This is a genomic window from Streptomyces sp. NPDC001513 (assembly GCF_042894695.1).
In the GTDB taxonomy this organism is placed as follows: Bacteria; Actinomycetota; Actinomycetes; order Streptomycetales; family Streptomycetaceae; genus Streptomyces.
This window is the reverse complement of the sequence record NZ_JBIAVU010000001.1, coordinates 162,107-218,613: the sequence shown is the minus strand read 5'-3', so window position 1 is coordinate 218,613 and position 56,507 is coordinate 162,107. Positions and strand designations below refer to the sequence as shown.

Annotated in this window: 50 protein-coding genes and 1 pseudogene (2 of these 51 running past the window's edge); 35 read left to right on the top strand and 16 right to left on the bottom strand. The window is 72.9% G+C overall.

Translation table 11 applies throughout. The features are described from left to right. Positions 1–1,396: the 5' portion of an acyl-CoA synthetase gene (locus tag ACFYZ4_RS01135; RefSeq protein ID WP_351301865.1), read on the bottom strand. 242 nt of this gene lie to the left of the window's left edge; only the first 1,396 of its 1,638 coding nucleotides appear in the window; it begins with the start codon at positions 1,394–1,396; its stop codon lies beyond the left edge, outside the window. Between the two features lie 198 nt (positions 1,397–1,594). On the opposite strand from ACFYZ4_RS01135, the gene ACFYZ4_RS01130 reads away from it, so the two are divergent. The 8 genes from ACFYZ4_RS01130 (at position 1,595) to ACFYZ4_RS01095 (ending at position 10,386) form a co-directional block, all read left to right on the top strand. After that, positions 1,595–2,395 carry a crotonase/enoyl-CoA hydratase family protein gene (locus ACFYZ4_RS01130; RefSeq protein WP_362854950.1) on the top strand — a complete coding sequence of 267 codons (801 nt, stop codon included), beginning with the start codon at positions 1,595–1,597 and terminating at the stop codon, positions 2,393–2,395. Between the two features lie 141 nt (positions 2,396–2,536). Next, positions 2,537–3,496: a Zn-ribbon domain-containing OB-fold protein gene (locus ACFYZ4_RS01125; RefSeq protein WP_384343133.1), complete on the top strand. Its 960-nt coding sequence runs from the start codon at positions 2,537–2,539 to the stop codon at positions 3,494–3,496. After that, positions 3,496–4,554 carry a thiolase domain-containing protein gene (locus ACFYZ4_RS01120; RefSeq protein WP_351299724.1) on the top strand — a complete coding sequence of 353 codons (1,059 nt, stop codon included), beginning with the start codon at positions 3,496–3,498 and terminating at the stop codon, positions 4,552–4,554. Before ACFYZ4_RS01125 ends, ACFYZ4_RS01120 begins: the two co-directional genes overlap by 1 nt. Further along, positions 4,551–5,726: a thiolase domain-containing protein gene (locus ACFYZ4_RS01115; protein ID WP_390782618.1), complete on the top strand. Its 1,176-nt coding sequence runs from the start codon at positions 4,551–4,553 to the stop codon at positions 5,724–5,726. The genes ACFYZ4_RS01120 and ACFYZ4_RS01115 overlap by 4 nt, the downstream gene beginning before the upstream one ends. Positions 5,727–5,857: 131 nt before the next feature. Then, positions 5,858–6,097: a DUF397 domain-containing protein gene (locus tag ACFYZ4_RS01110; protein ID WP_351299718.1), complete on the top strand. Its 240-nt coding sequence runs from the start codon at positions 5,858–5,860 to the stop codon at positions 6,095–6,097. Between the two features lie 330 nt (positions 6,098–6,427). Continuing rightward, a complete protein-coding gene (locus ACFYZ4_RS01105; RefSeq protein ID WP_390782617.1) occupies positions 6,428–6,898 on the top strand; it encodes a hypothetical protein in 471 nt (156 codons plus the stop codon). A gap of 68 nt (positions 6,899–6,966) precedes the next feature. Next, positions 6,967–7,410 (top strand): ACT domain-containing protein, encoded by a 444-nt coding sequence (locus ACFYZ4_RS01100; RefSeq protein WP_351299712.1) that lies wholly within the window; start codon positions 6,967–6,969, stop codon positions 7,408–7,410. Between the two features lie 90 nt (positions 7,411–7,500). Then, positions 7,501–10,386: an ATP-binding protein gene (locus ACFYZ4_RS01095; RefSeq protein ID WP_390782616.1), complete on the top strand. Its 2,886-nt coding sequence runs from the start codon at positions 7,501–7,503 to the stop codon at positions 10,384–10,386. A gap of 16 nt (positions 10,387–10,402) precedes the next feature. Here the strand turns inward: ACFYZ4_RS01095 and ACFYZ4_RS01090 are convergent, their stop codons facing one another. Beyond that, positions 10,403–12,043, bottom strand: coding sequence for a PKD domain-containing protein (locus tag ACFYZ4_RS01090; RefSeq protein WP_390782615.1), 1,641 nt, complete (start codon positions 12,041–12,043; stop codon positions 10,403–10,405). 456 nt (positions 12,044–12,499) lie between these two features. Here ACFYZ4_RS01090 and ACFYZ4_RS01085 point away from each other — a divergent pair, with 456 nt between their 5' ends. Beyond that, complete coding sequence (locus ACFYZ4_RS01085) at positions 12,500–13,000, top strand: hypothetical protein (protein WP_030714404.1); 501 nt, start codon at positions 12,500–12,502, stop codon at positions 12,998–13,000. 35 nt (positions 13,001–13,035) lie between these two features. Here the strand turns inward: ACFYZ4_RS01085 and kstD are convergent, their stop codons facing one another. From kstD to ACFYZ4_RS01070, 3 genes are all read right to left on the bottom strand, one after another. Next, positions 13,036–14,826 (bottom strand): 3-oxosteroid 1-dehydrogenase, encoded by a 1,791-nt coding sequence (kstD, locus tag ACFYZ4_RS01080; protein WP_390782614.1) that lies wholly within the window; start codon positions 14,824–14,826, stop codon positions 13,036–13,038. 131 nt (positions 14,827–14,957) lie between these two features. After that, a complete protein-coding gene (locus ACFYZ4_RS01075; RefSeq protein WP_351299697.1) occupies positions 14,958–15,350 on the bottom strand; it encodes an MmcQ/YjbR family DNA-binding protein in 393 nt (130 codons plus the stop codon). Between the two features lie 192 nt (positions 15,351–15,542). Beyond that, positions 15,543–16,667, bottom strand: coding sequence for an aminoglycoside phosphotransferase family protein (locus ACFYZ4_RS01070; RefSeq protein ID WP_351299694.1), 1,125 nt, complete (start codon positions 16,665–16,667; stop codon positions 15,543–15,545). A gap of 230 nt (positions 16,668–16,897) precedes the next feature. Between ACFYZ4_RS01070 and ACFYZ4_RS01065 the strand changes: the two genes are divergently transcribed. Beyond that, the gene (locus ACFYZ4_RS01065) at positions 16,898–18,385 is read left to right on the top strand and encodes a hypothetical protein (protein WP_351299691.1); all 1,488 of its coding nucleotides are present in this window, start codon (positions 16,898–16,900) and stop codon (positions 18,383–18,385) included. Between the two features lie 129 nt (positions 18,386–18,514). Here ACFYZ4_RS01065 and ACFYZ4_RS01060 read toward each other — a convergent pair whose 3' ends face one another. Beyond that, positions 18,515–19,936: a SpoIIE family protein phosphatase gene (locus ACFYZ4_RS01060; protein ID WP_351299688.1), complete on the bottom strand. Its 1,422-nt coding sequence runs from the start codon at positions 19,934–19,936 to the stop codon at positions 18,515–18,517. 487 nt (positions 19,937–20,423) lie between these two features. Here ACFYZ4_RS01060 and ACFYZ4_RS01055 point away from each other — a divergent pair, with 487 nt between their 5' ends. From ACFYZ4_RS01055 to ACFYZ4_RS01040, 4 genes are all read left to right on the top strand, one after another. Further along, entirely contained in the window at positions 20,424–22,778 is a 2,355-nt protein-coding gene (locus ACFYZ4_RS01055; RefSeq protein WP_390782613.1) for a molybdopterin cofactor-binding domain-containing protein, read from the top strand. Between the two features lie 57 nt (positions 22,779–22,835). Continuing rightward, entirely contained in the window at positions 22,836–23,291 is a 456-nt protein-coding gene (locus ACFYZ4_RS01050) for a (2Fe-2S)-binding protein (protein WP_351299682.1), read from the top strand. 160 nt (positions 23,292–23,451) lie between these two features. Then, positions 23,452–24,870 (top strand): PucR family transcriptional regulator, encoded by a 1,419-nt coding sequence (locus ACFYZ4_RS01045; RefSeq protein ID WP_390782612.1) that lies wholly within the window; start codon positions 23,452–23,454, stop codon positions 24,868–24,870. A gap of 51 nt (positions 24,871–24,921) precedes the next feature. Further along, positions 24,922–26,862: an APC family permease gene (locus ACFYZ4_RS01040; RefSeq protein WP_384343162.1), complete on the top strand. Its 1,941-nt coding sequence runs from the start codon at positions 24,922–24,924 to the stop codon at positions 26,860–26,862. Here ACFYZ4_RS01040 and ACFYZ4_RS01035 read toward each other — a convergent pair. Beyond that, positions 26,780–28,114: a helix-turn-helix domain-containing protein gene (locus ACFYZ4_RS01035; RefSeq protein ID WP_390782611.1), complete on the bottom strand. Its 1,335-nt coding sequence runs from the start codon at positions 28,112–28,114 to the stop codon at positions 26,780–26,782. The genes ACFYZ4_RS01040 and ACFYZ4_RS01035 overlap by 83 nt on opposite strands. Positions 28,115–28,256: 142 nt before the next feature. On the opposite strand from ACFYZ4_RS01035, the gene ACFYZ4_RS01030 reads away from it, so the two are divergent. The 9 genes from ACFYZ4_RS01030 to ACFYZ4_RS00990 all read left to right on the top strand — a co-directional run bounded on the left by ACFYZ4_RS01030 (position 28,257) and on the right by ACFYZ4_RS00990 (position 36,603). Continuing rightward, positions 28,257–28,820 (top strand): TetR/AcrR family transcriptional regulator, encoded by a 564-nt coding sequence (locus ACFYZ4_RS01030; RefSeq protein ID WP_390782610.1) that lies wholly within the window; start codon positions 28,257–28,259, stop codon positions 28,818–28,820. Between the two features lie 66 nt (positions 28,821–28,886). Beyond that, the gene (locus ACFYZ4_RS01025) at positions 28,887–29,507 is read left to right on the top strand and encodes a DUF6461 domain-containing protein (RefSeq protein WP_390782609.1); all 621 of its coding nucleotides are present in this window, start codon (positions 28,887–28,889) and stop codon (positions 29,505–29,507) included. A 149-nt stretch (positions 29,508–29,656) separates the two neighbouring features. After that, positions 29,657–29,899, top strand: coding sequence for a helix-turn-helix domain-containing protein (locus ACFYZ4_RS01020; RefSeq protein ID WP_384343170.1), 243 nt, complete (start codon positions 29,657–29,659; stop codon positions 29,897–29,899). Between the two features lie 160 nt (positions 29,900–30,059). Continuing rightward, positions 30,060–30,455, top strand: a complete 396-nt coding sequence (locus ACFYZ4_RS01015) for a hypothetical protein (protein WP_351301886.1) — start codon at positions 30,060–30,062, stop codon at positions 30,453–30,455. Next, complete coding sequence (locus ACFYZ4_RS01010) at positions 30,452–31,249, top strand: transcriptional regulator (protein WP_351301889.1); 798 nt, start codon at positions 30,452–30,454, stop codon at positions 31,247–31,249. The genes ACFYZ4_RS01015 and ACFYZ4_RS01010 overlap by 4 nt, the downstream gene beginning before the upstream one ends. 71 nt (positions 31,250–31,320) lie before the next feature. Beyond that, positions 31,321–31,767, top strand: a complete 447-nt coding sequence (locus ACFYZ4_RS01005; protein WP_384343174.1) for a roadblock/LC7 domain-containing protein — start codon at positions 31,321–31,323, stop codon at positions 31,765–31,767. A 106-nt stretch (positions 31,768–31,873) separates the two neighbouring features. Beyond that, the gene (locus tag ACFYZ4_RS01000) at positions 31,874–32,248 is read left to right on the top strand and encodes a hypothetical protein (protein ID WP_351301892.1); all 375 of its coding nucleotides are present in this window, start codon (positions 31,874–31,876) and stop codon (positions 32,246–32,248) included. 169 nt (positions 32,249–32,417) lie between these two features. Continuing rightward, positions 32,418–35,996, top strand: a complete 3,579-nt coding sequence (locus ACFYZ4_RS00995) for a CDP-glycerol glycerophosphotransferase family protein (RefSeq protein WP_390782608.1) — start codon at positions 32,418–32,420, stop codon at positions 35,994–35,996. A 124-nt stretch (positions 35,997–36,120) separates the two neighbouring features. Further along, positions 36,121–36,603 (top strand): VOC family protein, encoded by a 483-nt coding sequence (locus tag ACFYZ4_RS00990; protein ID WP_390782607.1) that lies wholly within the window; start codon positions 36,121–36,123, stop codon positions 36,601–36,603. A gap of 17 nt (positions 36,604–36,620) precedes the next feature. On the opposite strand, the gene ACFYZ4_RS00985 is transcribed toward ACFYZ4_RS00990, so the two are convergent. Further along, positions 36,621–37,349 carry a Sir2 family NAD-dependent protein deacetylase gene (locus ACFYZ4_RS00985; RefSeq protein ID WP_351301900.1) on the bottom strand — a complete coding sequence of 243 codons (729 nt, stop codon included), beginning with the start codon at positions 37,347–37,349 and terminating at the stop codon, positions 36,621–36,623. A gap of 207 nt (positions 37,350–37,556) precedes the next feature. On the opposite strand from ACFYZ4_RS00985, the gene ACFYZ4_RS00980 reads away from it, so the two are divergent. The 3 genes from ACFYZ4_RS00980 to ACFYZ4_RS00970 are packed head-to-tail and all read left to right on the top strand — an operon-like array spanning position 37,557 to position 39,850. Further along, complete coding sequence (locus tag ACFYZ4_RS00980; RefSeq protein ID WP_351301903.1) at positions 37,557–38,009, top strand: hypothetical protein; 453 nt, start codon at positions 37,557–37,559, stop codon at positions 38,007–38,009. Between the two features lie 42 nt (positions 38,010–38,051). Beyond that, a complete protein-coding gene (locus tag ACFYZ4_RS00975; protein ID WP_390782606.1) occupies positions 38,052–38,999 on the top strand; it encodes an ATP-grasp domain-containing protein in 948 nt (315 codons plus the stop codon). After that, the gene (locus tag ACFYZ4_RS00970; RefSeq protein ID WP_351301909.1) at positions 38,996–39,850 is read left to right on the top strand and encodes a GNAT family N-acetyltransferase; all 855 of its coding nucleotides are present in this window, start codon (positions 38,996–38,998) and stop codon (positions 39,848–39,850) included. Before ACFYZ4_RS00975 ends, ACFYZ4_RS00970 begins: the two co-directional genes overlap by 4 nt. A gap of 111 nt (positions 39,851–39,961) precedes the next feature. Here ACFYZ4_RS00970 and ACFYZ4_RS00965 read toward each other — a convergent pair whose 3' ends face one another. After that, complete coding sequence (locus ACFYZ4_RS00965) at positions 39,962–40,405, bottom strand: subtilase-type protease inhibitor (protein ID WP_351301912.1); 444 nt, start codon at positions 40,403–40,405, stop codon at positions 39,962–39,964. A gap of 326 nt (positions 40,406–40,731) precedes the next feature. Between ACFYZ4_RS00965 and ACFYZ4_RS00960 the strand changes: the two genes are divergently transcribed. Continuing rightward, entirely contained in the window at positions 40,732–41,469 is a 738-nt protein-coding gene (locus ACFYZ4_RS00960; protein WP_390782605.1) for an ABC transporter ATP-binding protein, read from the top strand. Beyond that, positions 41,463–43,925, top strand: a complete 2,463-nt coding sequence (locus ACFYZ4_RS00955) for an FtsX-like permease family protein (protein WP_390782604.1) — start codon at positions 41,463–41,465, stop codon at positions 43,923–43,925. Before ACFYZ4_RS00960 ends, ACFYZ4_RS00955 begins: the two co-directional genes overlap by 7 nt. Positions 43,926–43,999: 74 nt before the next feature. On the opposite strand, the gene ACFYZ4_RS00950 is transcribed toward ACFYZ4_RS00955, so the two are convergent. The 6 genes and pseudogenes from ACFYZ4_RS00950 to ACFYZ4_RS00925 form a co-directional block, all read right to left on the bottom strand. Next, the gene (locus tag ACFYZ4_RS00950; RefSeq protein ID WP_390782603.1) at positions 44,000–44,380 is read right to left on the bottom strand and encodes a septum formation family protein; all 381 of its coding nucleotides are present in this window, start codon (positions 44,378–44,380) and stop codon (positions 44,000–44,002) included. Between the two features lie 106 nt (positions 44,381–44,486). Further along, a pseudogene (locus ACFYZ4_RS00945) lies at positions 44,487–44,783 on the bottom strand (DUF4190 domain-containing protein); the annotation flags it as partial. A 199-nt stretch (positions 44,784–44,982) separates the two neighbouring features. After that, on the bottom strand, positions 44,983–45,780 hold the full coding sequence (locus ACFYZ4_RS00940) for a hypothetical protein (protein WP_351304277.1): 798 nt from the start codon (positions 45,778–45,780) through the stop codon (positions 44,983–44,985). A gap of 123 nt (positions 45,781–45,903) precedes the next feature. Continuing rightward, positions 45,904–46,365: a Crp/Fnr family transcriptional regulator gene (locus tag ACFYZ4_RS00935; protein ID WP_384343204.1), complete on the bottom strand. Its 462-nt coding sequence runs from the start codon at positions 46,363–46,365 to the stop codon at positions 45,904–45,906. Between the two features lie 205 nt (positions 46,366–46,570). Next, a complete protein-coding gene (locus ACFYZ4_RS00930; RefSeq protein ID WP_384343207.1) occupies positions 46,571–46,873 on the bottom strand; it encodes a hypothetical protein in 303 nt (100 codons plus the stop codon). A 113-nt stretch (positions 46,874–46,986) separates the two neighbouring features. Beyond that, positions 46,987–48,471: an MFS transporter gene (locus tag ACFYZ4_RS00925; RefSeq protein ID WP_390782602.1), complete on the bottom strand. Its 1,485-nt coding sequence runs from the start codon at positions 48,469–48,471 to the stop codon at positions 46,987–46,989. A 77-nt stretch (positions 48,472–48,548) separates the two neighbouring features. Here ACFYZ4_RS00925 and ACFYZ4_RS00920 point away from each other — a divergent pair, with 77 nt between their 5' ends. The 3 genes from ACFYZ4_RS00920 (at position 48,549) to ACFYZ4_RS00910 (ending at position 53,144) form a co-directional block, all read left to right on the top strand. Next, complete coding sequence (locus ACFYZ4_RS00920) at positions 48,549–49,178, top strand: helix-turn-helix domain-containing protein (protein ID WP_390782601.1); 630 nt, start codon at positions 48,549–48,551, stop codon at positions 49,176–49,178. A gap of 183 nt (positions 49,179–49,361) precedes the next feature. Beyond that, positions 49,362–52,094, top strand: coding sequence for a DNRLRE domain-containing protein (locus ACFYZ4_RS00915; protein WP_390782600.1), 2,733 nt, complete (start codon positions 49,362–49,364; stop codon positions 52,092–52,094). A 129-nt stretch (positions 52,095–52,223) separates the two neighbouring features. Further along, a complete protein-coding gene (locus ACFYZ4_RS00910) occupies positions 52,224–53,144 on the top strand; it encodes a YihY/virulence factor BrkB family protein (RefSeq protein ID WP_351296116.1) in 921 nt (306 codons plus the stop codon). A 30-nt stretch (positions 53,145–53,174) separates the two neighbouring features. On the opposite strand, the gene ACFYZ4_RS00905 is transcribed toward ACFYZ4_RS00910, so the two are convergent. Further along, complete coding sequence (locus ACFYZ4_RS00905; protein ID WP_390782599.1) at positions 53,175–53,459, bottom strand: hypothetical protein; 285 nt, start codon at positions 53,457–53,459, stop codon at positions 53,175–53,177. Between the two features lie 324 nt (positions 53,460–53,783). Between ACFYZ4_RS00905 and ACFYZ4_RS00900 the strand changes: the two genes are divergently transcribed. The 4 genes from ACFYZ4_RS00900 to ACFYZ4_RS00885 form a co-directional block, all read left to right on the top strand. After that, complete coding sequence (locus ACFYZ4_RS00900; protein WP_351296110.1) at positions 53,784–54,209, top strand: ATP-binding protein; 426 nt, start codon at positions 53,784–53,786, stop codon at positions 54,207–54,209. Between the two features lie 164 nt (positions 54,210–54,373). Then, positions 54,374–54,712: a hypothetical protein gene (locus tag ACFYZ4_RS00895; protein ID WP_390782598.1), complete on the top strand. Its 339-nt coding sequence runs from the start codon at positions 54,374–54,376 to the stop codon at positions 54,710–54,712. Between the two features lie 209 nt (positions 54,713–54,921). Then, positions 54,922–56,406 (top strand): aldehyde dehydrogenase family protein, encoded by a 1,485-nt coding sequence (locus ACFYZ4_RS00890; RefSeq protein WP_390782597.1) that lies wholly within the window; start codon positions 54,922–54,924, stop codon positions 56,404–56,406. 15 nt (positions 56,407–56,421) lie between these two features. Further along, a protein-coding gene (locus ACFYZ4_RS00885; protein WP_351296101.1) for a GMC family oxidoreductase N-terminal domain-containing protein crosses the window boundary here: on the top strand, positions 56,422–56,507 show its 5' end (the start). 1,492 nt of this gene lie beyond the right edge of the window; the window shows 86 of its 1,578 coding nt (coding positions 1–86); the start codon lies at positions 56,422–56,424; the stop codon falls past the right edge of the window.

The window sequence follows — 56,507 nt, the reverse complement described above, 5'->3', positions numbered from 1 at the left end:
CCAGGGCGTCGTACACGTCGGGGTGGGACTTCAGCGCCTGTTCCACCTCCTCCGGATAAACCTTCTCGCCGCCCGTGTTGATGCACTGCGAGCCGCGCCCGAGCACCGTGACGATGCCCTGCTCGTCGACCGTCGCCATGTCACCGAGCAGCACCCAGCGCTCGGCACCCTTCTGGAAGAAGGTCTCGGCGGTCTTCGCCGCGTCGTTGTAGTAGCCGAGCGGTACGTGCCCGCGCTGCGCGAGTCGCCCCGGCTCACCGACCGCGACCGGCTCGTGCGTCACCGGGTCCACCACCTGCGTACGGTCGTTGACCACCAGGCGGAATCCCTTCTCCGGTCCGGAGTCGTCCGCCGCCCGGCCGTTGGAGCCGGACTCGGACGAGCCGAAGTTGTTCAGGAGCAGCACGTTCGGCACCAGCTGCTGGAACTCGGCGCGCACCGTCTCCGACATGATCGCCCCGGACGAGGACACGCTGAACAGCGAGGACAGGTCCGTGCCCTGGAGAGGGCCCTTCAAGGCGTCGATGAGCGGCCTGAGCATCGCGTCGCCGACCAGCGACACGCTCGACACCTTCTCCTTCTCGATCGTACGGAGCACCTCCTCCGGCGCGTACTTGCGGTGGATGACCACCCGCTGGCCGTAGTTGAAGGCGATGAACGAGGTCAGCGTCGACGTGCCGTGCATCAGCGGGGGAGCGGGGAAGAAGGTGAGCCCGGCCCCCTTCGACGCGACCCGTTCGGCCAGCTCCTCCGGCCGCTTCACCGGCTCGCCCGACGGTTCCCCGCCGAACAGGCCGGCGAAGAAGAGGTCCTCCGCCCGCCACATGACGCCCTTGGGCATGCCGGTGGTGCCGCCCGTGTAGATGATGAAGAGGTCGTCGGGGGAGCGGGGCGGGAACCCGCGCCCGGGCGAGCCGGCCGCCTCGGCGTCCGCGTACGCCACCGGGGCGATCGAGGGCTCCGGGGCGCCCTCGGGGACCTCTCCGACGCGGATCAGGTGCCGGAGCCTGGTCGTCTGCGGCAGCGCCGCCGCCACCCGCTCGGTGAACTCGCCCTCGAAGACGAGCGCGGCGAGATCGGCGTCGTTGTAGAGGTAGACCAGCTCCTCCTCCACGTACCGGTAGTTGACGTTCACCGGGACCAGCCGGGCTTTCAGACAGGCCAGTACGGTCTGGAGGTACTCGATCCCGTTGTAGAGGTGCAGCCCCAGGTGCTCGCCGGGCTCCAGCCCGCTGTCCAGCAGGTGGTGTGCGATCCGGTTCGCCGCCGCGTCCAGCTCCGCGTACGTGAGGCGGCGCTCCGCGCCGGTCCCGGGGTGGTCCACGTAGACGAGGGCCTCACGGTCCGGGACCACGTCCACGACCGACTCGAACAGGTCGGCAAGGTTGTACTCCACCGTTCCTCCTGACCCCGTATGTTCCCGATGTTCCCGACGACTGGCCCCGTGGCCGGCCTGCTCCGGCGGTCATTAGAGCGTCGGAGCCGGCAACTGGGAAGGGCGCCGCCCAAGAAATCTGACTGAGTGTCAGAAAACTATTGAACTGCACCCGCCCCTACTGCAACCTGTTCTAGGTCTTGAGACGGGAGGACGGCAATGGGTGGGACAGAACACCTGACCGTGGAACGGCACGGCGCCACGCTGGTGCTCACCATGAACAGGCCCGAGGCGAAGAACGCGCTCTCGCTGCCGCTGCTGGTGGGGCTGTACGACGGCTGGCTGGAGGCGGACGCCGACGACACGATCCGCTCGGTCGTCCTGACCGGCGCCGGCGGGGACTTCTGCGCCGGCATGGACCTCAAGGCGCTGGCCGGGAAGGGGATGGCGGGCGACCAGTACCGGGACCGCCTCAAAGCCGATCCCGACCTGCACTGGAAGGCGATGCTCCGTCACCACCGGCCGCGCAAGCCGGTGATCGCGGCGGTGGAGGGGTACTGCGTGGCCGGCGGGACCGAGATCCTGCAGGGTACGGACATCCGGGTGGCGGGCGAGGGAGCCACCTTCGGGCTCTTCGAGGTCAAGCGGGGCCTGTTCCCGATCGGCGGCTCCACGGTGCGGCTGCCGCGCCAGATCCCGCGTACGCACGCCCTGGAGATGCTGCTGACCGGGCGCCCGTACTCCGCGGAGGAGGCCGCGCGGATCGGGCTCGTGGGGCGGGTGGTGCCGGACGGCACGGCGCTGGAGGCCGCACTGGAGACCGCGGAGCGGATCAACGCGTGCGGGCCGCTGGCGGTGGAGGCGGTGAAGGCTTCGGTCTACGAGACCGCCGAGCTGACGGAGACGGAGGGGCTGGCCTCGGAGTTGCTGCGGGGGTGGCCGATCTTCGAGACGGCGGATGCGAAGGAGGGGGCGCGGGCCTTTGCGGAGAAGCGGCCCGCGGTGTATCGGCGCGAGTAGCCGCCGCGCCGCCGGGGCTCCGCCCCGAACCCCGCGCCTCAATCGCCGGCGGGGCTGGATGACCCGGGGCTCCGCCCCGGACCCCGCGCCTCAGACGCCGGCGAGGCCGGGTTTGTCGGAATCAACCATCGGAGAGCCACCATGACAGCTGCCTCCCCACCGGAGGTGCTCCGCGCGCCTCTCGTCGTCGAGTTTCCCTTCACCCGGTCCCTCGGACCCGTTCAGAGCGCCTTCCTCACCGGCCTGCGCGAAGGCGTCGTCCTCGGGGTCAGGACCTCCGACGGGAAGGTGATGGTCCCGCCCGTCGAGTACGACCCCGTCACCGCCGAGGAGATCCGCGAGCTCGTCGAGGTCGCCGGCACCGGCACCGTGACCACCTGGGCCTGGAACGGCCTGCCCCGCCCCAACCAGCCCCTGGACACCCCCTTCGCCTGGGTGCTGGTCAAGCTCGACGGCGCCGACACCGCCCTCCTGCACGCCCTCGACGCCCCCGGCCCCGAGGCCGTGCGCACCGGCATGCGCGTGCGCGTCCGCTGGGCCGCCGAGCGCACCGGGGCCATCACCGACATCGCCTGCTTCGAACCGTACGAGGGCCCGGCGGGCGGCCAGGCCGCCCCGCACGACGGGGAGTTCGCCGACGCCGTCACCGGCATCGTCGCGCAGGCCCGCCTGGACTACGTCTACAGCCCCGGCCGCGCCCAGACCGCGTACATCAAGGCCCTCTCCGAGCAGAAGACCGTCGGCGAGCGCTGCCCCTCCTGCCACAAGGTCTACGTCCCTCCGCGCGGCGCCTGCCCCACCTGCGGAGTGGCCACCACCGACCAGGTGGAGGTCGGCCCGGCGGGCACGGTCACCACGTACTGCATCGTCAACATCAAGGCCAGGAACCTCGACATCGAGGTCCCGTACGTCTACGCCCACATCGCCCTCGACGGCGCCGGCCTCGCCCTCCACGGCCGGATCGGCGGCATCCCGTACGACCAGGTGCGCATGGGCCTGCGGGTCGAACCGGTGTGGACCGAGGGCGGCCGCTACCCCGACCACTACCGCCCCACCGGCGAGCCGGACGCGGACTACGACGCGTACAAGGAGCTCATCTGATGGCCCGATACGCCCGTGAGGTCGCGGTGGTCGCCTTCGCGCAGAGCGACCACCTGCGCCGCACCGACGAACTCAGCGAAGTCGAGATGGTCATGCCGGTCCTGCACCAGGTGCTGGCCGCGACCGGCCTGAAGGCCGGCGAGATCGGCTTCACCTGCTCCGGCTCCAGCGACTACCTGGCCGGCCGGGCCTTCTCCTTCACCATGACCCTCGACGGGGTCGGCGCCTGGCCGCCGATCTCCGAGTCGCACGTGGAGATGGACGGCGCCTGGGCCCTCTACGAGGCCTGGGTCAAGATCCAGACCGGCGAGGCCGACACCGCGCTCGTCTACTCGTACGGAAAGTCCTCGCCGGGCTCGGTGCGCGACGTGCTGACCCGCCAGCTGGACCCGTACTACGTCGCTCCGCTCTGGCCCGACTCGGTGGCCCTCGCCGCCCTCCAGGCCCAGGCCCTCATCGACGCGGGCGAGACCGACGAGCCCGCCCTGGCCGCGATCGGAGCGCGCAGCCGGGCCGACGCCGAGGCCAACCCGCACGCCCAGCTGAGCGGTTCGGTGCCCCAGGGCGACTACCAGGTCCGGCCGCTGCGCACCGGGGACTGCCCGCCCATCGGCGACGGCGTGGCCGCCGTGATCCTGGCCGCCGGCGACCTCGCCCGGCAGCTCTGCGCACGCCCGGCCTGGATCACCGGCATCGACCACCGCATCGAGGCCCACAGCCTGGGGCTGCGCGACCTCACCGACTCCCCGTCCACCCGGATCGCCGCCGAACACGCGGGCGTCTTCGAGGCGCCCGTGGACACGGCGGAACTGCACGCCCCGTTCTCCTCCCAGGAGGTCGTGCTCCGCAAGGCGCTCGGGCTCGGGGAGGGCGTCGCCGTCAACCCCTCCGGCGGGGCCCTCGCCGCCAATCCGATGATGGCCGCGGGGCTGATCCGGATCGGCGAGGCGGCCGCCCGCATCCACCGCGGCGAATCCGACCGGGCCGTCGCCCACGCCACCTCCGGCCCCTGCCTCCAGCAGAACCTGGTCGCCGTCCTGGAAGGGGACCGAGCATGAGCGCCACGGGCAAGGAGCCGGTGGCCGTCGTCGGCATCGGGCAGACCAAGCACGTGGCCGCCCGCCACGACGTCTCCATCGCCGGACTGGTCCGCGAGGCCGCGGCGCGCGCCCTCGCCGACGCCGAGCTGACCTGGGCGGACATCGACGCGGTCGTCATCGGCAAGGCCCCCGACTTCTTCGAGGGGGTGATGATGCCGGAGCTGTACCTGGCGGACGCCCTCGGCGCGGTCGGCAAGCCGATGCTGCGCGTGCACACGGCCGGTTCGGTCGGCGGCTCCACCGCCCTGGTCGCCTCCAACCTCGTCGCGGCGCGCGTCCACCGGACCGTGCTCACCCTCGCCTTCGAGAAGCAGTCAGAGTCGAACGCCATGTGGGGGCTCTCCCTCCCCGTCCCCTTCCAGCAGCCGCTGCTGGCGGGCGCGGGCGGGTTCTTCGCCCCGCACGTGCGCGCGTACATGCGGCGTACGGGCGCACCCGACACGGTGGGCTCGCTCGTCGCCTACAAGGACCGGCGCAACGCGCTGAAGAACCCGTACGCGCACCTGCACGAGCACGACATCACCCTGGAGAAGGTCCAGGCCTCGCCGATGCTGTGGGACCCGATCCGGTACTCCGAGACCTGCCCCTCCTCCGACGGCGCCTGCGCGATGATCCTCACCGACCGGGCGGGCGCGGCCCGTTCGCCGAAGCCGGCCGCCTGGGTGCACGGCGGGGCGATGCGCAGCGAGCCCACCCTCTTCGCGGGCAAGGACTTCGTCTCTCCGCAGGCCGGCAAGGACTGCGCGGCCGACGTCTACCGGCAGGCGGGGATCACCGATCCGCGCCGGGAGGTCGACGCGGTGGAGATGTACGTACCGTTCTCCTGGTACGAGCCGATGTGGCTGGAGAACCTCGGGTTCGCCGCGGAGGGCGAGGGATGGAAGCTCACCGAGGCGGGCGTGACGGAACTCGACGGGGACCTTCCGGTCAACCCCTCCGGCGGGGTCCTGTCCACCAACCCGATCGGCGCCTCCGGCATGATCCGCTTCGCGGAAGCGGCCCTCCAGGTCCGCGGCCAGGCCGGGGAACACCAGGTTCCGGGAGCCCGGCGGGCGATGGGCCACGCGTACGGCGGCGGCGCCCAGTTCTTCGCGATGTGGCTGGTGGGAGCCGAGGAGCCCACGTCCTGACGGCGGTCCGGGCGACGGCGCAGGGGTGGGACGGGGTACGGGACAGGCCACGGTGACTCACCGTGGCCTGTGCGCCACGCGCTGCGGTGGTTAACCTTGCCCCCGGACGACGTACCGGGAGGAGCACGCACGTGGCCGAGAGCATGATTACGCAACCCCTCGCCGGCTGGGGCAAGCCGGACCTCGATCTCACCGAGGCGGACTGGCAGTCGAGCAGCCGGGGGGCGGGTGACGTCCAGATCGCCTTCGTGGAGGGCTTCATCGCGATGCGCAACAGCGAGCGGCCGGAGAGCCCTTCGCTGATCTTCACGCCGGACGAGTGGCACAAGTTCGTGCTGAACGCCCGAGGCGGGGAGTTCGACCTGACCTAGGCCGTCTCTTTCGGATCTGGCCTGGCCCGCGCCGCCTGGCACCGCACCTCGCCGTGTTGTCGGGGCGCCCAAGTACGTCCAGTACTCGGGCGCCCCTCCGCCTTGCGATGCACGGCACCAGACGACGCGGGCTTAACCGGCCAGATCCGAAAGAGACGGCCTAGGCCGATCTCGTACGTGCGGCACCACCGGGCGCGGAGCTGCCGCCCCGGTGGCCGCCCGCACCCCTTGCCGGCGGCCCGGGTCCCCTTGCCGCCCGCGCGTAATCCCTTGCCCGCCGCGGAGCGCCCCGGCAGGATGGGGCCATGACGATCATCCGCCGAAAGGGCGATGCCGCGTAGACGGCCCGGCGCGCTGCGCGCCGAACGAGGAACGTACGAGGACCGGCGGCCACCCGCCTGGACGCGGCCGCTCCCGCCCGTGGACCGGCTGCCACCCGATGCCGCTGCCGCCGCCCACTGGGCCCGGCCCGGCCACGCCGACGAGATCGCGGACCTGCTGAGCAGGTACCGGAACTTCCTGCGCCGCCCCGGCGGCACCCTGCTCCTGGGCCCCGCCCCGTGCCAGGGCTGCCCCTGCTGCTCACGTGACGACATCGCCGTCGTCCGGGACGAACTGGCCAACCTCCGGCGGGCCTTGCCGCCCGTCGCCCGGACCGCACTGGGCCGCGTACTGCGGGACCTGGACGCGCAGTTCCTCCGCCGCACGCTTCCCGACCCCGACCCGCCCGCCGACCGGTGGGCCGACTGGCGGGGCCGTCCGCGCGCCTGGTGGCACCGGCGGCTCCACGAGGACACCTGAGCGGCGGCCGGGACGCCCGGCCGGCGGCGCCCAATCGGGCATATCGGGATGATGGGTAGGGTGGGGGCATGAGTGGAGAGAACGATCTGCGCAAGCTCCTGAGCGGAATGCGGCCCGAGTTGAACGAGGGGCGGTACGTGTTCTGCACCGTGCCCGGAGGCACGGTGCCCGCCGGCACCGCGCCCGTCGCCACCGTTCTGGAGCAAGAGGGACTCACCCTGGTCCTGCGCCAGGAGGACGCCGACGCCGCCGGGCTCGCCTACGACTACACCGCGGGCTGGATCACCCTGCGGATCCACTCCGCCCTCGATGCCGTCGGCCTCACCGCGGCCTTCGCCGCCGAACTCGGCGCACACGGTTTGAGCTGCAACGTCATCGCCGGCTACCACCACGACCACCTGTTCGTGGCCGCGGACCGGGCCGCCGAGGCGGTGGCCGTCCTGGAGGAGCTCGCGGCGCGTTCGGCAGAGGACCGGAACGCCCCGGAATACCCCTCGGAAGGTCGCTTGTAAAGAAGATCGGATTCTTTCCTCACTGTGGGGCACCTCGCCCTGTGCGCGGGCGTACGCTGATGTCCCGAACAGGCCTGGGGGGTACCAGCCATGACGGACCGCCGGACCCGTAAGCGGCGCACGATGGTCGAACGCGAGGCCGAACTCGCCACCGTCGACGAGGCCCTGGACCAGCTCACCGGTCCCGGGCCGGACGCCGGCGGCGCGCTGCTCGCCTTCTCCGGCCCGGCCGGCCTCGGCAAGACCACCCTGCTCGCCGAACTGCGCCGCCGCGCCCACGCCCGCTCCTGCACCGTCCTCGCCGCCCGCGGCGGGGAGCAGGAGCAGAGCCAGCCCTTCCACGTCGCCCGCCAGCTGATCCAGCCCCAGCTGGCCGGCACCTCCGAGCAGGAACTGCGCGCGGCCCTCGGGGGCTGGTACTCCATCGTCGGACCGGCCCTCGGGCTGTGCGCCCCCGAACAGGGCGCCCCGCCCGACCCCCAGGGCCTGCGCGACGGACTCGACTGGGTCCTCACCCACCTCGTCGTCAAGCGTGCCCCCGTCACCCTCGTCCTCGACGACGCCCACTGGGCCGACCCCGAGTCCCTCGGCTGGCTCGCCGCCTTCGCCCCGCGCGCCGAACACCTCCCGCTGCTCCTCGTGGTCGCCTACCGGCCCGATGAACTGCCGGCGGACGCGGAGGCCTTCCGTACGCTGCCCGGCCGGGCGGGACAGCGCCCGCTGCCCCTCGCTCCGCTCACCCCGGCCGCCGTCGCCGCCCTCGTCCGCGAATGGCTCGGCGACCACGCCGACGACGCCTTCTGCCAGGAAGCCTGGGCCGTCACCACCGGCAACCCCTTCGAGGCCGTCGAACTGGCCGCCAAGGTCCGCGACAAGGGCCTGCCCCCGGTCGAGGCGAACGCCCCGCTGCTGAGCGACCTCGTCGCCGCCCAGCGCGGCAGCGGCCTCGCCGCCCGCCTCGAACGCCTCGGCCCCTCCACCGTCCGCTTCGCCTGGGCCTGCGCCGTCCTCGGCACCGCCATCCCGCAGGACCTCGCCGCCCGGGTCGCCGCCCTCGGCGCCGAGGAGGCCGTGGACGCCACCGGGCGGCTGCGCGACGCGCGCATCCTGTCCGCCGCCACGGAAGAGCCCGACGCGGGGCTGGAGTTCGTCCACCCGCTCATCGCCACCGGCATCTACCGAGCCATCCCCGACGCGCTCCGCGTCGCCCTGCACGGCAAGGCCGCCGCGGCCGTCGTCGACGCCGGACTCGGCTCCTCCGCCGCCGCCCGCCATCTGCTGGAGACCCACCCCGAGAACGACCCCTGGGTGGTGCGCGTGCTGCGCGAGGCCGCCGGCGAGAACCTCCGCGCCGGCGCCCCCGAGGCCGCCCGCCGCCAGCTCGCCCGCGCTCTGCGCGAGCCCCCGGACTTCGACGAACGCGCGGCCGTGCTGTACGAACTCGGCTGCGCCTCCCTGCTCACCGAGCCCGCGAACACCGTCAACCACCTGCGGGCCGCCCTCGCCGAGCCCTTCGACGACCCGGCGCTGCGCCAGGGCATCGTCATCCGGCTCGCCCAGGTGCTCGCGCACAGCGACCGCCTCGCCGAGGCCTCGGAATCCCTCGCCCGGGAGATCCCGAACACCCAGGACGTCCGCGCCCGACTGCGCCTGCAGTCGGAGCAGTTCATGTGGGACGCCTTCAACGCCGCCGAGACCGACTCCCCGGCCCGCTCGCGGCGCCTCGCCCGGCTCGCCGACCGGCTGACCGGCCGCGACGTCACCGAGCGGTACGTCATCGCGCTGCGGGCCTGGGACGCCTGCCTGCGGGGAGAACCGGTGGACGTGGTGCTGCACCACGCCGGACGGGTGCTGGAGCGGCCCTTCAGCTGGGCCCACGAGGACCGAGGCTTCGAGGTCCCGGTCCTGGTCGCGATGGCCCACATGTACGCCGACCGGCCGGGACGGGCGGAGGAGCTGTTCGAGGCGGGCACCGCCGAGTTCGAGCGGCAGGGCTGGCGCGGAGCGCACCTCTCCTTCGCGTACAGCCTGCGCGCCTACATCCGCTACCGGCGCGGGCGGCTCGCCGAGGCCGAGGAGCTGGCACGGGCCGGGCTGCGGCTGGCCGAACGCGTGGGCCGGCGCACCCCCGTGCACTGGTACGCCATAGCCATCCTCCTCACCACGCTGCTCGCGCGGGGCCGGGCCGACGAGGCCTGGGAGCTGGCACGGGAGCACGAGTACGGCAGGCCCTTCCCGGCGGCCGTGGTCTTCCCCGACTCCCAGACGGTCTACGCCGAACTGCTGCTGGCCCGCGGCCAGGTCCGGGCGGCCGTCGCCGAGCTGGAGGAGGTCGACCGGCGGCTGACGCCGCGCGGCATCCAGAACCCGGCGTGGTGCCCGTGGCAGCTGCACCTGGCCCGGGCCGTCGCCGCGGACGATCCGGACCGGGCGCGTGCCCTGGCCGACGATGCCGTCCGGCGGGCCCGTGCCTTCGGAGCCCCTTCGGGCATCGGCCAGGCCCTGCGGGTGGCGGCCGAGGTCGCGGCGCCGGAGGACCGGGCCGGGCTGCTGGAAGAGGCGGTCGGCCTGCTCGCGCAGTCACCGGCCGGCTACGAACTGGCCCGCGCCCTGGGCGCGCTGGGCGCCGAACTGCGGGACGCGGACCTGCTGGCGCGGGCGGTGGTGACGGCCCGGGAATGCGGGGCCGACGGGCTGGTGGCCCGCGCGACCGACGTCCTGCTCGCGCTGGGCGGCACCCTGCCGTGCGGGCCGGACACGAAGGGCGCGGAGAACGGCCCCGGGCCGGAAGGGCGCACGCGGGACGGACTTACGGAGGAGGAGCTCCGGGCGGCGCGGCAGGCGGCGGGCGCGTCCGCCCCGGACGGCTCCGGCCGCCGCGGACCGGACCCGGAATGGGCCCTGTCCGCGGCCTGCCGCAAGCTCGGCGCCGATCCCCCGGGCCTGCCGGCCGCCCTGAAGGCCTACGCACCGTAGGCCTTCGGGACCTGCGTCAGTTCTTCGCGTACACGCCGAACAGGTCGATGACCAGGTCGGTGCGCTCCCAGCCCCGGTTCCAGAAGTCGACGATGTCGTTCTTGCCGGCGCTCGCCTGGACCAGGTTCGAGACGGTCTCGCCCTTCGTCCAGTTCAGGTTGGAGGAGTTCGGCGGGGTCGGCTTGACGGCCTTGCTCTGGCCGTACTGCTCCCGGGTGTTCGGGTCCGGGGCGACCGTGAGGTGGCCGCTGCCCTCCGTGTTGGTGACGGTGGCGTTCATCACCGCGCCCGCGAGCGTGACGTTGGGCTCGAACAGCGTCTGGTACCGGTAGTCCTGGCCGTCGACCGGCCAGAAGAACTTCCGCGAGTCGTGCAGGCGCTCCGGCTCGAGCGGCAGGTACGCGGCCTTGCCGTCGGCGCTGTAGTAGCCCGTCACGTCCACGATCACGTCGGTCGGGCTCCAGGAGCCGTTGCGTATGTTGATCTTGCCGTCCGGGCCCACCGGCACGATCACCGAGTTGGCGACCGTCTGGCCGGCGGTGAAGTTCACGTTCGACGTGATCGGAGCCTGCTGCCCGCTCGGGAAGACGGTCAGGTGGCCCGAGTCCTTGGGAGCGGTGATCGTGACGTTGAGGGCGACGGCCGTGATGCCCGCGGCCGGCAGCTCGCCCTGGCCCGCGACCTGGACGCCGAAGGAGCCCTGCCCGGCGACCTGGCCCTTGGCGGTGCCCTTGCCCTCCTGGCTGTCGACGAGACGGAAGGGGTCCATGGGGGTGTAGCCGCTGGAGGCGGAGCGGGCGAAGTAGCCCGTGACGTCCGCGATCAGGTTCACCGAGCCGGGGCTGCGGTTGACCAGTTCGACGTAGCCGTCCGCGCCGACGGGCACGATGGCCAGGTTCGGAACGGACCGTCCCGCGGTGAAGTTGACGTTCGACGTGGTCGGCTGCTCGGTGCCGGACGCGTAGGCGGCGATGTGCCCGTCGGCGGCGGCCCCGGTCGCGGTGATGTTGAGGGCCACGGCGGTCACCCCCTCGGGGATGCCGCTGTTGCCGCCGACCTTCACCCGGGTCGTTCCGTACGGGGCGACGGGCCGGGACGACGAGGTCCCGGTGCCGTCCCGGGTGTCCAGCAGCCGGGTGGGCGCGTGCGGGGTGAAGTCGGAGCCCGCCACGACGATGTCCACGCTGTTGGTGACGGTCGTCTTGGTCAGCGAATCGGTCGCCGTCACCGTGATCTTGTGGGTGCCGACCTTGGCGTACGTGTGCTTGAAGCGCAGGAACTCGTCCGTGACGGAGAACCCGGGGGTGGCCGTCTGACCGTCGCCCCAGTCGACGGTCACCGTGAACACCTCGAGCCGCTCGCTCGCGACCCAGGTGGAGAGGGCCATGGTGCGCGCACCGGAGCCGGTGGTGACCAGACCCACATAGTGGTCCGAAGCCTCGGCCGGAGCGCCCTTGGCGGCCGAGGACCCGGCCGGAGCCGTGCGGACGGACCGCTCGGGCGGGCTGCTGAAGGTGGCGGTCTTCGTCGCCTCCTCCACGGCTGCCGCGAGCTTGTTGCCCGCGTCCTGCGTGTGGTTCGCGGCCGGCTCGGCCGCGTGGGCCGCGCTCGGTACGACGAGACCGACGGATGCCGCGACGACGGCGGCGGAGATCATGACACGGTGACGGTACACCGGCCCCCCAGTGTTGTTGAACCTGTTCAGATGGTCATGATCAGACTACAGGGCCGTCCGATTTCCCTCGCATCGGCTCATACCCGCCGTTCGGCGTGTCGCCCAGGTCCCGGCCGCCCCGGCCGGCCGGCGGAGCGGTTCGCGCGGGGCGACTCAGACCTTCGAGGCGGTGGCCCCGGCCCGCCGTGCGTGAAGGCGGCACCCGCCGGGACGGGGGAGCGGTACCGCTTCCGGAGTATCGGCGGACCGGAAAACCGGGCGGTCGTCCTCGCGCCGGACGAGGTCCTGCCGGAGTGCGGCCGGTGACGCCGTCCTGTTCCCGCACCGGTTCACGCCGGTCCCCCGGTCTGACCGGCCCGTCCGGCGGACCCGGCCCGGACGGTGCCGGGATCAGGGCCCCCGGGCCGGAAAACCCGTGCGGCCACGTACCATGGCGGCATGTCCTTCCTCCGCCGCCACCGCGCCGCCACACCCGCCGGCCCGGACTTCGACGTCCTGGCCATGGACCCGGGGGACTGGCCGGGCAATCTCGGGGCCGGGCTGCTGCCCGCGCCCGACGGCAGCTGCCAGGGTGTCTTCCTCCGCTACGACCTGTTCGGCGGACGCGGCCCCGCGATGATCATCGGAAACCTCCCCGAGGGTTCCCCGGCCCGGGAGCTCTCCGACGGCGAGGTCCCCTTCGAGGTGGCCCAGCTCCTCGACGCCCTGGAGAACGACGAGGACGTCGAGGTCACCGGCGTCGAGGACTGCCCCGTCATGCAGGGCGACAACCTCCTCATCGTCCGGAAGATCAAGCTGTCGGAGTCCCGCATCTCCTGCGTCCAGTTCGATCGCAGCGACAACGTGCTGGTGACCATCGCCAGCTGGGACCGCCCGATCACCGACGACCTCTACGCCCTCCTGAAGCCGCTCCCCGCCGAGCTCTTCCAGCAGGGCTAGGCCCTCTCTCTCGCGCTAGGCCTCCCGCCGGGACGTCACGCGTCCGCGATGTCGTTCGCCGCCACGTAGCCGAACGTCATCGCGGGCCCGATCGTCGACCCGGCCCCCGCGTAGCTGTGGCCCATCACCGCCGCGCTCGCGTTGCCCGCCGCGTACAGGCCACGGATCACCGAGCCGTCCGGCCGCAGCGCACGGGCCCGCGCGTCCGTCACGATGCCGCCCTTCGTCCCGAGGTCCCCCGGCACGATCTTGAACGCGTAGAACGGCGGGGCCCAGATCGGCGCCAGGCACGAGTTCGGGTGCACGTTCGGGTCCGTGTAGTAGTGGTCGTACGCCGTGTCGCCCCGGTGGAAGTCGGAGTCGGTACCGCTCCACGCCTGCGCGTTGAACCGGTTGAGCGTCGCCCGCAGCGCACCCGCCGGAACCCCGATCTGGCCGGCCAGCGCGTCCCACGTCCACGCCTTCTTCGCCGCGCCCGCCTGGTACCAGGCATCGGGGAAGGCGAGCATCGGCAGGATGTCCTTGAACAGGTACTTGTTGCGGTAGTTCTGATCCACGATCAGCCACGCCGGAATGTGCGAACCGGTGGCGCCCCGGTCCTTCTCGTACATCACGTGCACCACATCGCTGTACGGCGCCGCCTCGTTGACGAACCGCACCCCGTTCGCGTTCACGATCAGCCCGCCCGGCAGGGTCCGTTCGGCGAGGCAGAAGTACGGCTCCCCGGGCAGCGGGATCGACGGCCCCCACCACGCGTCCTCCATCAGGGCCAGCGCCGCCCCGGCCCGCTGCCCCGCCCGGATCCCGTCGCCCGTGTTCTCCTTCGCGCCCACCGACCACTGCGTGCCGATCGGCTGCTGCTGGTACTGCGCCCGCATCGCCGCGTTGTGCTCGAAGCCGCCCGAGCCGACGATCACCCCGCGCCGCGCCCGTACGGTCCCCCGTACGCCGTCCTTCTCCACCACCACGCCGGTGACCGCGCCGCCCTCCTGGACCAGGTCGACCAGCGGGCTGTTCAGCCACACCGGGACCCCGGCCCGCTGGAGCCCCGCGCGCAGCCCGGCCGCCAGGGACTGGCCCATCGTCAGCGGCTTCTCCCCGCGGAGCGCCGCCTTCGCGCCGCGCGCCAGGCACTCGGTGGACACCGCGAGACCCTTGGCGCTCACCGCCGCCAGGTTCAGCCACTTGTAGTCCTGGCTGAAGACCACCATTCCGGCGGGGACGGGCATGTACGCCGGGTTCAGCCGGGCCAGTTCGGCGCCGAGGATGTTGCCGTCGAGCTGGTCAGGCTCGATGGACCGGCCGTTCGGCAGGCCGCCGGGCAGGTGGGGGTAGTAGTCGCTGTACCCCTCCATGAACCGGAACCTGAGCGGGCTGTTGGCCATCACGAAATCCAGCATCCGCGGACCGTGGGAGAGGAAGGCGGACTGGCGGTCGGCCGGCACCTCCGGCCCGACCACGGCCGCGAGGTACGTCGCCGCCTTCTGCGGGGTGTCCGGTACCCCGGCGCCCAGGATCACGGAGTTGTTCGGCAGCCAGATGCCGGCCCCGGACCGGGCGGCCGAACCGCCGAAGGTGGGGGCCTTCTCGACGACCAGCACGCTCAGCCCCCGCCTGGCGGCGGTGAGCGCGGCGGTCATCCCGGCGGCCCCGGACCCGACCACGACGACATCGAACTCGCCGAGCGGGGGGCCGTCCTGGGCGGCGGCCCGCGCTGCGGCGGACGGCAGCACGGTGGCGGCGAGCACCCCGGCCCCCGAACCGGCGAGGACCGTACGTCTCGACGGGAGGGTTCCGGGGGAGGTGCGTGAAGCGCTTGCGGACATGGGCAGGCTCCAGCGGTGTGGGGAGGACGAGGGGTGGCGCTCCTCCAGCATTTCTGATGCTGAGTCAGAAAAGGTCTTCGGGGGATCATGTGATGTCAAGGCATCCGGCGCACGGGCGCACGACCGAGGGCTCAGCCCTCCGGCCGCATCCGGGCGTCCAGTTCCTTCACGTGCCGCTTCAGGGCCACCGTCCGGTAGCTCTCCTCCACCCACTCGCACAGCACCTGCGCGGAGGGCGCCCCCTTCTCCGGCAGCGGGACGGACACCCAGCCGGAGCGGCCCAGACCGTATCCGGTGGGCTCCGCTCCCGGCGCGGCCATCGCGTGCCCGTGCAGCGCCTCGTCCTTGAGCTTGACGGACAGGCCGGGCTGCCCCGGCCCGTCGGTGTTGCCCAGGAAGACGAAGATCTTCTTGTTCACCTTCACCACACAGTCCTCGGGGCCCCAGGGAAATTCCTCCACGGCCTCCGGAAGGCCGAGGGCGAACTCCCGCACGGCCTGCCACTTGCGCACTCCGGACTTCATCAGCGCCTCCCGTCGATCGTCTCCCCACGCTAACGGAGCCCGACCGGACATCCGGGGCACGACCGCACCGCGTGGCCGGGAAGCCGCCCGCACTGCCCCCGGGCATCTGCGCATCCGCGAACGAGCGAAGTCCCGTGGCGGTGGGGGCCACGGGACTTCGCGTACAAGGGGCGCCTGGCCCACCTGGCGGGATCAGCGCGTGCCGACCGCCGCGCGGACCGCTCTGCGTGCCATCCCCGCGTCGTCGTGCAGGCGGCGGAGCAGCAGCCGCTGTTCCTCCCCGGAGGACAGGGAGCCCGCCGGCAGCGGCTGGGTCGGGGCGGTCGCCAGCATCGAGCGCTGCACCGCCGTCTCGGACATCCGGATCTCCCGGGTCAGCACCAGCATCAGATTGACCAGGAAGGCGTCCCGCGCGGCCGGACCGGCCGACTGCGCGAGCCGGCTGATCTGGGCGCGGGCGGCCGGGGCGTCGCCCAGGACCGTCCACAGCGTGGCGAGGTCGTAGCCCGGCAGGTACCAGCCCGCGTGCTCCCAGTCGAGCAGCACCGGACCGGCCGGGGACAGCAGCAGGTTCGACAGCAGTGCGTCACCGTGGTTGAACTGCAGCGCCGTGCCCGACAGCTTCACGCTGTGCAGCAGCTTTTGCAGGTCGCCGAGGTCCCGGTCGGTCAGCAGCCCCAACTCGTAGTCGCGGGCGATCCGCCGCGCGTAGTTCATCGGGGTTCCGAACAGCTCGGCCGGCGGCCGCCACTGGTTGACCCGGCACACCGCACCCAGGGCCGCCCGCAGGTCCACCCGCGGCGGCGGCTCCACCGGGTGCCGCTGCAGGGCCGCGACCCGGCCCGCCATCCGCTCCACCACCAGCGTGCAGTTCTCGGGGTCGGCGGCGATCAGCCGCGGCACCCGGACCGGCGGGCGGTGCCGGACGAACGTCCGGTACGCCGCTATTTCGTGCCGGTAGCGCTCGCGCCACTCCGGCGAGTGGTCCAGTAAAACCTTCGCGACGGCGGTCATCCGCCCTGTGGTGCCCACCAGGAGGACCGAGCGGCCGCTGCGCCGCAGCACCTGCACCGGCGCGAACTCCGGACAGATCCGCTGCACCGAGGCGAGCGCGGTGCGCAGTTGCGCCCCCTGCGGCCCCGAGAGGTCGATTCTGCCGCTGACGGGCTGTGACCCGGTACCCGGCATGCGCCGCGCCCGGACGGTGCCCTGCACCGGTGCCGACGGGCGGCCGGGCTCGAGGTAGGGGCCGCCGCCCGCCGGGAGCGTGCGGTGCGGCCGGACCGGTGCGGACACGGAGGAGGTTGCTGCGTACATGGTGATACGGATCCCTTCGTGCGCCGACGAGTTGCGTACGCCGCCCCGCCGGATCCCGTGCTTCACCCTGGGGAGTTCCGCCGGTGACCGGGTCGGGGAGGCGCATTCCTACCTGACACCCGGCGCAAGGTGGCGAACCATCGGGCGTGCCCTGGCGAAGCCTGGCGAATAGTCGCTGGGCATCTGACGGGGGGCTACTGTCAACTCAGCCGAGAACCTGGGGGCTTGACGTGAGCAAAGGTCCAAACACCCGCTTGAACGACCTGTTCGGCCTGGCCGGCTGGTCGAAGGGCGAACTGGCGAGGATGGTCAATCGGCAGGCGGCGGCCATGGGCCACCCCCAGCTGGCCACCGACACCTCGCGGGTGCGGCGCTGGATCGACATGGGGGAGACCCCGCGCGAACCAGTTCCCACGGTACTGGCAGCACTGTTCACCGAGCGGCTCGGTCGTGTCGTGACCATCGAGGACCTCGGGTTCGTACGGCAGCGGCGCACCTCCAGACGGCAGCCGGAAGGGGCTCGTGAGAACCCCGACGGGATGCCGTGGGCGCCCGAACGCACAGCCGCGGTCCTCACCGAATTCACGGGAATGGACCTCATGCTCAACCGTCGCGGTCTGATGGGCGCGGGCGCCGTGCTCACCGCCGGCTCCGCCCTCAGCAACGCCATGTACGACTGGCTGCACACCGACCCCGCCCTCGCGAAGGAGGCGCGGCACTTCGGGGAGGCCTTCCAGGCCGATCCCGCGGGATACGACCGCTACGAGGCGGCGCCGATCGGCTCCCAGGAGATCGAGGCCCTGGAGCGCTCCGTGGAGGTGTTCCGCGCCTGGGACGCCTCCAGAGGCGGTGGACTCCAGCGCAAGGCCGTCGTCGGCCAGCTCAACGAGGTGGGCGGGATGCTCGCCTACCACCACCCCGACCACCTCCAGCGGCGGCTCTGGGGGGTGGCGGCCAACCTGGCGGTGCTCGCGGGCTGGATGTCCCACGACGTGGGCCTGGAGCCCACGGCGCAGAAGTACTTCGTCATCGCGGCGCACGCGGCCCGCGAGGGGGGCGACCGGCCGCGCGCCGGCGAGGCGCTGTCCCGTGCCGCCCGCCAGATGGTCCACCTGGGCAAGCCGAACGAGGCCCTGGACCTGATGAAGCTCGCCCAGTCGGGCTCGGGCGAGCAGACCCTGCCGCGCACCCGCGCCATGCTGCACACCATCGAGGCCTGGGCGCAGGCCGCCATGGGCAAGGGCCAGGCGATGCGCCGCACCCTGGGCGAGGCGGAGGAACTGTTCGTCTCCGACAAGGGCGACGTACCGCCGCCGAGCTGGATGCAGCACTTCGACGAGGCCGACCTGCACGGCATGCAGGCCCTCGCCTACCGCACCCTCGCCGACCACGACGCCTCGGCGGCGCCGATCGCCGCGCGCCACGCCCGCGAGGCCCTGCGGCTGCGGGGCGAGGGCTACCAGCGCTCGCAGATCTTCGACTACATCTCCATGGCCTCGGCCTGCTTCATCGCCGACGAGCCGGAACAGGCCGACCGCTACGCCCGCCTGGCCCTGGTCTCGATGAACGAGACCTCCTCGCACCGGACCTGGGACCGGCTGCGCGAGATGTACCGGCTCACCGCCCAGTACTCAGGCTACGCGCGCATCGAGGACCTGCGCCAGGAGATCAAGCTGGCCCTCCCGGACAGCCCGGCGCCGCGCGCCACGGGGGTGTAGTCCCACGTCGGCCCCCGTCCGCCCGGTCCGCCCGAGTGCCCCCCACACCGTGTACGGAGACGAGAAAGGCCGCGCCTTCCGGCGCGGCCCCTGAACCCGTGGGCCCGAAGCCCGTACGGTCGGCGCCCGTTACCCGCCCACCCGGGCCACGAGCACGCAGGCGTCGTCCTCCCGCTCGCTCTCGCCGAACTCCTCGATGACGAGCCGTACGCAGTCCTGCGCCGACCGCGCCGCCGAGAACCGCGGCGCGAGGGCCAGGAGCCGTTCGGTGCCGTCGGCCCGGCTGAACTCGATGCTGCGCGGGGTCAGTCCGTCCGTGTGCAGCACCAACAGGTCGCCGACTTCGAGCCGTTCCTCGGCCTGTCCGTACGAGGCTCCGGAGGTCGCGCCCAGCAGGACGCCCTCCGGCGGCAGCAGGGACCGGCCCGACCCGCGGCGGAACAGCAGCGGTGCCGGGTGGCCCGCCTGCGCCCAGGACAGCACCCGGCGCGCGGGATCGTAGCGGCAGCACACGGCCGAGCCGAGCGCCGGCTGTACGGAGGTCTCCAGGAGCTGGTTGAGCCAGCCCATCAGCGGGCCCGGCTCGATCCCCGCCATGGCCATTCCGCGCAGGGCGCCCAGCATCATCGCCATCCCGGAGGTGGCGGTCACCCCGTGCCCGGTCAGGTCACCGACCGTCAGCATCGAGCGTCCGTCGGGGAGTTCGAGCGCGTCGTACCAGTCGCCGCCGATCAGCGCGCTGGTCGCGGACGGCAGGTAGTGGGCGGCCACGTCCAGGGTGCCCGCGCTGCTGTGCGGGAACCGCAGGGAGCCGCGCCACGGGGGGAGCACGGCTTCCTGCAGCTCGACCGCCAGCCGGTGCTCGGTCTGCGCGATCTCCCGCTGGCGCTGCAGCGAGTCACGGGACTCGCGCACCGCACGCTGGCTCCGGCGCAGTTCACTCACGTCCCGGAGCACGGCCCACATGGAGGCCGCGCAGCCGTCGGAGTCGAGTACCGGCTCGCCCCTCATGTGCAGCGTCCGGACGCGGCCGTCGGCCCGGACGATGCGGAACTCGCCGTCGATCGGTTTGCCGTCCACCAGGCAGGCGGTGACCCACGCGGTGAGCAGCGGCTGGTCCTCGGAGAACAGGGTGGAGCCCAGTTCGTCGAGGGGGAGCGCGCCGGCCTCGGGCGAGCGCCCGAAGATCTGGAACAGCTCGTCGGACCAGCTGACTTCGTCCGTCAGCAGGTTCCACTCGGCGCTGCCGACGCGGGTCTGGGCCTCGGGCCCGGCCTCGAGCGCCGCCTGCGGGAGCTCGATGGTCTCGGGCACCGGCGGCAGGCCCTCTTTGAGCTGGTCGAGGTGCTCGCGGAGGTCGTCGAGGTGGTGGACGGCGAGATCGCACAGTGCGCGCTGCCAGCGGCCCTGGGCGTCGTCGTCGTCCACGACGGTGTCGCGGCGGACCGCGTCCACTTCTCCCCGCAGCCGCCGGGTCTGAGAGATCAGCGCGTCCACCGACCCCGGCTCTGGCGGCTGCGCGGAACGGTCCGCGAACAGGTGGGACGGCATGAGAACTCCGATACAGGCGCGGCACGGCCAAGTCTGAAGGAAGGACCGGTAACGACTGTTGCACAGGGCGCGACGGCGTGTAAGGCGTTTGGCAACATCCGCTACGTTCTTGCTTCTGGCATATGTCGTAGGCCTTACGGCGGCTGTTCCGTGTGCGAACGAATCCGGTCAGTGCCCCTCGGCGGGGCGGGACCGGCACCTGCCGGTGGGGGCCGGAGCGGGGTGGCAGAGGCGGCCGGAAACAGGCCCTCCGCCGGGCGCCGCTCGATCGTACGGCCGAGGTGTGCGAGGCCGGCCGGGCGCCGCACTCGTACCGGGCCCGGATCAACGGGGCTCACCGGGATACCCCCGAACGGAGGACCCCTGCCGCGAGTCGATACGGATCCCAGGCTTCCCACCGCACCGGCGGATCGCTACCCTACGTGCCGGTAATGAACCGGGGGAGGTCCGCACGGGCGGGCCCGCGCAGCGTGGGGACACAACGAACATGAGCGGGTACGACCACGCCGCCGGGCAGGACCGCGCCACGCGCCGGGACGACGACGCCGGGCAGACCCGGACCGCCGGGGAGACCCGGACCGCCGGGGAGACCCGCACCGCCGGGGAGACCCGCGCCACGGGGCAGACCCGTTCCGCCGGGCAGAGCCGCCGGTCCTTCCTCACTTACCTCGTGGCCGCGCCGACCCTCGCCCTCGTCACCCGCGCCGGCGCCGACGCGCTCGCCCCGCAGCCCGCCCACGCCGTGGTGCCGTCCCTGCCCGCCATCGCAGACGTGATCGACCTCGGCGACCTGTTCATCCTGGCCGGGGCGCCCACCTCCGCCCTGCTGGCGCTCGCCGTGGAGGCGGACGGCACCATCCGCTTCCGGCTGCCGCGCGAGGAGGTCGGCCAGGGCCTCACCACCGCGGTGGCCATGCTGGTCGCCGAGGAACTCGACGCGCCACTGGCCGACGTACGCGTGGAGTTGGACGACGCGCGGCCCGAGCTGCTCTTCAACCAGCTCACCGGATCGTCCAACTCGATCCGCTCCCTCTACGGGCCCGTCCGCCAGTGCGCCGCCACCGCCCGGGCCCGCCTCGTCGCGGCCGCCGCCCGCCGCTGGGGCCTCTCCGCGGCGTCACTGACCACCGCGAACGGGGCCGTCCGCGCTCCCGACGGCCGCACCGCCGACTACGGTTCCCTCGCCGCGGCCGCCGCCGACCCCGGCCTGATCGTCCTCGGCGCCACCCCCAAGAAGACGGCGAAGCACACGCTCGTGGGCAGGCCCACCAGCCGCGTCGACGCCCGCGCCATGGTCACCGGCGCCCAGCAGTACACCCTCGACCTCGACGTGCCGGGCGCCAAGCCCTGCGTGGTGCGCCGCCCGCCCACCCTCGGCGGCACCGTCCGCTCCGTCGCCAACTTCGCCGCCGTCCGGGCCATGCCCGGCGTCCTGCACGTGGTGACCGTCCCCACCGGGGTCGCCGTCGTCGCCGAGACGTTCGGGCAGGCCATCACCGCCAAGTCCGCCCTCCAGGTCACCTGGGGACCCGGTCCCGCCGACCAGCTGTCCGACACCCAGATCCGCGCCAAGCTGCGCGCCGCCACCCCGCCGCTGCTGGTGCCGCCGCTGCTGACCCCGTACGTGGACGCCGAGTTCGACTTCGCCTTCGTCAGCCACGCCCCGATGGAGACCAACTCCGCCATCGCCGACGTCCGCGACGACCGCGCCGAGATCTGGTCCGGCCTCAAGTCCCCGATCGTGGCCCGCGAGACCATCGCCGCCGACCTCGGCCTGCCCCTGGCCAAGGTGCAGGTGCACGTGGTCCAGGCCGGCGGCTCCTTCGGCCGGCGGCTCTTCTTCGACGCCGCCCTGGAGGCCGCCCGCATCTCCAAGGCCTGCCGCCGCCCGGTCAGGCTCATGTGGACCCGCGTGGACGACACCCGGCACGGCCGGATGCGCCCCGCCACCCACCACAAGATCCGGGCCACCCACCTGCTGGGCGAGGTCCTCACCTTCGAGCACCGGGTCGCCGCCGCCGAGACCGACTTCCGGCACGGGCTCGGCGAGATCATCACCGCCACCGCGGCGAGCCTGCCGCTGGGGATCGGCAACGCCACCCTCGCCCAGACCCTGTTCCTGACCACGGTGAAGTCCCCGTACCACTTCGGGCTCACCACCCAGGCCCTCACCGAGGTGCCCACCGGCATCCCCACCGGGTCCTGGCGCTCGGTGTACTCCGCCAACACGCGCGGCGCCGAGGAGATCGTGGTCGACGAACTCGCCGCCCGCACGGGCCGGGACCCCTACCGCTTCCGCCGCACCTTCCTGAAGACCGACGCCCAGCGCGCCGTACTCGACAAGGTGGCCACGGAAGGGGAGTGGGGGCGGCCGATGGAGGCGGGCTGCGCGCAGGGCATCGCCTTCCACGAGGAGTACAAGTCCCGCACCGCGTGCCTCGTCGAGATCGACACCCGGGACCCGGAACACGTCCGCGTCACCAAGGCGGTCATCGCCGTGGACGTGGGCCTGCCGGTCAACCCGCGCGGGCTGGAGGCGCAGATGATCGGCGGTCTCACCGACGCCATCTCCACCACCCTGCGCGCGGGGCTGCACCTGGACAAGGGGCTGCCGCTGGAGGGCAGTTACAGCCAGTTCCACTGGGCGCAGCAGCGGGACACCCCGCGTGACGTACGGGTCTTCGTGCTGCCGGCGACCGGTGAGGAGCCGGGCGGCGCGGGCGAGCTCGGCGTGCCCGCCGCCGTCGGCGCGATCGCCAACGCCTGGGCCCGGGCCACCGGCTCCAAGCCGCGCAGCTTCCCCCTCGACTTCGACGTCGACTTCACCCCCTACCCCCGCTAGCCCGCTTCCCCCGCCCGTTCCCCACCCCCCTCGCCGGTCCGGATCCAGGAGTACGACGTGCCCTCGCACACCTTCACCGTCAACGGGCAGAGCGTCACCGTGGACGCGCCCGACGACCTGCCCCTGCTGTGGGTGCTCCGCGACATGCTGGGAGTCCGCGGCCCCAAGTACGGCTGCGGGGTGGACGTCTGCAAGGCCTGCACGAGCCACCTCGACGGCGCCGACGTCCGCCCGTGCGTGGTGCCCGTCTCCGCGTGCGCGGGCAGGTCGGTGACCACCATCGAGGGGCTGGCGAACGGGGACGAACTGCACCCGGTCCAGGAGGCCTGGCTCGAACAGGACGTCGCCCAGTGCGGCTTCTGCCAGCCCGGCCAGATCATGGCCGCCGTCGCCCTGCTCAAGCGCACGAGCGAGCCCACGGACGAGGACATCGACGCCATCGCCAACATCTGCCGCTGCGGCACGTACTTCCGCATCCGCGAGGCCATCCGCAGCGCGGCCGCCAGGATGTGAGCGGCGGCGGGTCCCGGACTTCCCCCGTGAATGCCGGGACCCGGCCGCTCGTGGCCAAACCTACGCGGCCCGGCGGTCGTTGACAGGGTTCGCCGTGCCCAGTGACCGGGCGAGACGGGTATCACAGCGCACAGTGAGCGGCGGGTGGTTGAATGCGCCCGTGCCCCGGTCCGACGACGTCCTCAAACTGCACCGGCTCGCCCACGCCGGAGGATCGGCGGCGCTGCTGGAGTGGCTCTCCGCCCGCCTCGGCGGATGGACCGGGGTCGTGGACGCCGGGCGGGGCCCGGGGCCGGAGACCGCCGTGCGGGGCGCCGCCGAGCTGAGCGCCCGCGGCGTGCGGTCGGCCGTCCTGCACGCCCCCGGCTCCGCCACGCTGCTGTTCGCGCTGGACGACGGGCGCGCGCTGGCCGCCGTACTGGAACAGCCGCACCACCCCGACGCCGCCGCCCTGCTCGCGAACGCCGCCGTACCGCTGGCGCTCGTCCTGCGCGCCGAGGAGGCCGCGCGGCGGGAGGAGCGGGCCGCGCGCGCCGAGTCGCGGGCCCGCGAGGCGGTGCTGCACCTGCTGATGAACGGGCGGCTCTCCACCGCCCACCAGATCGCCGAGGCGCTGGGGCCCTCGCTGCCCGAGCCGATGCGGATGTACGTCGTCGAATGCCGCACCGGCCGGCGCGCCGAAGTGGCGCGGCGGTGCGAGGAGCTGACGGACGGCCGGGCCTGGATCGTGCGCTGCCCGGTCTACGTACGCCACCTCATCGTGCTGGTCCCGGCCGGCCCGGCGGCGGTGTCCGCCGGCCACGACCCGCTCGCCGAGGCTCTGGTGGCGGTGGCCCCGGACAGCACGGTCGGGGTCAGTGGCGAGCTGCGCCTGCGCGAGGCCCCGGCCGCCTACCAGCAGGCCTTCCACGCCCTGGCCGTGGCCCGGGAACGGGGCGAGCGGCACGCCCGCTTCGGGCCCGGCCCCGAGCTGGTGCTCGCCGCGCACGAGGCCGGGGCCGGCTGGGCCGAGGCCCTGCTCGCGCCCCTGTACGCGTACGAGCCCCGGCGCCCCCAGGACCCCGGCGGCCAGGAACTGCGCGCCACCGCCCACGCCTGGCTGAACTTCGCCGCGCACGCCACGCGGCTGCTGAAGATCCACCGCAACACCCTGGCCGCCAGGCTCCGGCTGGTCGAGGCGCTGCTCGGGCTGGACCTCGCGCGCCTCGGGGACCAGGCGGCGCTCTCGCTGGCGCTGCGGCTGACCCCGGGGGCGTGGCGGGGGAAGGGGGTGGCCGCGGCGGCCGCCCCCGGTCTCGACGCGGTGCTGCGCGATCCGCGCGTGACGGCCTGGGCCCGTGCCCAGCTGAGCGCGCTGAGCGGACCGGACGCCCCGTCGGGTGCCCGGACCACGGTCCGCGCCTGGCTGGCGCACGACGCGCAACTCGCGGCGGCGGCCGCGGCGCTGGGCGTCTCCGTCCCGGGCGCCCGCAAGCGGCTGACCCGGATCGAGGTGCTGCTGGAACGCTCCCTGCTGCAGTCCCCGAGTGCCCGGCACGACCTGTGGCTGGCTCACCGGGCGGAGGAGCTCGCCGGGTGACACAAGCCGCAAAAGGGATGATCGGCGAAAAGAATCGACGATCATGCCCGAATGAGGCGAATCAATGCGAAACGCGTGCTGGTCGGTGAACCGCTCGACACCACGCGCCTGGGCGAGACCCTGCTGCCCAAACGGCTCGCCCTGCCGATCTTCTGCAGCGACCCGCTCTCCTCCGTCGCCTACGCCACCGAGGAGATCCTGCTGATCCTGGCCCTCGGCGGCGTCGCACTGCTCCACCTCACCTGGTACGCGGCCGCCGCCATCGTCTTCCTGCTCGTGGTGGTCGTCGCCTCCTACCGGCAGACCTGCCACGCCTATCCCGGCGGGGGCGGCGCGTACGTCGTCAGCGCGGAGAACCTCGGCCAGACCGCCGCGCTCACCGCCGCGAGCGCCCTGCTCGTCGACTACGTGATGACCGTCGCGGTCTCGGTCGTCTCCGGCGTCTCCGCCATCACCTCCGCCATTCCCTCGCTGGACGACCACGAAGTGGCCCTGTCGGTCGCCTTCGTGGTGCTGCTCACCCTGATGAACCTGCGCGGCGTACGGGAGTCGGGCCGGGTGTTCGCCATCCCCACCTACGGTTTCGTCCTCGTCATCTACCTGATGTTCGCCGTCGCCGCCGTACGCCTCGGGACCGGCGAGACCATCCGCGCCGAATCCGCCGACCTGCCGATCATCGCGGAAGGCACCTACACCGGAATCGCCCTGGTCTTCCTCGCGATGCGCGCCTTCGCCTCCGGCTGCACCGCCCTCACCGGCGTCGAGGCGATCAGCAACGGCGTACCCGCCTTCCGCAAGCCCAAGGCCAGGAACGCGGCGACCACGCTCGCCGCGATGGGCGCGCTCTCGGCCACGATGTTCATGGGCATCACGGCCCTGGCCATGTCGTACCAGGTACACGTCGCGGCCGACCCCACCGAACTGGGCCTGCCGCCCGGCACCGACACCTCCACCGCCCTCGCCCAGATCGGCCGCGCCACCTTCGGCAGCTGGCACTTCCTCTTCTACCTGCTCCAGGCGGTCACCGCCGGCGTCCTGATCCTCGCGGCGAACACCGCCTTCAACGGCTTCCCGATGCTCGCCTCGATCCTGGCCAGAGACCGGTACGCACCCCGCCAGCTCTCCAATCGCGGCGACCGGCTCGTCTACTCCAACGGCGTCGTACTCCTCGCCCTCGCCGCGATCGCCCTCATCGTCGCCTTCGACGCCCAGCTGACCCGCCTCATCCAGCTCTACATCATCGGCGTCTTCGTCTCCTTCACCCTCTCCCAGTCCGGCATGGTCCGGCACTGGGGCAAGGAGCTCGCCTCACCCGCCACCCCGCGCGAGGAGCGCGTCCACATCCACCGCAGGCGCGCCATCAACGCGGTCGGCGCCTCCATGACCGCGCTGGTCCTGGTCATCGTCCTGCTCACCAAGTTCACGCACGGGGCCTGGCTCGTCGTCATCGCCATGCCGCTGCTCTTCCTCGGCATGAAGGGCGTACGCCGCCACTACGACCAGGTCGCCCGGCAGGTCGCCGTGGCCCCCCACGCCAAACCGCGCAAGCCGGCCCGCCACCACGTCCTCGTGCTGGTCGCCGCCGTGCAGGCCCCGACGCTCAAGGCCATCGGCTACGCGCAGGGGCTGCGCCCCGACACCCTGACGGCGGTCACCGTGGCCGCGGACGAGGGGGAGGCGGCCCGGCTGCGTGAGGCCTGGGCCGCGCACGATCCGGGGCTCCCCCTGAAGATCCTGCACTCGCCCTACCGCGAGGTGGTGGGCCCGATCATGGCCCACATCGAGGAACTCGCCGCGGAAGCCGCCACGGACGTGCTGTCGGTGGTGATCCCGGAGTACGTCGTCGGGCACTGGTGGGAACAGCCGCTGCACAACCAGAACGCCCTGCGGCTGAAGGCACGGCTGCTGTTCACGCCGGGCGTCGCGGTGATCGACGTCCCGTACCTGCTGGAGTCGGCGAAGTCCGCCCGGCCCGCTGGGCAGGAGGGATAGGAGGGGTAGGCGCCTCTCCGGCCCCTTGCCGGCCCGCGGAGGGCCGGCCGGCCGCGTGCGTGCCCGCCGTGTGCGGGGCCGCGGCGTGCTGGACCACCGCCGCGTGCGCCAGCGCCAGTTCCACCACGTGCCGCGGGTCGGTGAGGGAGCGGCCGGTGAGCTGCTCCAGGCGGCGCAGCCGGTTGGAGACGGTGTTGCGGTGGCAGTACAGCCGCTGCGCGGCGTACGTGGTCGAGCCCTGACAGGCGAGCCAGGTCCCGAGGGTGGTCAGCAGGGTCCGCCGGTCCTCGGCGGGCAGGGCGAGCACCGGTCCCAGCACCACCTGCCGCAGCCGGCCCGCGAGTTCGGCCTGGCCGGCGACCAGCGCCGCCGGCAGCCGTTCGTCCAGCAGCGCCGTGCGCGGACCGCCGGATTCGGGAGCCGTGCGCAGCGCCAGGGCCGCCAGCCGGTGCGCCCCGGCCAGCTCGGCCGCCGCCGCGACGACCGGGCTGACCCCGGCGCGCAGCCCGAGCGGCGCGAGCAGCTCCCGTACGGACTCCAGCGGATGGTGGCCCAGCTCAACCAGGCCGATCTCCCCGTCGCCGCGGATCCGCCACAGCACGCGCGGAGCGGTGGCTCCGGCCTTGGCGGCGGCCGGGCCGGCGGACAGGCCCTCGCCGCCGGATCCCACCACGACCACCGCGAAGCGGCCGCGCTCCGGCAGGCCCAGCCGCGCCGCGGCCTCCGCGGCCGTCGGCCCCCCGTCGGCCGCCGGCCCGTCGAGCAGGACGTCCAGCAGGGCCGCCCGGCGCTCCTTTTCGCGGTCGGCGCGCACGGCCTCGGTGCGGTGGTACGACTCGGTGAGGGCGTCCGTCAGCTGGTCCAGGACGTCCCATAACGCGGGCGCACCGGGCAGCAGCCGGGGCAGCGCCGTCCGGTCGTGCGCGGCCACGGCCTCGGTGAGGGTCTGCCAGAGCAGCCGGCCGCCGCGGCGGTAGGTGCGCAGCAGAGAGGCGAGCGGCAGCCCCTGTTCGGCCCGCAGCGCGCCCGTCGCCCGAGCGTCGGCGAGCTCGACGGGCAGCCCCCGCGAGCTGCGGACCAGGCCCTCGACGGCCTGGCGGAGGTGGTGGTGGATCCGCTCGCGCAGCTCGGCCCGGCCGAGCAGGGCGGCGTAGGCGGGATCCTCGGTCAGCGTCCGGTCGGCGAGCCGGTCCGCCGCGACGGCGAGCCGGCGGGACAGGTCCTCGCGTATCTCCTCGATGATCCGCTCCATGACGGGCAGCCTGACACGGGGGAGGGGACGGTGGGGAGGGCCCGGAGACGGCACATCCGCTACCGTGTGCGAATCACTGCACTTGCAGTGATCACCGGATGTGCCTCACGCGGTGTGCCGCACCCACCCCCAGGGACCGCCCATGCGCCAGAATCCGCAGCGCCGCGCCGCGCTGCTCGACGCCGCCATCGAAGTCCTGGCGCGCGAGGGCTCGCGCGGCCTGACGCTGCGCGCGGTGGACGCCGAGGCCGGGGTGCCCACGGGCACCGCCTCGAACTACTTCGCCAACCGGGCCCAGTTGCTCGTGCAGATCCTGCACCGGACCCGGGAACGGCTGACGCCGGAGCTGGCGGACCTGGCCGGCCCGCTGGACACCAAGGTGCTGCTGACCCTGCTGCTGGAGCGGATGCGACGCGAGCGCAGCGTGCACATCGCGATGCTGGAGCTGCGGCTGGAGGGCACCCGGCGCCCCGAACTCCAGGCGGAACTGGCCGGGTTCCAGGGCGAGGAGCTGGAGGCGAACATCGCCTGGCACCTGGAGGCGGGCCTGCCCGGGGACCGGCAGGGCGTGGTCCTGCTGTACCTCGCCATGCTGGGCCTGATCGTGGACGACCTGACCGCGCCGGCGATGCTGGAGGCCCACCCGGTGGAGGGGCTCATCGAGACGTTGGTCGAGCGCCTCCTCCCGCAGCGGCCCGCGGACTGACTATCGTGCCGGTGAGGGAGCACCGGCATCGCGGGGGAGACCGTGGGGAGTCCAGGGATGGCGCACATGGCCGAGGGCGGAGCCGGCGCGGCCGGCGGAATCCAGTGGCTGGCCGACTGGGACGGGTGGTTCGTCGGCCTGACCTTCGCCCGGGGCATCGGCCCCGACGAACTCGCCGCGCGGCTCGGCGCGCTCCCGGGGGTCCGGCCCGGGCCGCTGGGCGCGCCGGCCGCCTGGAGCATGGTCACGGAGACGGTCGACGGGGACGGCGTGGCCCGTGTCGGCCGGTGGGGCGACTGGTCGTTCGCCGTGGAGCACGGCCTGCCGGCCGGCGCGGAACGGCTCGCCGAGGTCTCCCGCGGCGGCGTCGAGGCCGTCCACCTCGATCCGCAGCCCGACCACCCGCCCAAGCAGTTCGCGTACGCCCGCAACGGCGAGCTGGTGTGCTGCTTCGGCCTCGGCGAGGAATGCTGGCGCGGCGGCCATCAGCCGGACTTCCTGCTTCCGGAGCTGATCGCGGCCAAGATACTCGCCCCGGACGGCGCGTGCGTCCGCCCCGACGAGGAACCGTACGAGGTGCGCGACCGCCACACCCTCGCCGTCCTGGAACACCGCTTCGGGCTGTCGCTGCCGCGCCGCCTGATCGAGGACACCCCGCTCCCGGCGTACGTGACGTGCACGCGGTAGCGGGACCGGACGGCTACCGGGCCGAACCGGTACCGACCGGGAGGTATCCGGTGATCTTATGCTCAGGTTTACGCGAGTCAGCTGGTTTTGCGGCCGGTGACCGACTTTGATGGGTTTGCCAGGCCTCGTACCGAGTAGGGGGACTCATCATGAGTACCGACCACACGCACAAGGACAGCGCACCCACCCTGATCGGTTCCGTGCAGCGCGCACTGCGCCTCGTGGAAGCGATGTACGCCGAAGGCGGGGCGACGGCCAAACGGCTGGCGCGGGTCACCGGGATCCCCCTGCCGACCGTCTACCACCTGCTCCGCACCCTCAGCCACGAGGGCTACGTCCAGCGCGAGGGAGGCTCTTTTCGCCTCGCGGACGATCTCCCGCTCGCTTCGTGATCAAATATCGACGCGTTCCGGCCAAGCTCTCACGCGCTTCATGGCATGTTCCAGCGGAAAATGCCAGAACGCCCTTTCGTACTGTGGAAGTTGAGTAAGTTCCCTCCTGTCGCGCCGTACGACCGTGCAAACAGCACGTCCGGCCGGGAGGGGAGCCCGCGTGCCCGGGATCGACGAATGCCTGCTCGAAGCCATGGCCCTGCCTGGTGCGCGGGGGGCCGCGCTGGTCGACTGGAGCAGCGGACTGGCCCTCGGCACCGCCGGGGAGTCGCCCGTGGGCGACCACGAGACCACCGCCGCCGAGACCGCCGAGCTGGCCCGGGCGGCCGCCGAGTACGAGTCCTTCGCCTCGACGGCGCCGGGCGATGACACGGCGGGACCGCCCGTCGAGGACCTGATCGTCACGACCCGCACCGGCTACCACGTCCTGCGCTTCGTCGACACGAGCTTCGACAGCAGCGTTTTCCTGCACCTGTGGCTCGACCGGACCGAGGGCAACCTCGCGATGGCCCGCCACAGACTCAGGGCCCTGGCCGAAGGGCTGGTGCTCAGATGACCACGCCGGCCCCGGCCCCGGCCGCGAACGCCTTCGCCGCCGTCTCCCCGCTCCTCACCCGGCTCGCCGCGGAACGCGCCACCGGCGCCCTGCTCCGCGACCGCGGCACCCTCTTCCTGGAGGACGGCCGCATCGTGCACGCGGAGAGTCCGGCCACCCCCGGCCTCGACGTCCTGCTCACCACCGGCGGCGGCCTCGCCCCCGAGCGCTGGCGCGAGGCGGTCGACCGGGCCGGCGCCCGCCGCCAGGTCGCCCGCTTCCTCGTGGACAGCGGCGGGCTCGCCGGCGGGGAGCTGGAGATCTGCCACCTCGCCGCCATCTTCGACGCCGCGTTCTTCGCACTGTCCCCCGGCACCGGGCCCTCGCGGTTCCGCCGCGGCGCCACCCACTGGATCGGCTCGGTCCGCTCCGTGCCGGCCGCCGCCGTCGAGCGCGAGACGCGCCGCCGCCGGGAACTGCTCGACGCGGTCTGGCCCTACCCGCTGCTCGACACCGCCCCCGTGGTGCCCCGGGCGGCCGCGCCCGGCCAGACGGTCAGCGCCCGGCAGCGGATCCTGCTGCGCGCGGCCGACGGGGTGCGCACCCCGGCGGACCTCGCGTGGGTGCTGGGCCGGCCCGCCTTCCACACGCTGCTCGACGTACGGCGCCTCGCGGCGGCCGGACTGGTCGAAACACCGCACACCCCGGCTCCGCCGCCGGTCGCGGTACCCCTGCCCGACTGGATGACCCAGGCCCAATCCCCGGACGTGGCGCTGCTCCGCCGGTTACGCGACGCACTGGAGGCAAGCCTGTGAGGCTCCCGCTGCGACCGGCCCTGCGCGCCGACCGCTCCGAGCGAAGGCAGCCCGAAAGGAGAAAGGCCGACATGAGTACGGTGCCCCCCGAGGCGGAGGCCGAGATACTCGCCGAGCTCCGCAGGCTGCGGGCCCGGGTACCCCAGCTCACCGGTGCGCTCGCCGCGAGCGCCGACGGCCTCGTCCTCGCCCACGACAGCGCCGCCGCCGAGGTCGAATCCGTCGCGGCCCTGACCGCGGCCGCCCTCGGGGTGGCCCAGCGGCTGAGCGACTGCACCGGGCAGGGCGCGTTCCGCGAACTGCTGGTGCGGGGCGAGGACGGATACGTGGCCACCTACGCGGCGGGCATGGCGGCCGTCCTCACCCTGACCGCGGAGCCCCGCGTCAACGTCGGGCGCCTCCACCTGGAGGCACGCCGCTCCAGCCTCCGGATCGCCGAGCTGATCGACCACACCCTCGGGCGGCGCGGCTCCGGCGTCCCGCCCCTGCCCCCGCTGCCGCCCGCCCTGCCCACCTGACCCCCGTACGGCGCCACCGGACCGAACCGGAACCGCACCGCCACGGCGGACAACGCAACAAACGACGCAACGAACGACACAACGAAAGAAGAAAGAGGAACCCCTCATGGCAAACGTCGAGACCACACTCAAGGCAGCCACCACCACCATCGAAGGCGCACTCGGCGCCGCCCTGGTCGACTACGGCAGCGGCATGGCCCTCGGGACCGTCGGCGGCGGAAAGGACCTCGACCTCACGGTCGCCGCCGCCGGCAACACGGACGTGGTCCGCGCCAAGGTCCGCACGATGGAGATGCTCGGCCTCAAGGACGAGATCGAGGACATCCTCATCACCCTGGGCAGCCAGTACCACCTGATCCGTCTGCTGAAGGGCCGGGGCACCTCGGGCTTCTTCCTCTACCTCGCCCTCGACAAGGGCCGGGCCAACCTCGCGATGGCCCGCCACCAGCTGAAGGCGATCGAGGCCGACCTCGAGGTCTGACCCGGGTCCGCTACGTCGAGGTGGCGGGCGGCTTAAATCTTTGCCGTCCGCCCCGGCGATCAGCTGTGGTATGCCCGATAAGGGAGGAGTTCATGATTCTGCCACCTAGTAGGATGCTGTGAGCAGCTGATCATCGATAAAGCACCAAACGCTGGAGAACCCGCCACCCATGCCCCCGCGCCTGAGCATCGTCGTCCCCGTCTACAACGTCGAGCTCTACCTCGACGAGTGCCTGGAATCCATCGCCGCTCAGACCTTCGGCGACTTCGAGGCCATCCTCGTGGACGACGGGTCCACGGACACCAGCGCCGTCATAGCCAAGGCCTTCGCGGCCCGGGACAAGCGCTTCCGCGTCGTGATGCAGGAGAACGCCGGACTCGGCGCCGCACGCAACGCCGGCGCCCGCCACGTCCACCCGGACAGCGAGTATCTGGCCTTCGTCGACAGCGACGACACCATGCCGGACTACGCCTACCAGCGCATGATCGACGCCCTCGACAAGACGGGCTCCGACTTCGCCGGCGGCAACGTCAAGCGCTTCCGCTCGGTCGGCATGAACCAGTCGTGGGGCCACCGGGCCGCCTTCGCCAAGACCCAGCTGAAGACCCACATCTCCAAGTTCCCGGCGCTGGTCACCGACCGCACCGCGTGGAACAAGGTCTACCGGCGCACCTTCTGGGACGAGCACGGCTTCCAGTACCCGGAGGGCATCCTCTACGAGGACGCCCCGGTCAGCATCCCCGCGCACTACTTCGCGTCCAGCGTCGACATCATCAGCGACTGCGTCTACCACTGGCGCGTCCGCGAGACCGGCGAGCGCTCCATCACCCAGCGCTCCACCGACCCGATCTCCCTGATCGACCGCGTGAAGTCCGTCCGCCTGGTCCGCGAGTCCCTCAAGGCCAAGCAGGGCGCCAAGTACGTCCGTTACCTGCGCGACTACGACTACAACGTGCTGAGCGAGGAACTCCCGCTCATCTACAAGTACGTCGCCGAGGGCGGCGCCGACTTCCGCGCCGCCTTCGTCAAGGAGGTCGGCGGCCTCGTCCGCGAGATCGGCACCGGCCCCTGGCCCGACCTGACCGTCGCCGACCGCCTCAAGGCCTACCTTGCCGGCGAGGGCCGCGTAGAGGACTTCATCGCGCTCCTGCACCACCAGCGCGACTACCACTACAGCGTGCCGGTCAAGGGCCTCGCCCGCCCGCAGGCCGACTACCCCTTCCTGCAGGGCCGCCCGCCGGTCCCCGCCAAGGTCCTCACCCTCGGCCCGCGCGAGCGCCGGGTCGTCAGCCGCCTGGAGCAGGCGGCCTGGGCCGACGGCAAGCTGCTGCTGCGCGGCTACGCCCTCCCCGGCCACCTCGGCGCGGAGAGCCGCCTCGGCTCGCGCAAGATGCTGGTCTTCCGAGAGGGGGGCAAGCGCCGCCGCTCCGTCGTCAGCACCCGTACGGTCGCCTCCCCGATGGCCACCGTGAAGTCCCCGCACCTCGCCCTGCGGCACGCCGACTGGGCCGGCTTCACCGCCGCCGTCGACCCCTCGATCTTCCAGTCGGGCGGCAAGTGGCGCGAGGGAATATGGACCACGTCCATCGCCGTCACCGGAGCCGGCGGCCTGCACCGCGCCCGCCTGCGCGGCGGCGAGCACGACACGGGCCAGAACCCGCCCCCGTACTGGGTGGCCCCCGACGTCCGGATCGTCCCGGCCGTCTCCGGCGCCCTCACCCTCCAGGTGGAGATCGCCCGCGCCCGCGCCCTGGACGTCCACCCCGCCGGTGACGACGCCGTCGAGATCACCGGCGAGCTCTCCGCCGAGGCCGGCGCCGCGTCCGCACTGCGGGCCGTCCACGTCACCACCGGTGCCGTCCTCAGCTTCCCGCTGGAGACCGCCGCGGCCCGCTCCGGCCGCGTCCCGTTCACCGCGCGCGTCCCGCTGGCCGAGCTGGCCGCCGTGGCGGACGCCGAGGTCGAGCCCGGCGAGTGGGCCCCCGAGCCGTGGAGCCTCTCCGTGCTCGGCGCCGACGGCACCGAGCACCGCCTGGTCCACGACGAGCGCGGCGGCTTCAACGGCCTGGTCCTGCCCCTGCCCGGGGAGGCCGGCGACCGCTCCCTGTTCGCCAAGCGCGGCAACACCGGACACCTGACCCTCTCCGTGCAGCCCTCCCCGCCGCTCGTCGACGAGGTCACGGCCGAGGACGGCACCGTGACCCTGCGGGGCCGGTTCGTGGCGCCCGCCGACGAGCCGTACGAGCTCGTGCTGCACAACGCGCACGGCGTGGAGTTCAGCTACCCGGTCACCCGTGACGGGGACGCCTTCGCGACCACCTTCCAGCCCGTGCTCGCCGAGGCGTACGCCGGCCGGACCACGATCCCCGAGGGCCGCTGGTGGCCCACGCTGCGCCCGGCCGCCCAGGGCGGAACCACCGCGGGCCTGCTCGGCGTCGACCGCGGCGCCCCCGTGCAGATGGGGCCGGGCCTGCTCTTCGCCGGCCCGCACCCCTTCAGCACGCAGGGCCGCCGGATGCGGATCGAGACCCGCTTCCACGACCGCATGGTGCTGGTGGCCGACCCGCTGCTGAGCCCGCACGACCGCTCGCACTTCGCCCAGCGCGTCGCCCGGTTCGAGACCTACCCGGCGCAGCGCGCCCTGCCGGTCAAGGACATCGTGGTCTACGACACCTTCCAGGGGCACGGCGCCGGCGACTCGCCGCGCGCCATCCACGAGGAGCTCGTGCGCCGCGGCGAGAAGCTGGAGCACATCTGGCTGGTCCGTGACGGCCGCGCCGAGGTGCCGTCCACCGCCCGCGCCGTGCAGTACGGCAGCGTGGAGTGGTGGGAGGTGCTGGCCCGCGCCCGCTACGTCGTGACCAACGACAACGTGCCGCAGCTCTTCCAGCGCCGCGCCGGCCAGGTCGTCGTACAGACCTGGCACGGCACGCCGATCAAGCAGATCGGGCACGACTTCGTGCACGACTACTACACGAGCCCGGAGATCCTGGAGGGGCTGGAGCACGACAGTGCCCAGTGGTCCCTGCTGGCTTCCCCGAGCTCCTACGCCACCCCGATCCTCAAGCGCGCCCTCGGCTTCGACGGCGAGGTCATCGAGGCCGGCAGCCCGCGTACGGACGCACTCGTACGGCCCGACGCCGAGCGGATCGCGGAGGTCCGGCGGCGGCTCGGCCTGCCCGAGGGCAAGAAGGTCGTCCTCTACATGCCGACGTGGCGGGAGAACTGCGAGGGCTGGTCGGGCGGCTACAAGCTCGACCTGCGGATCGACCTGGAGCAGGCCCGTCGTGAGCTGGGCGAGGACCACGTGCTGCTGGTCCGCGGCCACCACCACGTGACCGAGCAGGTCCGCGAGGGCGTCCGCGACGGTTTCGTCGTCGACGTGTCCCGCTGGCCCGATGCCACCGATCTGCTGCTGGTCGCCGATGTCCTGATCTCGGACTACTCCTCCGCGATCTTCGACTTCGCGCACACCGACAAGCCGATCCTGCTCTTCACGTACGACCTGGCGCACTACCGCGGCACGCTGCGCGGCTTCAACTTCGACCTGGAGGAGAAGGCGCCCGGCCCGCTGCTGGCGGACTCGGCGAGCCTGATCGAGGCCGTGCGCAACGCCGACGAGGTCGGGGCGCAGTACGCCGACGCGCGGGCGGCGTTCCGCGAGGAGTTCTGCGACCTGGACGAGGGCAACGCCGCCGAGCGCGTCGTCGACCGCATGCTCGCCATGGGTGCGGCGCCCGCGAAGTAGGCCGTACGGGCGAATTCCCGGCTGAACGCAGACCGGCCCCGGGCCCACCGATGAATTTCGGGCCCGGGGCCGGTCTGTATGTGAGGACGGTATCCACCGTCCACACACCGGCCTGGAGGCAGAGATGAGCGGCAACGGTTTCACCACGTGTCTGTGGTTCGACGGCGATGCGGAAGCGGCCGCCGAGTACTACCTGTCCGTGTTCAAGGACGGCAGGCTCGGCCGGATCGCCCGCTACACGGAGGCGAACCCCGGGGTCGAGGGTTCGGTGATGACCGTCGAGTTCGAGATCAACGGGCAGAAGTTCGTCGGTCTCAACGGCGGACCGCAGTTCCCCTTCACCGAGGCGATCTCCTTCATGATCGACTGCGCCGACGAGTCCGAGGCCGACTACTACTACGACACACTCACCAAGGACGGCGGCCAGGAGTCCGCCTGCGGCTGGGTCAAGGACAGGTTCGGGGTGTCCTGGCAGGTCGTCCCGCCGGGTGCCATCGAGCTGGTCAGCGACCCGGACCCGAAGCGGGCCGCCCGGGCCACCGCCGCGATGATGAAGATGAAGAAGCTGGACGTGGCGGAAATGCGCCGGGCGGCCGACGCGGCGTAGCACCGCGACGGCGTGGATCAGGGCGCCGCGATCCGGGCCAGCAGCGCGGGCAGGGCGGTGCCGATCGGCTCGCGGACGACCTCGTCGGCCAGGGAGTCGTACGGGGTCTCCTCGGCGTTCACGATGATCAGCCGGGCTCCGGCCTCGGCGGCCATCCCGGCCAGTGACGCGGCCGGCTGCACCTGGAGGGTGGACCCGACGGCGATGAAGACCTGGCACCCCTTGGCCACGGCCATGGCCTGCCCCAGCACCACGGGGTCGAGCCGCTGCCCGAACATCACGGTCGCCGCTTTCAGGATCCCGCCGCACGCCGGGCAGGCGGGGTCCGGTTCCCCGGCGGCGACCCGGGCCAGCGCCTCGTCCATGCCCGAGCGGGCGTGACAGTCCGTGCACACCACCGACCGGGCGGTGCCGTGCAGCTCGAACACCTTGCGCGCGGGCATCCCGGCGAGCTGGTGCAGCCCGTCCACGTTCTGGGTGATGACCCGGACCGGGGTGCCGCCGCGTTCGAGTTCGGCCACGGCCAGGTGCGCGGCGTTCGGCCGTGCTCCGAGGGCGGCGAGCTCGGCCCGCATCAGCCAGGACCGGCGCCGGATCTCCGGATCGGCCATGTAGTACTCGTAGGTCACGAGCTTCTCGGCGTCCGGCTCCCGGCGCCACAGGCCCTGTGGCCCCCGGTAGTCCGGAATTCCGGAGTCGGTGGACATCCCGGCCCCGCTGAACACTGCGACAAGCGGCTTCCCCATGCACCGACCCTACGTACCGGGACCGCGCGCTCGCGACCGCATTACCGGGCCCCGGCCGCGCCCCGACCGATCCCCGACCGAGCCCCGGCCGCGAGCGGGCCGCCGCCAGGCCGGAGGGTCGTTTCTGCGGTGAATCCCGCCCCCCACAGGAGTGAGATCCGCGCGGCTCCCTCCCCGTACAGCGGCCAGCCGGGTACAAAACCGGACATGATGCTCAAGCCGCACAGCCTTGGCGCCCTGCTGGTGACCCTGCTCGCGCTGCCGGCACTGCCGTCCGTCCCCGCCCACGCAGCGCCAGCCGCGCACGTCGCGCCCGTCGCGCCCGTCGCGATCGCGGAGGGGCACACCGCCGATCAGATCAGCCGCTTCCTCGCCACCTTCTACGGCCAGCACGGCCCCTCCCCGCACGACCGGGAAGCCGGCGTCTCGCAGACCCTCAAGGACAGACAGCAGGTGAGTACGGACTCCGACGTCCTGCTGTGCTCCCAGAACGCACCGCAGAACATCGGCATCGGCCCGGTCACCGTGGCCCAGGCGGCCGGGGTCGGCTGGGCCACCGTCACCACCCAGTGGGCCGGCGGGGTCACCGATACCTTCACCGCGTACGTCCGCCTCGACTCCAAGCCCATCCGGCTCGACGACGTCATCTGCGCGGGCTGACATCCGTACGGTGAGCCGCGGGGCCTTCCGTAGGGTGGGCGCATGCCGACGACGACCGCGACCACCACCGTCCTCCACTGCTGCGACCCGATGAACGAGCGCCGGGCCGACGCCCACTTCGCGGCGGAGGCCCGGCAGCTGCGCGCCGTCGGCGGCACGGCCCTGCTCGTCGACCACGACGCGCTGCTCGCCGGGGACGCCGAGCGGGCGGTGGCGCGGGTGCCCGAGGGGGCGGGAGCCGTCTGGTACCGGGGCTGGATGGTCCCCGCGGAGCGGTACGCCGCACTGGACGCGGCCCTGCGCCGGCGCGGCGCCGAACTCGTCGTCACCCCCGAGGCGTACCGCCGGGCGCATGAACTCCCCGGCTGGTACGAGACCTTCGCCGGCCTCACCCCCGTCAGCGGCTGGCTGCCGACCGCCCCCGGGGAGGTCCCGGACCGGCAGCGGCTCGCGGCCCTCGCCTCGGGCCTGCCGCCGGGCGCCGCCGTCGTCAAGGACTACGTGAAGTCCCGCAAGCACGAGTGGGACGAAGCCTGTTACGTGCCCGACCTCGCCGACCCGGCCGCATTGCACCGCGTGGTCGCACGCTTCGTCGCGCTCCAGGACGAGTTCCTCGCGGGCGGGGTGGTGCTGAGGGCCTTCGAGACCTTCGTCGCGCCGCCGGCGGCGGCCGCGGAGATACGGGTCTGGTGGCGGGACGGGGTCCCCCGGCTGGTCACCGCCCACCCCGACAGCCCGGTCGCCGAGGTCCCGGAGCTCCCCGAGCCGGACCTCGAACCGGTCCGGGCGGCCGTCGGGGCGCTGGACTGCCCCTTCGTGACCACCGATCTCGCGCTGCGCGCGGACGGGGTCTGGCGGGTCGTCGAAGTGGGCGACGGGCAGGTCAGCGACCTCCACCGGGAGGCCGATCAGGCCGCATTCGTACGGCTTTTGACGACCGATCAGGCACTCCTGCGCACACCGGCCGCATCTGGTACAACACCGGCATGACGGGATTCGAGATCACCGGCGCGAGCGCCGCCGACATGGAACTGATGCGCGGCTGGGCCGACGAGGAGGGCTGGAACCCGGGGGACTCGGACCGGTTCGCCTTCGCGGTCGCCGACCCGGAGGGCTTCCTCCTCGGCCGGCTCGACGGCGAACCGGTGGCCTGCATCTCCGCCGTCCGGTACGGGGCCGGCTTCGGCTTCATCGGCCTCTACATCGCCCGCCCCGCCTTCCGCGGCCGGGGCTACGGCATCCGGCTGTGGGACGCCGGGATGGAGCGCCTCGAGGGCCGGCTCGTCGGACTGGACGGAGTCGTCGCCCAGCAGGACAACTACCGCAAGTCCGGCTTCCGTCACGCCTGGAACAACGCCCGCTACGAGGGTGTCCCCGAGGGGGCCGACGACGGCGACGGCGGGGCCGGGATCACGATCGTCGACGCGGCCTCGCTGCCCTTCGGCCTGCTCGCCGCCTACGACCGGCGGTTCTTCCCCGAACCGCGCCCCGCCTTCCTGTCGGCCTGGACCGGGCTGCCCGGCCGGACGGCACTCGCCGCCGTCCGCGACGGCCGGATCGAGGGCCTCGGCGTGATCCGCCCGTGCAGCGCGGCCCACCGGATCGGACCGCTGTACGCGGCCGATCCGGCGGTGGCGGCCGCCCTGCTGGGGCGGCTAGCCGAGCACGCGCCCGGTGGTCTGGTCTCCGTGGACGTGCCGGACGCCAACCCGCGGGCCACGGCACTGCTCGCGGGCCTGGGCCTGGTCGAGGTCTTCGAGACCGCCCGGATGTACACCGGCCCGGCCCCGGACCTCGCACTGACCGAGCTGTTCGGGGTGACCAGCCTCGAACTGGGCTGAGGGAAAGGGTGGTTGGTTGCGTCACCCGTGGGCTGCGCACGACCCCTGGGGCCGGACGGCGGTCGCACGGCGCCGCCCGGCCCGTCGTGGCGTGCGGGATCAGGAGCGGGATCAGAAGTCGAACAGCACGCCCGTGGTGTTCCGGAAGCCGCACGGATTGGCGAAGGTGTACGTGTAGTTGAGCCGGCGGCCCTGCCACACCCCGTCGGCCGTGACCGTCATCGGGTTCCACTCCCTCGTACACACCGCGTCGGCGGCCGGGGCCGTGAGCGGGTCCAGCCGGGAACCGTTCGCGCGTAACTCGGCGCACGCGGCGACCGGGTTCGGGTGCGTCCCGCCCGGCGTCGGCGAGCAGACGAGCGTCACCGCACGCAGCACCGTGCCGCTTCCGGCGTCCTGACCGGCCGTCACGCCGAGCACGAGCGCGGACGGCGCGTACATGCTCTCCGTACCGGTCGGCGCGGCTCCGGCCGTACCCGGCCAGGCCAGTGCGGTGAGCGCGGTGAGCGCCATGGCGGCGGAACCGAGCCCGAGACCCCTTGCGATGGACCGCATTTCGAACACTCCCTTGGGTTGGTGTTTCGGATAGCGGACAGAGTCTTGCTCACGCGGGCCGTGAACGCCCGTTCGCACCCCCATTTTTCGTCACCCATCGTGTACGGATGAGTGCAGACCGCAGCCGCGTGAACGAGCTGACCTGTGCGGGAGCAGTCCGCCGAATCGGCCGAACACCGACACGAAATCCCCCCGAAACCTTTGAATTTCCGGCTGTGATCGGCCCGGACGGGGCCTGGTACCCCTCCGGGGGTAGGGCCGGCCCTACCCCCGGAACACCCTCCAGGCCCGCTGTGCCGAGCCCTCCGGGACGGTTGGGTCGAGGCATGGAAAACGACGCGATCCAACTCAGGGACGTCAGCCGGGTCCACGGCGCCGGCGACCAGGCGGTCACCGCCCTCGACCAGGTCTCCCTCGACTTCCCCCAAGGCACCTTCACCGCCGTCATGGGCCCCTCCGGCTCCGGCAAGTCCACCCTGCTGCAGTGCGCCGCCGGACTCGACCGCCCCACCTCCGGCACCGTCACCGTCGGCGGCACGGAACTGGGCGGCCTGAGCGAGACCCGGCTGACCCTGCTGCGCCGGAACCGGATCGGCTTCGTCTTCCAGGCCTTCAACCTGCTGCCCGCCCTGACCGCCGAGCAGAACGTCGCCCTGCCGCTGCGCCTCGCCGGCCGCCGCCCCGCCAAGGCCGAGGTCCGCGAGGTCCTGGCCCGGGTGGGCCTGGGCGACCGCGCCCGGCACCGGCCCGCGCAGCTGTCCGGCGGCCAGCAGCAGCGCGTGGCCCTGGCCCGCGCCCTGATCACCCGCCCCGACGTGCTCTTCGGCGACGAGCCCACCGGCGCCCTCGACTCACGGACCGGCCGCGAGGTGCTCACCCTGCTCCGGGCCATGGTCGACACCGACCGCCAGACGGTCGTCATGGTCACCCACGACCCGGTGGCCGCCTCCTGCGCGGACCGCGTCGTCTTCCTCACCGACGGCCGCCTGTGCGGCGAACTGGGCGGCGCGAGCGCCCCGGACATCGCCGCCCGCATGACGGCGCTGGAGGCCGCGCCGTGCTGAGTATCGCCCTGCGCACCGCGCGCACCCGCTGGGTCACCTACGCCGGCAGCTTCCTCGCCCTGGCCCTCGGCGTCGGCCTGATCGCCACCATGGGTCTCGCGCTCGCCGCCACCCTGGACGCCCCGCAGCGCGCGCCCGAACGATTCGCCCAGGCCCCCGTCGTCGTCAAGGGCAACGACATCCTCCGCGTCCCCGGCCCCAACGGGGAGCGCACCGGCGCCCTCGCCCACCCCAAGCCCGTCGCCCCCGACCTCGCACAACGGCTCGCCGCCCTCGGCCGGACCACCGAGGACCGGTCCTTCCCCGTCCGCGCCGAAGGCGCACCCGAGCAACTCGTCGGCCACCCCTGGTCGGTCGCCGCCTTCGCCCCGTACGCCCTCGACGCGGGCCGCGCCCCGCAGTCCGACGAGGAGGTCGTCACCACCGGCTGGGCCCGGACCGGCACCCGGCTGACCACCGACCGCGGACCCGCCACCGTCGTCGGCACCGTCACGGCCCCCGGCGGCCGACTCGGCTTCGAGGACGCCGTGTTCTGGACCGACGCCCGCGCCTCCCGGCTGTCACCCGCCATCGACCAGCTCGTCGTCGCCGCCGACCCGGCCGCCGTACGGGCCGCCGTGGGCCAGGACCCCGACGTACGGGTCCTGACCGGCCCGGACCGCCGCCACGCCGACCCCGACCCGGAGCGCGACAGCGAGGCACTGCTCGCCGTGAACGCCCTGCTCGGCACCGCCGGCGGGGTCACCGGCTTCGTCTCCGTCTTCGTCGTCGCCTCCACCTTCGCCTTCGCCGTCGCCCAGCGCCGCAAGGAGTTCGCCCTGCTGCGCACCGCCGGCGCCACCCCGGGCCAGGTCCGCCGCACGGTGTTCGCCGAGGCGCTGGTCCTCGGCGTGGCGGCCTCCGCCGCGGGCTGCCTGCTGGGGGCGTACGGGGCACCCGTGCTCGCCCGATGGCTGGTGGACGAGGGCATCGCACCGCACGGGTTCGCCCTCGGCGACGCCGACTGGCCCCTGCACGCCGCCTTCTGGACCGGGCTGCTCGTCGCCCTCGCCGGAGTCGTCGCCGCCTCCTGGCGGGCGGGCCGGGTCGGACCCACCGAGGCCCTGCGCGAAGCCGCCGTCGAGACGAGGACCATGACCCCGGGCCGCTGGATCCTCGGCTCCGCCCTGCTGCTGGCCGGCGTCGGCACCCTCGCGCACACCCTGCTCACCGACCCGTCGGACCTGCTCCACCGCAAGACGTACACCAGCCGCCCGATGCTGTTCATCGTCGCGTTCGCCCTGCTGTCCCCGGTGCTCGTCCGGCCACTGGTCCGGCTGATCGCCTGGCTCCCGGCCCAACTGCCGGGCGCCGGCGGGATGCTGATCCGGGAGAACGCGGCCGCGGGTACCCGCCGTACGGCGGCCATCGCCGCCCCCGTCCTCGTCACCGTGGCCCTCGCCGGATCCCTGCTCGGCACCACCGCCACCCTCAATGAGGCCAAGGCCGCCGAGATCCGGCGGCAGACCACCGCCGACTTCGTCATCACGGGAGGGGCGGGCGGCTTCGACCGGGCGGCCGTCGACCGGATCCGGTCCGTGCCCGGCACCGAGGTCTGCGCCACCGCCGCGACCGCACTCCACGTCCTGGAGGAAGGCGTGGCGCTGATCCGCTCCGACGCCCGCGCCGCCGACCCGAAGGACCTCGCCCGGACCGCCGAACCGCCTCTGGTCGCAGGCCGGCTCGGCGACCTCGACGACGACTCCGTCATCGTCACGCAGGAGTGGGAGCGGCACACCGTCGGATCGAGCGTCGACGTGTGGCTGGGCGACGGCACCCGCAAGACCCTGCGGATCGCCGCCGTGATGAGCACCGGCACCGGCAACAATGGGGCCTACGTCACCCCGGCCAACGCCCCCGGAGCGCCGGTGGACCGGATCGACGTACGGCTCGCCCCGGGCGCGGACCCCACGGCGGTGGCCTCCGGACTGGCCGAGGCCGCCCGCCCGACCGGCGGCCGGGTCCTGACCAAGGACCAGTGGACGGCGGCCCGTCACCCCGGGACCAAGCGCACCACCCGGCTGGGCTTCCTGCTGGTCCTCGGCATCGCCCTGCTCTACACCGGCATCGCGCTCGCCAACACCCTCGTGATGGCCACCGCGGACCGGGCCCGGGAGCTCGCACTGCTGCGCCTCGCCGGCGCCACCCGGTGGCAGGTGCTCCGGCTGGTGGCGGGGGAGTCCCTGACGGTCGTCCTCGTCGGTGCGGTCGCCGGCTCCCTGGTCGCCGTCCTCAACCTGGCCGGAATCCGGTGGGCCCTGGGCCTGCTGGAGGTCCCGAGCGGCATCGTGGTCCCGTGGGACGCCCTCGGCGCGACGGTCGCGGCCTGCGCGGCCCTCGCGGTGGCCGCGGCCGTCGCCCCGGCCGCGCGGGCCCTGCGACGCCGCCCGGCCGAACGGGCCGGCGTGCATGACTGAGGGGTGTCCTGCCGATCGGCAGGACACCCCTTGGCGTGCCTCGAAGAGGAGTTGTCCCGACGGAAGACGCCGGTTCAGGAAGCGGAGCGGAGCGAACCGGTGCTCGTGCCGCTGGAGTCGCCCACGAAGCAGGTGACCTCGCGGTCGCCGAACGCCCAGGTGCTGGGCTGCGGGTAGTAGTAGAAAACGCCCAGCTTGTCCGAGACGTTCGCGTTCTTGCCCACGTAGTCGGTCAGCGCCGTACCGGAGCACTTCTCCTCGGCGATCGAGACGACCTTGTCCTTGCCCGGGTACGCACCGTCGTCCAGGTTGAAGACGGCGAACGCCTCGCCCTCGTGCGCCTGGTCGCAGGGCACGATCTTCACCGAGTAGCCGGCCTGGGCGCCGTCCTCGTCCTCGTACTCCGCCAGGTCCCCGCCCGTGTTGAAGCAGTCGCCCTTGCGGATGTCCTGCACCTTGCTGGAGCCCGACCCGGTGACCTGGCCACCGGTGTCGCGCTTCGGCGCGGGGCCGGCGTCCAGCCCCCCCGCTCAGTGCGAGGGCCAGCGCCACACCGGTGAACGCGAGGGTCACGCAGTGGATGACGATGGCCGCGACGGCCAGGCCCTTGCCCTTCTCACCCCGGGTGCGGATCTGGGAGAGGGCGATGATGCCGAGGATCAGCGGAACCAGCGGCAGCGCGCAGACGAGCGACATGACGAACGCGACGATGGCCAGCGCGTTGGTCTTCTGTGACACCGGCGGCTGCCCCTGCCAGCCCTGCGGGCCGCCGTACGGCCCCGGTTGCCCCGGCTGCCCGTACGGTCCGGACTGCGGGTACGGCTGCGGGGACGACGGCGGCTGCGGTGGTATGGACATCCGTGTGGAGCTCCTTGCTCAGAGGGTGAGACGCAACCAACAGCCAGGCGGTGACATCGCCTCCGGCGACGGGCGGCACGGATCGGACCACACCGACATACCTGCCCATGGTTTTATGTCGCGCCTACGCTACCCCTCTGAGACGGCGGGAGTTGCCGTGGGGTGGGGATGAAGAGACCCGCAGGGGCGCGCGGCGGGTTCAGTTCTGCGACTGGAGCTTCCTCGTCAGGAGTCCGCCGCCCACGATCAGGGCCACGCCGAGCCACCACGCGTTGGCGTCGAAGACGAGGACGGCGATCCCGATCGGCACCAACAGTCCGGCCAGGGGCAGCAGCAGCCCGGCCAGGCGGAGCGGTTCGGGCGCCTGGCCGGCCGCCTCGCGGGCGGCGCGGGCCCGGACCACGTCCGGGTACCAGCCGGTGAAGCGGAGCGCCCCGACGATCGCCAGGATCTGGATGATCCAGCCGGTCCAGATGTTGTTCGGGTTGTGCAGGACCAGGTCCCCGTACGCGCCCGCGATGGCCGTCACCAGGAAGGCCAGCCCCCACACCGCCGTGATGACGTAGTTGGTGCGGACGAAGCCGGGTGTGTGCCACAGGGCCGGATCGACCTGCTCGCGGGCGTACTGGAGGGTGAAGGGCATCCCCACGGCCATGGAGCCGAAGGCGATCACGGCGAGGGTGATGCTCGCGACCTCGCCCGCATAGGTCTCCAGCCAGCGCAGCGTGCCCTCGCTCGCCAGGGCCCCGACCACCGCCAGCGCGGCGAAGAAGACCACGTCAGCCACTTCCAGCAGCTTCCAGGAGCTGCCCCGGTTGACCACGTGGCTCAGGACGACCAGGGTGACGGCCGCCGCCAGGGCGATCGCGACCGAGATCTCGAAGCGCCCCGGTCCGACCAGCAGGGAGAAAAGGATCCAGGGAGCCATCCCGACGACAGGGTTCTCCAGGAATCCGGACACCGGTCCGCTGCCCGTGCCACTAGCCTCGGTTCGCACCCCTCCATCGTGCGCGGCCGCCCGTCGACCGGCCATTCGGGGACCGGACCGCCGCTCCGGGACCCGCACGGCCCGCTCCACCGGCCCGGCGGCACGATCCGAAGGAGACGGCCCGGACACCCCCTAGCCCGCCGCGCTCAGGCGGGGGGCGTACAGGTCCAGCAGCCGGGTGCGGGTCTGCTGGAGCCGCATCGCGAGCACCCGCCCGACCCAGTGCCCGATCGCGGACCCGAAGGCGGGATCGGCGTCCATCAGCATCCGTACGGCCGCCGCGTCGAACTCGTACGCACGCACCGGCGTCATCGCCTCCGCGCCGAGCTGCCACACGTACGGAGGGAACAACCAGGACCAGCCCACCAGCTCACCGGGGCCGAGGTTCTCCACGGCCGCGGCCCGGCGGCCGGTCACGGGGATCTCCAGGGTCACCGTGCCGGAGCGCACGATCCAGAAGGAATCCGCCCGGTGTCCCTCGTCGAAGATCCGCGCGTTCTCCGGGAAATTGACCTCGTGGGCCTGGGACATCAGACGTCCACGATGCTCCGTGGACAGGACGGCAGCGATGCGGATGGGGGAAGGTGTGCTCACGACGGCCTCCGATCACGACCCCCCGGCGACGCTCCTTTTCTCCCAGTGTCGCCGACACCCGCCCGATCCCGGCCGGCCCGGACCGTCTTTCTTCCGGACCTGATTCCGGACGCGATTCCGGACCGGCTTCCGGACCGACCGCGGAACCCTCACCTCCGGCCACCCGGCGGGCCCGGTGGCCCGGCGATCGCCCCCCGGGCAGGTCCTATTCCTCGGCGTTCGGCTCCAGGCAGGCCAGCTCCATCGCGTCCAGCACCGCCTCGTGGCTGCGCCCGCTGAGCTCGGCGACGTTCTCGATCTGGGCCGTCGCCCAGGACGCCAGCGTCATCACCAGCACCCGCAGCCCGTCCGTGCCGTGCTCGGCCAGGACGGCGTCGGCGACGACCATGGCGTCCTCGGGAACCTGCTCGGGCGGCTCCAGGCCCGCGAGGCCGCGCAGCATGGTGAGGGTGCGGCGGGAGATCTCCGGGGTCATCCCCGCCAGCCGCATGTCTTCTTCTTCGTCCATCCGCCCCACCTCCGGTGCCGTGCCCATCACCTCAGGGCACGGTAGAGGCGCGCGGGCCCGCGCGGGGCAGTTTCCGCAGGGTGACCCTGCGTGACCCCCGGCGGGGCGGGCGTTCAGCGCCCGCCCCGCGGCCCGTCCTTCCGAGGGCGCCCCGCCAGGGTGACGGCGAGTGCGAGGAGGACCAGTACCGCCGCGACCGCGAACGTGACCCGCATGCCGCCGGCGACGGCGTGCGGGCCCGCCGTCGTGATGTCGGTCGTCGCCGACGCGAACGCGAACACGGCGCCCATGACGGACGCACCGGTGACGAGCCCGAGGTTGCGCGAGAGGCCGAGCATGCCGGAGACGACGCCCCGCCGATCGGGGCGGACGTCCGCCATGACGGCGGTGTTGTTGGCCGTCTGGAACACCGCGTAGCCGGCGGTGAGGACCGCAAGGGGCACGACGTAGCCGAGGACGCCCGCGGTCTCCGGCGTCAAGGACAGGCCGAGGGCGCCGAGCGCCGTCGCGCAGAGCCCGGCGGCGGTCGTGCGCGGGGCACCGATCCGGTCCACGATGCGGCCGGCCGGTACCCCGGTGAGCGCGGCGACCAGCGGACCGGCCGACAGCACGAGTCCTACGAGGACCTCGTCGAGCCCGAGCGTCCGGGAGAGGTAGAAGGGCCCGACCACCAGCGTCGCCATCACCACCGTCGAGACGAGCGCGCTCGTGGCGAGGCCGGCGCGCAGCGCGGGATCGCGGAACACCGCCCCCCGGATCAGCGGCGCCGCCGCCCGCGCCTCGGTGCGTACGAAGAGGGCGACGCCCAGGGCGGAGGCCGTGAGCAGCGCGAGGTTGAGGGGACCGAAACGGCCGTGGCCGAGGGTCATGGCCAGCGCGTAGGCGGCGAGCGTGAGCGCGAGCAGCAGGGTCCCGACGTGGTCGAAGCGCGGTCGGCCCGCCCCCGCCGCCCTCTGCTGGTCGACGGGCAGATGGCGGCGGGCGAGGAGGAACGTCAGGAGGCCCGGCGGCACGTTGACGAAGAAGATCGCCCGCCAGCCGAGCCCGGCGATCAGGGCGCCGCCCAGCGAAGGCCCCAGAGCGGTGCCGACCGCGGACATCGTGCCGAGCAGTCCCATGGCGCTGCCGGTCCGGGCCTTCGGGACCGTCTCCCCGACGAACGCCATGGTGAGGGCCATCATCACGGCCGCGCCGAGCCCCTGCGCCGCCCGGGCGGTGATCAGCAGCCAGAGCGTGGGCGCGGCGCCGCACCCGACCGAGGCGACGGTGAACAGCAGGATCCCGCCCAGGAGCAGCCGGCGGCGGCCGATCAGGTCACCGAGCCGGCCGACGCCCACGATCAGGGTGGTGATGGCGAGCAGATAGGCGAGGACGATCCACTGGACCTGCTGGAAGGAGGCGGAGAACGCCTGCGCCAGGGTCGGCAGGCCGACGTTCGCGATGCTGGTGCCGAGCGAGGACAGCAGCATCGAGAGCGACAGGCCGGCCAGCACCCAGCGGACCGCCGGTTGCTGCCGCCCCGCAGTGGCCGTGGCCGTCGCGGTGGCGCCGGCGTACTGCTGTTCCTGCGCGGGTCCGGAATCACGGTGTGGGCTCATGCCCGGAGCGTGTGCGCCTCGGCGCTCCAGCGGCAAACCTTGTTGCCGATTCCGGGACGGCGCGATGGAATGGCCGCATGGCGAACGACCGCACGGAGAACGACCGCACGGAGAACGACCGCACGGACAAGCCGGCGCCCCACCAGGCGGTACTCGACGAGGTCGCCCCCCGGCTGCGACGGCTGCGCGCCCAGCGGGGGCTCACGCTGGCCGCGCTCTCCGAGACGACGGGCATCTCGAAGAGCACCCTCTCCCGGCTCGAATCCGGACAGCGCCGCCCCAGCCTGGAACTGCTGCTGCCGCTCGCCAGTGCCTACCGCGTGCCCCTGGACGACCTCGTCGGCGCCCCCGAAGTGGGGGACCCGCGGGTGCGGCTGACCCCCCGCACCATGCCCAACGGCGGTACGGCCGTCCCGCTCACCCGCAGCATGGGCCCCCTCCAGGCATTCAAGATGCTCATCACCGACCGGGGCACCGAGCCGGACCTCCGTACGCACGAGGGGTACGAGTGGCTGTACGTGCTCGACGGCCGGCTGCGGCTCGTCCTCGCGGACCACGACCTGGTCCTCGGCCCCGGCGAGGCCGCCGAGTTCGACACCCGGCTGCCCCACTGGTTCACCAGCGCGGACGGGCGGCCCGTGGAGATCCTGAGCCTCTTCGGCCGCCAGGGGGAGCGGATGCACCTCCGCGCCAAACCGCGCACGTGACGGCGGCGCACGCGCGGCCACCGGAGCGATTTGGCATCCGATGTGTCAAGAGGGATGAACCGAGCGCAAAATCGCCCTAAGGTGCGCCCGTACGCATGGTCGCGGACGGCTGTTCGGCGGTTTTCGGCCATGACTCACGCGGCCGCGCCACACGGCCGCACGCCACACCGAACTGGGGGGTTCATGCGTAGATCCAGAAATCTGGCGGCCGCTCTCGCCCTGTCCCTGGCCGGAACCGGTGCAGGGCTGGGCCTCGGCCTCGTCCCCCAGGCGGCGGCCGTCACCCCGCCCGTCGCCTTCACCGCCGACCCGCTGTCCACCTGGCAGCCCAACGGCGTCGTCTGGGCCCTCGCCGAGGCGGGCGGCCAGGTCTTCGCCGGCGGCACCTTCTCCACCGTCCGCCCGCCCGCGGGCGGCGTCGGCAGCGAGCAGTCGGCCGTGAACTTCGTGGCGCTCGACGCCGCGACCGGCGCCCCGACCTCCTGCAAACTGTCCTTCACCATCGCCGCCGGCAGCGCCACGGTCCGCGCGCTCGCCCTCTCCCCGGACAAGACGACCCTGTACGCGGGCGGCTACTTCGGCGCCGTCAACGGAACGGCCGTGTCCAGCCTCGCCGCCATCGACGTGGCGAGCTGCACGGTGAAGACCGGCTTCCGCCCGGCCTTCGCGGCCACCGTCCGCGCCCTCGCCGTCACCGACGACACCGTCTACGCGGGCGGCGACTTCCTCAGCGTCGCCGGCCAGCCGCGCGAGCGCTTCGCCGCCGTCGGCGCGGCCGACGGCGCCCTCAAGCCCTTCACCGCCGACGCCGACGAACCCGGCCGCGCCGTCGAGGTCACCCCGGACGGCAACAGCGTGGTCCTCGGCGGCGACTTCTTCACCGTCAACGGTGCGAACACGCACGCGCTGGCCGTCGTCGACGCGACGAGCGGCGCGCTCACCAAGTCGTACGCCGGCTTCATCGAGACCAACTCCGTCGTCAAGGACATCGCCACCGACGCCACCGGCTTCTACACCGCCAACGAGGGCACCGGCGGCGGGGTCTTCGACGGCCGGATCGCCCTCAACCTCGGCGATTTCGGCCAGCGCTGGCGCGACACCTGCCTCGGCGCCACCCAGGCCGTGCTGCCGTACCAGAGCGTGCTCTACAGCGCCTCGCACGCGCACGACTGCTCCAGCGTCGGCGAGTTCCCCGACGGACAGCGCCACCACCTGCTCGCCCAGCCCACCAGCGGCACCGGCAAGCTGGGCTGGGCCCCCGACACCAACGACGGCATCGGCGAGGGCATCGGCCCGCGCGTGATGACGGTCGGCTCCAAGGGCGGCGTGCAGTACCTGTGGGTCGGCGGGGAGTTCACCACCGTCAACGGCGCGGCGCAGCAGAGCCTCACGCGCTTCGCCTCCACCGGGGACACCGGGGCGCCCACCGTGCCCGTCGCGAGCGCGGTCAGCTTCAAGCCCGGCGAGGTCCAGGTGCGCTGGCGCACCAGCCTCGACCTCGACGACAGCGCGCTGACCTACCGGATCCACCGCAACGGCGCGGCCACGCCCATCGCCACGGTCACCGCCGACTCGCTCTTCTTCAAGCGCCCGCAGGCCTCCTGGACCGACACCACCGCGGCAGCGGGCCAGACGTACACGTACCGGGTGACGGCCACCGACGCGGCCGGCAACACCAGCGCCCTGTCGGCGACGGCGAGCGTGACCGTCCCGGCCCAGGTGGACGGCTACCCGAACCAGGTCCGAGCCGACGGAGCCCAGCAGTACTGGCGCTACGACGAGTCGGCCCTGCCCTTCGCCGCCGACTCCTCCGTCTCGGGCAACCAGAGCGGCGTGCACCTGAACGCCCCCGCCCTGCGGCAGAGCCCCGGAGCGGTCTCCGGCGCGAGCACGGCGATCGGCTTCAACGGCACCGACACCCAGGTGTACGGGGACAAGCGGCAGACGGTGGGCAGCACCTACACCATCGAGACCTGGTTCAAGACGGACACCACCCGGGGCGGCAAGCTCCTCGGCTTCGGCAACAACCAGGCACGCGGCAGCAATCAGTACGACAAGCACATCTACATGACCAACGACGGCCGGCTGGTCTACGGCGTCTACACCGGAGCCACCCGCACCGTCACCACCAGCGCCGCGTACAACGACAACCAATGGCACCACGTCGTCGCGAGCCAGGGCCCCGGCGGCATGACCCTCTATGTGGACGGCGCCCAGAAGGGCACCCTGAACGTCACCACCCACGAGAACTTCTCGGGGTACTGGCACGCCGGCGGCGACAGCCTCGGCGGCTGGCCCGACCGCCCGACGAGCGAGTACTGGGCGGGCCGGCTCGACGAGACCGCCGTCTACCCGACCGTCCTGAGCGCCGCGCAGGTCCAGAACCACTACGCCCTCGCCACCGCCCCGGCCGACTCGGTCGTCCAGGTCACCGCCGCGGAGGACACCTACGCCAACGCGGGCGCGCCCGCGACCAACTACGGCACCTCGTCCTCCCTCGCGGTGCGCGGCACCTCCTTCTACGCGGGCTACCTGCGCTTCGACCTGCCGGCCGCGCCCGCGGGCACGGTCCTCAAGGCGGCCACCCTGAGCGTGAAGACCAGCACGATGAGCGGCGCCGGTACGACGGACACCGTCTCGGTCGTCCCGGTCACCGGCTCGTGGAGCGAGGGCGGGACCACGTACAACAACCGCCCCGCCCTGGGCGGCCCGGCACTCGGCGGCTTCGCGGGCATTGCGGACGGCAGCGCGGTGCACACCACCGCGCTCACCACCGCGACGGTCGCGGCGGCTCTCGGCGATGGCTACGGCCTGGCACTGACCAGCAGCGGTACGGACGCCCTGTGGCTGTGGTCCTCCGAAGCGCAGGCCAACGAGGGCACACCGCAGCTGACACTGACCTTCGGCGCACCGTGACCTGAGGGCCGACCGAACACGAGGGGGCGCGGGCCGATACGGCCCGCGCCCCCTCGTGGGTGAAACGTCCGGCCGACGGCGTGGTCCTCGGCGGCGCATGGGCACGGGCCCGCAGGGAACGTGCAGGGCGTGACCGACATCCCCCGCACCGCATCATGCCGAGGCGGCGGCCCTCCCGCCCCCGCCACCGCCCTCGTGGCGCGCACCCGCGCCGCGTTGCGGAGTACGGCCGTCCGCGTGTGGACGGACAACCTCGCCGACCACGCGGCCGCCCTCACCTACTACGCCCTCCTGGCGCTGCTGCCCGCGCTCGTCATCGCCGTCTCCCTCGTGGGGCTGCTGGGCGGGGCGACGAGGGACCGGCTGATCGCCGACCTCACCGCGTACGCCCCTCCGCAATCGGCGCAGGTGCTCCAGGACGCGCTCGACGGCCTCTCGACGGAACACTCGTCGATGTGGGCCCTGCTCCTCAGCGGTGTCGCGAGCGCGCTCTGGTCGGCGTGCAGTTACCTGGCGGTGTTCCGCCGCGCCCTGCACACGATGCACCGGGTGCCTGATACGCGCCGTCCGCTCCGCACGGCCCACATGCTGCTCATCAACGCCGCACTGCTGCTGACCCTGCTCGTCGTCGGCGCCGCGGGCCTGGTCATGTCCGGGCCGCCGGCCCGGTGGGCCGCACGGGCCGCCGGCGGAGGCCCGGACACGATCGCGCTCCTGCGCTGGCCCGTGCTGCTGGTGGTCGTCACCCTCCTGGTGCTGGTCCTCTTCCGTACCGGACCGGCCCAGAGCAGGGGCGTCCGCCAGGGCCTGGCCGGCGGCGTCCTGGCGGCGCTGCTGTGGCTGGCCGCCTCGGCGCTCTTCACGCTCTACACGGAGCTGGACACGTACGGCCGTCTCTACGGCTCGCTGGCCGGCATCGTGGTCTTCGTCGTCTGGCTCTGGTTCGCCAACCTGGCCCTGCTCACCGGGGCCCAGTTCAACGCCGAACGGGCCAGGGAGCGGGAGCCGGTGCCGTCACGCCCGGACGCCCTCGGCCCTGACTCCCGCTGACCACCCCTGACTTCCTCTGACTTCCTCTGACTACCTTTGACGCCGCGCCCGTCGCACCCGCCGGGCCTTCCGCGCGAGCACGGCGGCGGCCAGTACGCCGGCCACCGTGGTCAACGCGGTCCGGTTGGCCCGCGCCACCGTCACGGCCCGACCGGCCCCGGCCCGCGCGGAGACAAGGAGGGGATCGGACGTCCTGGCCTCGACCAGATGCCCGACGTGCACGGCGGTGTCCCGCAGCCGCCCGGCGGCCCGCGCGGCCTGCCGACGGAACTCGGTCGAGGTGGAAGCGTTGTTGCCCTGCGATGTCATCGTCATCGGGGTGCCCTCTCCGTCCAGTTCTCGGTGTTCGGGTGCTGCGCGGGTACCCGCGATCGGGCGGATGACGCGGGGGAGACGGCCGCTGTCGGGGTTTCGGACGCCTCATCGCGGCCAGACGTCGAGGAGAGACCGACCACGACGGAAGGAGCACTCCCATGACGACGATGGTCCTGCTGATCGCGCCCGTGGTGTTGGCCCTGCTGCTCGTCCACCGCAGGGACGGGCACCGGGCCCGCCACCGGGCGAGCCGGTTCTGATCCGCGTCCCGATCCGTCCGGTCCGGCGTCACACGAGAGCGCGAACGAGGTGAGCGCGGTGTCCATGCGTGCCAAGGGGTGGGCCACGTCCTTTCCCGTCCACCGAGGGGTGCGCGAGGCCCGCCGGTGGACCGCCGAACACCTGGACGCCCTGCGGTGGACGACGGACGCCCCCGACACGGCCCACTCCGTCCTGCTGACGGTGTCGGAGCTCGTCACCAACGCGCACATCCACGCCCGCAGCAGCGCCGGGCTGGTGCTCACCTGGGACGGCCGGTGCCTGCACGTCAGCGTCGCCGACGGGGACCCGTGCCTCCCGGCCCCGCGCGACCCCTCACACGAGGCGACGTCCGGACGGGGACTCGCCATCATCGACGCCCTCGCCGACGAATGGGACGCCCATTCCTTCCACGGCGGCAAGACGATCACCGCCTGTTTCCATCCCCGGGTGGCACCCGCCCCGCACGCGGGCGAGTCCCCTGACGCGTGACGGACAGCTCGGGCTCCACCCCCTCCACGAGGCCGGTCCGGCGGCGTCCTGCACCGCCAGGCCCAACGCGCGGCACCTGTTGAAGCCTCATCGGCCGAACTGCCGCTGCGTCAGACTGTGTTCATGTCTGCGAATCGTCCGGGGTGCTCATTGACCTCAGTGACATGGAAGCCAGTCGCCCGGACGCCGTCCCACAAGGTGTCGTACTGCCCACCGCGATCGACTGGCGACCGTGGAACGAGGCGCTGAGCATGGTGAACCTCATCGCCGACAAGGACATCGCAGAAGCCGCCCACAGCCTCGACGAGCAGATATGGCGTCTTCACACCATCGTCAAACGCGGCCTGGGTCCCGAGGAGAGCCGGCTCGTTCTGCGGTCACGCGTGGTAGCGGCGCAGAACCACTTCATCACCGTTGCGCGTGAGCAGCTTTCCCTTGCCGGACAGCCGCTCGAACGGTTCTCGGGTAGGCCCGACCCGGACGACCCGATCTGGACGGCATAGGGCATCTCACCATGCCCGATGGCTGTTCCAACGCTCGCCGAATGTCCGAAATCTCCATATATTCACCCATATCCCGTCGGGGTGGCAGGGAGTGACTCCTGTCACTTCCAGTGACGGATGGGACATGGCTTCCGCAGACCGGGGCAAGCGCGCACGAGCAGCACCACCGCGGGTAGGCCGCGGTGCCGGAATCGGAGGTACAGCGCGTCGTGTCCGAGCAGACGACCATCCACATCGCCGGGACCTGGCGTTCCGCGGTCTCAGGAGCCACCCGAGAGATCCTCGACCCGGCGGACGCCACGGTCCTCGCCGTCGTCGCCGAGGGCGGCATCGCCGACACCGACGCGGCCGTCAGTGCCGCCCGCTGCGCCTTCGACGGCGGCGAGTGGCCCCAGACCCCCGTCCAAGAGCGGGCCGCACTCCTGCGCCGCACCGCCGACCTGCTCCAGCGCGACCGCGAAATCCTCGGGCTGCTGGAGAGCCGTGACGCGGGCAAGACCCTGGAAGAGGGCCGCGTGGACGTGGACTGCGTCGCCGACGCCTTCCGCTACTTCGCCGACCTCGTCGTCGGCGAGGGCGCCGGCCGCGTGGTCGACGCCGGCACCCCCGACGTCCACAGCGTCGTCGTCCACGAGCCCGTCGGGGTCTGCGCCCTGATCACCCCGTGGAACTACCCGCTCCTCCAGGCCTCCTGGAAGATCGCCCCGGCCCTCGCCGCGGGCAACACCTTCGTGCTCAAGCCCAGCGAGATCACCCCGCTGTCCACGGTGGCCCTCATCGGCCTGCTGGCGGAGGCCGGTCTGCCGGCCGGCGTCGCCAACCTCGTCACCGGAGCCGGCGACCCCGTCGGCGCGCGCCTCGCCGCCCACCCCGACGTCGACCTCGTCTCCTTCACCGGCGGTCTCACCAGCGGTACGAAGGTGATGCGCGCGGCCGCGGACTCCGTCAAGAAGGTCGCCCTCGAACTCGGCGGCAAGAACCCCAACGTCGTGTTCGCCGACGCCTGCGCCACCGAGGAAGGCTTCGACACCGCCGTCGACCAGGCCCTCAACGCCGCCTTCATGCACAGCGGCCAGGTCTGCTCCGCCGGCTCCCGGCTCATCGTCGAGGAGAGCGTCGCCGAGCGCTTCGTCGCCGAACTCGCCCGCCGCGCCGACCGGATCCGCCTCGGCCGCGGCACCGACCCGGGCGTGGAGTGCGGACCGCTGGTGTCCGCCGCGCAGCGCGAACGCACCGAGGAGTACGTGGCCTCCGCCCTCGCCGAGGGAGCCGTACTGCGCTCCGGCGGCCGGCGGCCCGACGGGCCCGGCTACTTCTACCGGCCGACCGTGCTGGACGGCTGCCACCGTGGGATGCGCGTCGTACGGGAGGAGGTCTTCGGGCCGGTCCTGACCGTCGAGACCTTCCGTACCGAGGCCGAAGCCGTCGCGCTCGCCAACGACACCGAGTACGGCCTCGCCGGCGGGGTGTGGACCTCCGACCCGGGCCGCGGCCGCCGCGTGGCGGGCCGGCTGCGCCACGGCACCGTCTGGATCAACGACTTCCACCCGTACCTCCCGCAGGCGGAGTGGGGCGGCTTCGGCAAGTCCGGCATCGGGCGCGAGCTCGGCCCGTCGGGCCTGGCGGAGTACCGCGAGACCAAGCACGTGTACCAGAACCTCGCCCCGCGCCCCGTGCGCTGGTTCGCGGGCTGAAGGAGGAGCACAGCGATGAACACCCCCACGCAGAGCACCACCCCCACGCCCACGTCCACGCAGGAGCGGCAGGAGTACGACTACGTCGTCGTCGGCGGCGG

Excerpts from the sequence above, each read along its gene's own strand:
- ACFYZ4_RS01130 (WP_362854950.1), top strand. The coding sequence starts at position 1,595 with ATGGGTGGGACAGAACACCTGACCGTGGAACGGCACGGCGCCACGCTG.
- ACFYZ4_RS01125 (WP_384343133.1), top strand. The coding sequence starts at position 2,537 with ATGACAGCTGCCTCCCCACCGGAGGTGCTCCGCGCGCCTCTCGTCGTC.
- ACFYZ4_RS01120 (WP_351299724.1), top strand. The coding sequence starts at position 3,496 with ATGGCCCGATACGCCCGTGAGGTCGCGGTGGTCGCCTTCGCGCAGAGC.
- ACFYZ4_RS01115 (WP_390782618.1), top strand. The coding sequence starts at position 4,551 with ATGAGCGCCACGGGCAAGGAGCCGGTGGCCGTCGTCGGCATCGGGCAG.
- ACFYZ4_RS01105 (WP_390782617.1), top strand. The coding sequence starts at position 6,428 with ATGCCGCGTAGACGGCCCGGCGCGCTGCGCGCCGAACGAGGAACGTAC.
- ACFYZ4_RS01100 (WP_351299712.1), top strand. The coding sequence starts at position 6,967 with ATGAGTGGAGAGAACGATCTGCGCAAGCTCCTGAGCGGAATGCGGCCC.
- ACFYZ4_RS01095 (WP_390782616.1), top strand. The coding sequence starts at position 7,501 with ATGACGGACCGCCGGACCCGTAAGCGGCGCACGATGGTCGAACGCGAG.
- ACFYZ4_RS01090 (WP_390782615.1), bottom strand. The coding sequence starts at position 12,043 with ATGATCTCCGCCGCCGTCGTCGCGGCATCCGTCGGTCTCGTCGTACCG.
- ACFYZ4_RS01085 (WP_030714404.1), top strand. The coding sequence starts at position 12,500 with ATGTCCTTCCTCCGCCGCCACCGCGCCGCCACACCCGCCGGCCCGGAC.
- kstD (WP_390782614.1), bottom strand. The coding sequence starts at position 14,826 with ATGTCCGCAAGCGCTTCACGCACCTCCCCCGGAACCCTCCCGTCGAGA.
- ACFYZ4_RS01075 (WP_351299697.1), bottom strand. The coding sequence starts at position 15,350 with ATGAAGTCCGGAGTGCGCAAGTGGCAGGCCGTGCGGGAGTTCGCCCTC.
- ACFYZ4_RS01070 (WP_351299694.1), bottom strand. The coding sequence starts at position 16,667 with ATGTACGCAGCAACCTCCTCCGTGTCCGCACCGGTCCGGCCGCACCGC.
- ACFYZ4_RS01060 (WP_351299688.1), bottom strand. The coding sequence starts at position 19,936 with ATGCCGTCCCACCTGTTCGCGGACCGTTCCGCGCAGCCGCCAGAGCCG.
- ACFYZ4_RS01055 (WP_390782613.1), top strand. The coding sequence starts at position 20,424 with ATGAGCGGGTACGACCACGCCGCCGGGCAGGACCGCGCCACGCGCCGG.
- ACFYZ4_RS01040 (WP_384343162.1), top strand. The coding sequence starts at position 24,922 with ATGAGGCGAATCAATGCGAAACGCGTGCTGGTCGGTGAACCGCTCGAC.
- ACFYZ4_RS01035 (WP_390782611.1), bottom strand. The coding sequence starts at position 28,114 with ATGGAGCGGATCATCGAGGAGATACGCGAGGACCTGTCCCGCCGGCTC.
- ACFYZ4_RS01030 (WP_390782610.1), top strand. The coding sequence starts at position 28,257 with ATGCGCCAGAATCCGCAGCGCCGCGCCGCGCTGCTCGACGCCGCCATC.
- ACFYZ4_RS01025 (WP_390782609.1), top strand. The coding sequence starts at position 28,887 with ATGGCCGAGGGCGGAGCCGGCGCGGCCGGCGGAATCCAGTGGCTGGCC.
- ACFYZ4_RS01020 (WP_384343170.1), top strand. The coding sequence starts at position 29,657 with ATGAGTACCGACCACACGCACAAGGACAGCGCACCCACCCTGATCGGT.
- ACFYZ4_RS01010 (WP_351301889.1), top strand. The coding sequence starts at position 30,452 with ATGACCACGCCGGCCCCGGCCCCGGCCGCGAACGCCTTCGCCGCCGTC.
- ACFYZ4_RS01005 (WP_384343174.1), top strand. The coding sequence starts at position 31,321 with ATGAGTACGGTGCCCCCCGAGGCGGAGGCCGAGATACTCGCCGAGCTC.
- ACFYZ4_RS01000 (WP_351301892.1), top strand. The coding sequence starts at position 31,874 with ATGGCAAACGTCGAGACCACACTCAAGGCAGCCACCACCACCATCGAA.
- ACFYZ4_RS00995 (WP_390782608.1), top strand. The coding sequence starts at position 32,418 with ATGCCCCCGCGCCTGAGCATCGTCGTCCCCGTCTACAACGTCGAGCTC.
- ACFYZ4_RS00990 (WP_390782607.1), top strand. The coding sequence starts at position 36,121 with ATGAGCGGCAACGGTTTCACCACGTGTCTGTGGTTCGACGGCGATGCG.
- ACFYZ4_RS00985 (WP_351301900.1), bottom strand. The coding sequence starts at position 37,349 with ATGGGGAAGCCGCTTGTCGCAGTGTTCAGCGGGGCCGGGATGTCCACC.
- ACFYZ4_RS00980 (WP_351301903.1), top strand. The coding sequence starts at position 37,557 with ATGATGCTCAAGCCGCACAGCCTTGGCGCCCTGCTGGTGACCCTGCTC.
- ACFYZ4_RS00975 (WP_390782606.1), top strand. The coding sequence starts at position 38,052 with ATGCCGACGACGACCGCGACCACCACCGTCCTCCACTGCTGCGACCCG.
- ACFYZ4_RS00970 (WP_351301909.1), top strand. The coding sequence starts at position 38,996 with ATGACGGGATTCGAGATCACCGGCGCGAGCGCCGCCGACATGGAACTG.
- ACFYZ4_RS00965 (WP_351301912.1), bottom strand. The coding sequence starts at position 40,405 with ATGCGGTCCATCGCAAGGGGTCTCGGGCTCGGTTCCGCCGCCATGGCG.
- ACFYZ4_RS00960 (WP_390782605.1), top strand. The coding sequence starts at position 40,732 with ATGGAAAACGACGCGATCCAACTCAGGGACGTCAGCCGGGTCCACGGC.
- ACFYZ4_RS00930 (WP_384343207.1), bottom strand. The coding sequence starts at position 46,873 with ATGGACGAAGAAGAAGACATGCGGCTGGCGGGGATGACCCCGGAGATC.
- ACFYZ4_RS00925 (WP_390782602.1), bottom strand. The coding sequence starts at position 48,471 with ATGAGCCCACACCGTGATTCCGGACCCGCGCAGGAACAGCAGTACGCC.
- ACFYZ4_RS00920 (WP_390782601.1), top strand. The coding sequence starts at position 48,549 with ATGGCGAACGACCGCACGGAGAACGACCGCACGGAGAACGACCGCACG.
- ACFYZ4_RS00915 (WP_390782600.1), top strand. The coding sequence starts at position 49,362 with ATGCGTAGATCCAGAAATCTGGCGGCCGCTCTCGCCCTGTCCCTGGCC.
- ACFYZ4_RS00905 (WP_390782599.1), bottom strand. The coding sequence starts at position 53,459 with ATGACGATGACATCGCAGGGCAACAACGCTTCCACCTCGACCGAGTTC.
- ACFYZ4_RS00900 (WP_351296110.1), top strand. The coding sequence starts at position 53,784 with ATGCGTGCCAAGGGGTGGGCCACGTCCTTTCCCGTCCACCGAGGGGTG.
- ACFYZ4_RS00895 (WP_390782598.1), top strand. The coding sequence starts at position 54,374 with ATGGAAGCCAGTCGCCCGGACGCCGTCCCACAAGGTGTCGTACTGCCC.